Origin of the sequence: Pseudomonas sp. 58 R 3, from assembly GCF_900006605.1 — a bacterium.
GTDB lineage: Bacteria > Pseudomonadota > Gammaproteobacteria > Pseudomonadales > Pseudomonadaceae > Aquipseudomonas > Aquipseudomonas salomonii.
Genome location: NZ_CVTT01000030.1, coordinates 1 through 54,957, shown reverse-complemented (window position 1 = coordinate 54,957; position 54,957 = coordinate 1). Strand labels below are relative to the sequence as shown.

The following is a 54,957-nucleotide window of genomic DNA, read 5'->3' as shown; positions in this document are numbered from 1 at the left end:
GCTCAACCGGGATGCCGGTCCAGCCGCTGATGACCTGGGCGACTACCCGTGGGCATACTTCATGGCTGGCTTGCTGCTGTTCACGCTGCATCCAGCGCTGCTCGGTTTGCTGGCGCTCAAGCTCGAGAGCGTCCAGCCGCTGGGCCAGTGCCTGCAACGCCGGTTGGTCAACGGGCAAGCCGGCTTCAACATCGCGCTCAAGCGCCACACGCTGGCGAGTGCCCTCAGCCCATTCAGCGCACAGCTGCTGCAACGCCTCAGGCGCCGTCGTCAGGCGGATACGCACTTGCGCACAGGCGGTATCCAGTACGTCGACGGCTTTGTCCGGCAACTGTCGCCCTGCCAGGTAACGAGCGCTCAGTTGTGCTGCTGCCACCACCGCGTCGTCACGTATATAGACGCCATGGCTGGCTTCATACACCGGCACCAACCCGCGCAAAATGGAGACCGCCGCCGACACACTTGGCTCGTCGACTTTTACCGGCTGGAAGCGCCGTGCCAATGCCGGGTCTTTTTCGATGTATTTTTTGTACTCGGACCAGGTCGTGGCGGCGATGGTGCGCAATTGACCGCGCGCCAGGGCGGGCTTGAGCAAATTGGCGGCATCGCCTCCACCCACCTGCCCGCCGGCACCCACCAGGGTATGTGCCTCGTCAATAAACAGGATCACGGCCTGTGGAGAGGCGTTAACCTCGTCGATCACACCTTTGAGCCGCCGTTCGAACTCGCCCTTGATGCTGGCGCCGGCCTGCAACAAGCCCATGTCCAAGGTCAGTATGCGTACGCCCTTGAGTGGCTCGGGCACCTGTGAGGCAACCACTCGCAATGCGAGCCCTTCGACGATGGCGGTCTTACCCACGCCCGCGTCTCCCACCAGAATCGGGTTGTTCTTGCGCCGACGCACAAGGATATCGATCAACTGACGGACCTGCGCGTCACGACACAGGACCGGGTCGATCCGCCCTTCACGCGCCTGACGCGTCAGGTCATGGGTAAAGCGCTCCAGCAGTGACTCGCCTTGTCGCAACGGCGCGGTTTCGCAGCCCCGGCTCAACAAAAAATCACGCACGCGTTGCGCGTCCAAGCGGCTCAATAACGGCTGATAAGCACTGCCCGCGTGTTGCAGCGGATGACGCAGAAGTGCCAGCAATAAAGCACCGGCGCCGACCTCAACCTGCCCCAACTCCAGGTGGGCAACCATTAACGCTTGTTGCAACCATTGCACGAGTGCCGGGGCAAACACCGGGCTGCGCGATGCACTTTGTTCGCCTTTGAGCAGTAACAGGGCCTGAAGCTCACCTGGAGCAATTTCGGCATCCGCCAGCGCCTTTACCAAAGGCCCCTCGGCATGTTCCAGCAGCGTCAGCAGCAGGTCCTCAACCAACACTTCCTTTCCGCCACGCGTTACACAACGCTCGGCGGACCGCGCCAGGTCAAGGCGCGTCTGAGGCGTCAAGGTCCGGATCAGTTGTTGCAGGTCTACATTCATCATAATCATCAGTCCCTAATCAGAGTTGCTGGCCAGAGTGACCACACCGTCGGCACTCTCGTACCCCAACCAACTGGTCCAACCGAGACGACACACGTTGCGCTCGCCAATATGCAGCGGCCGAACTTCACCCTCGGCCAGTACCAGGCGCACGTCATATTCCAGTGGCGTGCGCAGCATCAGGCGAACCAGCGAGCACAACGGCTTGCACGCGCTGCCAGCGGGTAGAAACGCGTGAAAGCGCGGCCAGCTCAAGCCCTCGACCTGCACCCTGAACTTGCCGCTGCGATCGGCAACCTGGTGGCCGAGCAGCAGGTCTTCGCCAAGCACGTTGTTGGCCGCCCCGAGTTGATTGCGTTGCTGTTGGCCGATAACCACCGTGCGTTCAACCCATTGCTCTATGAACAAACGGCTGTGCTTGAAGTAATGACGCAGCACCGTTTCGATCAAGGTGGCCGAGTGCACTCGCAGGCTCAGCAGCCCCAGGTACGGCAACAATCGCTTGCAGTCCAATTGCGCCGCGTCGCGAATCTGGTGGCTGCCCAGCCCGACCAGCGCGAACATCTGCGCGGAAAAAGCATCACTGGCGTCGGTGCGAAAACTCGCTCGATAGCGATATTTGCGCCAGATCGGCAGCATCAACCTCTGCAGGCGATGGTGAAATACGTCAAGAAAGCCGCGGCTCACGCTGCCACTCGCCTGTTCTTGATAGAACCCGGGCAATGGCGAACCGGCGCCAAACAGGCCCAGCACGTTAAGCCGCAGGCGAGCGCGTAACTGTCCGTGTTCGACAAAAAAAGCCACCCCGTCAATGTCGTGCCCAGGGAACCCCAAGCTTGGGTTGGCCTGGAACTCGAGCAAGTCATATAACGTGTCGTCATCCAGCGATGGATGGCTGTCGCGCAGGCGTTCGATCACCTGCAGCACCGCCTGGAACAACGAATACTCGCGAATTGTGCGTGTTAGAGCGCTCAAAGCAGGGCCTGCCGACCCATCCGGGGTGGCCATAGATACACGTCTCCTTGTGTGCTGGTGACCCGCAGTTCGTGATACGAATTGAGGCCGGCGTAGAGGGCAAAAAACTCATTGAGTGCCGAGGCGAAGACAAACAAGTCGCCCTGGCCGGCAAAGCCGTTGGCGTCAATACTCAGGTCGACTTGCAGGCCGCGTATCGGCAGCCCACGGTGCATTCGGTCGACGGCTTGATGACGGATGGCCTTCAATGCATCCAGTCTTCGCTGACTGACGTTGTGTGCCTGTCGATCGTGATAGCGCGGCAAGTCGTAGGTCTGGAGGATGACTTTCAGGGCGCTGGTATCGGTCAACGAGAGGTAGTTGAGCGACATGTTGCTGATCAACTTCCAGAGGAAGTCCTGGTCCAGAGGCGGAGCAAAGCTCGCCGTCGGCGCACAGATATTGCGAAACGTCAGGAATTCCGGTGTTTGTTCGCAGGGCTGGTTGATCTCTCCCACTTGCAGCAGCTGTGGCAAGTTGTGGTTGGTGCAGGTCAATTCAATCGAGAGGGTTTCCTGCTCATGGCCTGGGCCAATACCAAAACTCAACCAGGTATCCAGTTCGGCACTTTGCACCGACGAACGCTGACGAATGCTGTAGCTGGGCGTGCGCGCTGAAGTGGCATTGCCACTGCCATGCTCGAAGGATTCGAACGGCACATACGCCTGGTAGCCCAGCCCACCCGGGCGCCATCCGGTCACCTGGTCCACGGAAAAGACCGCGGCATTGCCCCGCGCTATGCCACCCGGCAGCAGCAGGTACTCATCCTGCTTGCCATCCAGGCGAATCGGCACTGCATCATGTTTGAACAGGTTGGCAATGGGCGTGCAATACAGCTTTACGTTGTCCAGAGTGGGACGGTACGTCGCCTGCGCGTGGTGGTTTAACTTGAAACGCAGCTCTACACACCTGGCCCGCTTGAGCAGTTCATGTGGCAACGCCTGTAACGCATCCAGCCCGAGTACATCGACAAACAGATACTTGTCCGCAAACGCAAAATACTCCTGCAGGTGGCGATAGCCGCAAAAAGTGTTCGCCGGATAGGGAATCAGTGCATGTTCCTCATCGAACCCCACCGGTTTTACCTGGTTTGCAGCAAGCCGCAGCGACAACGGCTGGCCCTCGCGATCACTGATCACCAGCCCTTCATGGTCAAAGAGCCGCAGTTCGATGCCTTCCAGATGACGCAGCAGGCTCAGGTACAAACCTTGGCTCACCTGCCGATCACCCGCCAGGTGCAAGCGCAATTGATCGAATGCCAACTGACTCAAATTGCCCTCCACGCTCATCTCCATGCGCAGGTTGAGGAGCGTTTGTGCGCCCTGGGCCACGTACTCCAGGCGGCTCAGTTGCAGCGCCAGCACCTGGGTGGCGTAGCAGGTACGAAAGCGGCAGCGCTCACCATTGACCAGCACGCTTTCAACCGGCGTGTCCCGTTCTACGCTGACCGTGGTGCACGCATGTTTCAACGGGTCAAACTGCAAGATGCTGAAGGCCGGCAGTGGCCGCATATAGTTGGGCCACAACAGATGCATCAATGAATGAGTCAGCTCTGGAAGCTCGTCGGCAAGCTTCTGGCGCAAGCGCCCGGTCAGGAACGCAAAGCCTTCCAATAGACGCTCTACATCCGGATCCTGGCCTGAATCGGCGAGAAAAGGTGCCAAGGCAGGATTACGCTCAGCAAAACGCCGCCCAAGTTGGCGCAAGGCACTGAGTTCACTTTGGTAAAAGTGGTTAAAGGACATCAGGCTGTACCTCAACCTGACCACCACCGGCCAACTGCGCATTAAAAACCACCGGTTGCACAACGCCCTCGATGAGCAGTGTCGCCTCAATCACAAACGCCAGGACCAAAGGGTTGCCGGTATCGGGCAAGCCCCTGACACGCACATTCGACAGACGTGGTTCGTATACCTGGATGAACCGTTCAATCGACAGCCGCGACTGGCTCAATGACTCATGCAGGCTCAAGCGCATGTCATTGAGGTCGGGCAGCCCGTAGTCTGGCAGCGTCAAGACACTGCCTGCACGTGTGCCGAGCATGTTCTCCAAGTGCGCGGCGATCGACGCTACGCTGCCGGCCCTGGCGGGTGCCAGGCCTTCGAGACGCTCAAACAGGCTGCGATAGTCGGGTATCCCCTGCCCCTTTCTCATTCTTTGTCGAGTTTGCCGACGAGGGACAAGGTGAAGTCCGCGCCCATGTACTTGAAGTGCGGCCGTACACTGAGGTTGACGCGGTACCAACCCGGTTCGCCCTCGACATCACTGACCACGATGCGAGCAGCCCGCAATGGGCGTCGCCCACGCACTTCGGCGCTGGGGTTTTCCTGGTCGGCAACGTATTGGCGGATCCATTTGTTGAGTTCCAGTTCCAGGTCGGTACGCTCCTTCCATGAACCCAACTGCTCGCGCTGCAACACCTTGAGATAATGCGCCAGCCGGTTGACCACCATCATGTAGGGCAGTTGCGTTCCCAGGCGGTAGTTCAACTCAGCTTCCTTGCCCTCGGCGCTGTTACCGAAATACTTGGGTTTTTGTACCGAGCTGGCGGAAAAGAACGCTGCGTTATCACTGCCTTTGCGCATGGTCAGGGCAATAAAGCCTTCCTGCGCAAGTTCGTACTCGCGACGGTCAGAGACCAGCACTTCGGTCGGGATCTTGGTTTCAATTTCTCCCATGCTCTGGAAGTGATGCAGGGGCAGGTCTTCCACCGCGCCACCGCTTTGCGGGCCGATAATGTTCGGGCACCAGCGAAAGCGGGCAAAACTGTCCGTCAGCCGGGTGGCAAAGGCAAACGCGGTATTGCCCCACAAATAGTGTTCGTGGCTGTTGACCACGTTTTCCTGGTAGGCAAATGTCTTGACCGGGCACTCAAGGGGATCGTAAGGGGTACGCAACAGGAACCGCGGCACGGTCAGGCCAATGTAACGGGCGTCTTCGCTCTGACGAAAGCTTTGCCATTTGGCAAATTGAGGCCCCTCGAAATGATCCTTGAGGTCCTTCATGTCAGGCAAACCGGTAAAGCTTTCCAAACCGAAAAAGCTCGGCCCTGCGGCGGCAATAAACGGTGCATGGGCCATGCAGGCAACACTGGAAACGTATTGCATCAGCTTCACATCCGGCGCGCTGGGCCCAAGGAAGTAGTTGGCAATGATGGCGCCCACGGGCTGGCCGCCGAACTGGCCATATTCGGCACTGTAAATATGCTTGTACAGCCCGGACTGAGTGGTTTCCGGGGAGTCTTCGAAATCGTCCAGCAGGTCCTGTCGTGAGACGTTCAGCAGTTCGATCTTGATGTTCTCGCGAAAATTGGTGCGATCGACGAGCAGGTGCAACCCCCTCCAGGCAGCTTCCAGCGCCTGGAAATCCGGGTGATGAAGAATTTCATCCATTTGCTCGCTGAGTTTCATGTCGATCTCGGCGATCATTCGATCGACCAGGCGCTTCTTGACCGGCTCGCCGCTGTTGTGCGGTTTGACAAGCTCTTCGATAAACGCCGAGACACCGCGTTTGGCAATGCTGTAGGCCTCGTCATCCGCGCTCAGCAGTGTCTGGGCAATGATGGTATCGAGAATGCTGTGCTCGTCAGCCATTCGGGTGGGCAGCGCATGCTGTGGGATGGTCATGGCATCAGTTTCCTTTACTGAAAATGTCAGGCTGCGGGGTCACTCAACCCCAGTTCGGCCAATACCCGGGCGCGGGAGTCGTCATCCGCCAGCGCCTGTTCGATCGCCTTGCGAAAGCTCGGCGTGTTACCCAACGGCCCCTTGAGGGCCATCAGCGCTTCACGCAGCGCCATGAGCTTTTGCAGCTCTGGAATTTGCTCGACCAGGTTCGCCGGGGTGAAATCCTTCATCGAGTTGACCCGCACATGGATCGACAGCGCTTCGATATCGGGCTGTTCCTGCAGGCGATTCGGCACGCTCAGGGTCAACGCCAGTGCCTGTTTGGCCAGCACGTCATCAAAGGTGTGCTTGTCGATACCGATCGGCTTGCGGTCTTCGAGCTTGCGTGGGTCTTCGCGCTGGGCGAAGTCGCCCAGCACCAGCAACTTCAGCGGTAGCTCGACCTCTTCCTGGGCGCCCCCGACGGCGGGCTTGAAGGTGATATTGATACGTTCCTTGGGTGCTACCGAACCTTCTTTGGCCACGGTAAATCTCCTTTTTTCGAGGGGGTTCAAAAGCCTATTCAAGTACCGCTTCAACATCGAAGTGGCAGAGCCTTCGGTGGGTACTTTCCTTGCGCTCGCGTATGGCCTGGTTTTGCGGCAAAAGCTCGCAACAGCGATACAAAAGCTGTGCAACCTGCAGTGCCAGTTCCGGCTCCCAACGATCCAGACCGGCGCGCTGAAGCTCGTGGTCCAGGCCTTCCAGCTGCACCTTCGCCAGCTCATGCTTGCCTGCCGATATGCACAACCGCGCCAGTGCCAGCCGCCAATGAAAACGCGCGCGCTCGCTGCGTGCGCTGTGCATACCCTGCTTGAGGTCGTGTATTGCCTCCTTGAGCCCGTCCTTGCGCAACCTGGGCATAACCTCTTGCAAGGCCGCCTCCCAGGGTTCGGCGTTGGCATCCACCACCACGCCGGACGGCGCAGGCGGCTGCAAGTGCCGAGCGACCTGAAGCGTGATCCAGTCCCGGGTGGCGGTATCGGCAAATGGCGCACCCCCGTGAAACCTGAATTCGGGCAGGTCCGGCAGCCGTTGCAGTAACAGCGCGAAGCTGACTTCGAGTTCGGTCATGGCCAGATCGGCCTGCAAGGCCTCAAGGCATTCCCAGACCATGCGCAAGCCGTCAAACCAGAACAACGCCCCCGCCAGGCTGGCCTCAAGCTCAAGCAACAGTTCGCCGTAATGCCCTTGGGCAAAACGCTCCCGGTAGCGCTTGAGCTTGTCGGGCGTCGGGCCACGCAGCACCGTGAGCCGGTCGCTGTCAGCGTCGGGGTAGCTGTTGAGCGCCAGCCAGGTCAGTGCCCGGTTAAGGCGCAAGGCGCGCAGGTCGGTCGCATCCTGGCGCAGCCACCAGTTGCATAAGTGCCGTCCATGCTCCTGCAACGTGCGCAGTGACTTGTGGGCCTCCTTTTCGCTGGCTATCGCAGGGTTGCCTGTTTTTTCATGACCTGTTGCCGGCTCGGGGCTCAGCAACCGCGTCGCCGCCTGCTTGACCTGAGCAATCACACCCGCCGAAACGGCTTCTGGCCGTTCTGCTTGTACGGCCTGCTCCAACCGCTGCGTCAACTGCCTGCGCAGCGGCAGCAACAGCGGCGCCTCATCACTCAAGTGCACAGACCAGAGCTGATCAAGGTGCGCCAGGTGCTCAAGCATGCTGCGAAATAGTGGCTGTTGATCCTTGAGCGAAACGTTGTGTGCAAACACCTGCTCCAGGCGCAGCGCCAACCAGCCCAGTGCTGCGCCACGGGTGCGCATTTTTTGCGGATAGACAACCGCCCAATAGTGCTCACACAAATGACGCATCAACCCCAGGCCCGCCAACAGCCCTGGAAAAGATTCGCGTTGGTACAACGCCCAGGTCAACCAGGCCGCCACTCGCAGATCCTTGGTGTGCTGACGCAACAGGCCTTCGCTGATCTGCATGACCACCTGCCAGTCCGGCTGGGTGCTGACATGCATCGATTGCAGCTTGCCAAGCTCGGCTTCCAAAGCCTCATATTCACTTGAAAAGCGCATGTCTGCGCCGGCATAGTTACCTGGCGAACAGGGCACTAAGGCAAGTTCAAGATAATAACCACACAAAGCGCCTGAATAATCCATTTTGGGCCGCACACCATTTAAAACATTAAATTCCACGCACCTGAAGCACACTCAGGTGCAAAAAATACGATTATAAAAACCTCGCCATTCTCTCCACGAAGTTCGCAAACACTAGCCGGACAAATAACATCCAGCAAGTGTCAAAACCGCACTTAAGGATTTTCCTACAAACCCCTAAATCATTGGCGTGCGCACCATTTTGCGCAGCAAAAACAGCACACCACGTTCAATTAAACCTCTCCCCCAACAAGCACACGAAAAAGCTAGACGAGCAAATTAATGCACACTTCTGCGCAACCAATTTCATTTAAATCTGATTAAAACATCCACGCCTTTAATGAAATCAAGTTCAATAACAAGCAAACCCCCTGCTTTTACTGGGCTTGTTAATTTCAGGCACGCTTCTTGTTATAGGAACTTGCCCAGCCGGCACAACTACGGCTGGCTACTACTTCATCCATCAGGCAAGGAAACCCGTCATGCCAACACCCGCATACCTCTCGATCACCGGTGTCAAACAAGGACTGATTACGGCAGGCACGTTCACCCAGGACTCGGTAGGCAACATTTACCAGGAGGGCCATGAAGACCAGATCCTGGTCCAGGCCTTTTCGCACCAGGTGATTATTCCCCGTGACCCGCAATCCGGTCAGCCAACCGGCCAGCGCGTTCACAAACCGCTGATGATCAGCAAGGTCTTCGATAAATCATCGCCCCTGCTGTTCAGCGCGCTGACCAGTGGCGAGGAAGTCAAATGCCAACTGCAATGGTTCCGTACCTCTTCGGCCGGCACCCAGGAACACTATTTCACCATCGAGCTTGAGGGGGCGACCATCGTGGACATCCAGTCACGCATGCCCAACTGCCAGGCACCGGAAAACGCGCACTTCACGCATCTGGAAGACGTGCATTTCACCTATCGCAAGATCATCTGGACGCACGAAGTAGCGGGCACTTCCGGCTCGGACGACTGGCGTAGCCCGGTCGCCGGCTAACCCTGGGTGACGCAGAAACGGCGGCCATGGACGGCACCGTTTCTGCGGGTCTGCTAGACCATTGACAGTGGATGCTTGCGCTTGGGTGCGCCGAACACGCGGTCGATCGCATCCAGATCATGCTCGTCGAGCACCAGTTTCGCGGCGTTTGCGTTAAGCCGCACATGCTCGGGGCTCACCGCCTTGGGGATGGCAATCACACCGTCCTGGCGCAGTACCCAGGCCAGGGCGATCTGTGCCGGGGTGGCCTCATGTCGGTGGGCAATTTGCTTGAGGGTCGGGCTGGACAGCAGTTCGCCGCCCTGGGCGATTGGGCAGTACGCCATCAGTGGCAAATGGTGCTGTTGCCACCAGGGCAACAGGTCGAACTCGATACCCCGCTCTTCAATGTTGTAGAGCACCTGGTTGGTCGCACAGTTGGGAGATGCAAGTTCCTGCAGGTCGGCGACGTCAAAGTTGGAAACACCCCAGCGGCCGATCTTGCCTGCCTCGCGCAGACGTTCAAATGCTTCGACGGTTTCTTCAAGCGGGTACTGGCCGCGCCAGTGCAGCAGGTACAGGTCGATATAGTCAGTGCCGAGGCGCTTGAGGCTGGCCTCACAGGCACGCGGCACGCCCTTGTGGCTGGCATTGTGAGGGTAGATTTTACTCACCAGGAACACCTGCTCGCGCTTGCCGCGAATGGCCTCGCCCACCACCTCTTCGGCGCCGCCTTCGCCGTACATTTCAGCGGTGTCGATCAGGCTCATGCCCTCGTCGATACCCAATTGCAACGCGGTGACTTCGGCTTTGCGCAGGTCCGGGTTTTCACCCATGCGCCAGGTGCCTTGGCCGATGACAGGCACGGGAACACCGGCCAGATCAATGGTGCGCATAACAACCTCCTGATGAGTTGGCGAATTAACAGTGTGGCACTGACCGGACAAAAGGGTTCAATCGAAGTATGGTTAGCCTTTACCCAACCGCCAGGCAGGAACTGTAATGCTGTTTGTGGTCATGCTCGGGGGCAAGCACCCAAGGGCGAAAATCGAAGTTCACGATGTGGTGTTCGCAGTGGCGGATACGCTGCAAGCCACCTACTCGCAGTTGCGCGACGGCTGGTTCGGCAGCCCCAAGGGTATGCATATCGACGCCTGGATGGCGGTCGATGGCGTAGACGGCTGGAAGGTCGAACTCAGCCAAATGGCGCCGCCTGCCGGTGCCCATCACCTGTATTTCATCAACCTGGGTGGTTATGAAGCCAGGGTGTTCGGCGAGGCCCACCATTACTTACTGGTGGTGGCACGCGACAAACAGGAAGCCAAGCGCAAGGGCCGGCAGCAGCTATTGCAGCACTGGTCGCAGGCCCATACCGATGGCGTGATGGATATTGACGACTGCCTGCCTATCGATCTGGTGGACGGGCGCTATATTCACCTGGTGCAAGGCGCACACCAGCCGATCATCCAGCAGAACGATTACATCACCCTGCCCTGAGCCCTTATGTGCAGGGCTCCAAGGCTTTGCCAAATAAACGATTACCGTGGGTTTCTCCCTGGAAGGTATAGGTCGGCGAACCCAGCACCTCGTAACCACGTCGAGGGTAAAAACCCAACGCGCGCTCATTGCCTTCCCATACGGTCGCCCACAATAAAGACGCGGCGCCCAGGGCCGCGCGCTGTTCCGCCGCCTGCAGCAACCGATAGCCAATGCCCTGCCCGGTAAATCGCTCCTGGATGTAAAGGCGCTGCAACTCGGCGGCATCCGGTGCTGTGATCATCGAATGAGTGGCATGGAGTTTGATCTGGGCGAAGCCAACAAGATGGCCATTCGACTCAGCCACCACCAGCGAGAGACCGGGTTGTGCCAGCAGTTGGGCGATGGTCTGCGGCGCAAAGGCTTGCAACGCCTCATTGGCAATCGAGGCGCGGATGCCTTGGGTGGCGTACGTGTCGAGAAACACCTGCATACCGAGCACGCCAATGCATAAGGCATCCTCGGCAGTGGCCTCCCGAACAGTCATGGGTGGTGCGTTGAAAGCAGACATTGAGTCTCCATACCCAGGGGTGCAAGGGTTAACGTTTTACCACGAATACAGGCGACGGTAATTGCCTCTGCCGAAGGGCCTGTGCGCCTGGTGCAGGGTTTCGATGACCTGCATAGGCCGGATGGGTAAGCTACAAACCGCGCTAGCGCTTACCAACTACCGGATGCCCCACCGCCACCACTGGAACCCCCACCGCCGGACGAACTGCTGCTTGAACTGGAGCTTGAACCTGAGCTGCCGGAGCTTGAGCCGGAACCGCCCCCTGAACCCGAGCCGCCATCGGAAATGCTCTGCAAAAACACAATAAACGCCACTACCGAAGCGGCGGGTATGGCGATGATCCAGCCTTGGTAGCCGTGCCCCAGCAGCAACCCCACCGCCACATAAACGGCAGCCACCGCCAGCACCCGCAGGAGGAAGAAGCGCGGGCTGTTCTTCCAGGATTGGTGGATAACGAAAAACAGTCCCACGTATAACCCCAGCACCAACGCACTGCCCAACGGCCACACCAGCCAATGGACGAAGTTGACGGCCACGAAGTGGTCCACCCCCAGCAGCACGGCAACGTAGGCCAACACGCCAATCACGCAATAAAATACAGTGCGCGCCAGCCACAACGCACCGAAAGTCGCGCCGCCAATCAGCAGGGTCAGGGGCAATACCAGCAGGTACATAGGCCAGTCGCGGCCGCCCCCGTACAGCGTCAACAACACCGTAACCGCCGCGGTGGCGATTAACGCCCGGCGCCAGGGCAGCTTGCCGGCGGCGATCAGCACGCCGCCGACGCCGCCCAGCATAAACGCCAACAACACTGCAATAACCTGCGGGTTGACCTCAGGCCCCACGGGTTCGGGCAGGTCGCCGCCGTCTACCAGCACGCCCAGGTCATCGACAGCTTGTTGAATCCCTCCCGCATAGTCGCCCTGGCGAAACGCCGGGGTGATGTGTTCTTCGATGATGCGATGGGCCAGCAGGTCGGTAACCGTGGCTTCGAGGCCGTAACCCACCTCGATACGCACTGTGTGGTCGTTCTTGGCCACCACCAGCAGGATGCCGTCATTGACGTCCTTGCGCCCCAGTTTCCAGGCACGGAACAGTTGGTTGGCGAAGTCCTCGATGGTTGCGCCGCCGGTAGTGGGCACCAGCAGCACCGCAACCTGGGCGCCCTTGCGTTGTTCAAGGGCGGCGAGTTGAGCCTTCAAGCGCTCGGTTGTGTCGTTATCCAGCGAATGGGTGAGGTCGATCACCCGCTGGTTGAGGGCGACCTTGATCGGCGAAGTGTCCGCCTGGGCCATGCTCAACAGACCCATCAGCAGCAGGGACAGCAGGCTCAAGACGGATTGGCGCAAATACAGCCGCATGCTTTGTTACCTGAAGTTTCTTCGAGGAGGCGTTGACTTTACCTTATAGACGTATAACGCGTGACCCCACGCCCGCGACTATCTAAACTGCCACACATATAGCAATGCGCCATAGCAGAGAACCCCATGAACCTAAAGCACCGCAACAACGTCAGTGTGATGGGCAACGGCACGGCGACCCTGGTGTTCTCCCACGGTTTCGGCTGCAACCAGGCCATGTGGAATTATCTGGTGCCGCACTTTACCGAGCGTTTTCGCGTCGTGATGTATGACCTGGTGGGCGCCGGCCTGTCGGACCTCAGCGCATTCGACAAGACCAAATATGCTGCGCTGGAGGGCTACGCCCGTGACTTGAACGAGATTATCGACGCGTTCGCCAGCGGCCCGGTGATCCTGGTCAGCCATTCGGTCAGCGCGATGATCGCCACCCTCGCGGACCGCCTGGCACCAGGCCGTATCGCCGCCCATGTGATGATCGGCCCTTCGCCGCGCTATATCGACGACGTGGGTTACATCGGCGGTTTCAAGCGCAGCGATATCGATGACCTGCTTGACACACTCGACAGCAACTACCTGGGCTGGTCCAGCACCATGGCCCCGGTGATCATGGGTGCCTCCCCCGAGCCAACGGCGTTGAGTGCCGAGCTGAGCGACAGCTTCTGCCGCACCGAACCGGACATCGCCAAGCAATTTGCGCGAGTGACCTTTATGTCGGACAACCGTAAGGACGTGATCGGCCTGACCACGCCCGTGCTGATCCTGCAATCACGCGACGACGTGATTGCGCCAGTCGCAGTGGGCGAATACCTGCACAGCGTGCTGCCCAACAGCACCTATTGCCTGGTCGATAACGTCGGCCATTGCCCGCATATGAGCGCGCCCCTGGCCTGCACGGCGGCGATGGACGACTTTCTGGCGCCGTGGGCCGTGGCCCATGTCGGCTGACCTGTTCGACAGCGCCGCCTGTGCGCTGGCCGTCACCACTGAGGACGGCACGATCCTGCGTGCCAACACGCTGTTCGGCGAATGGCTGGGGCTGCGCAGCGCCGAGCTGTGCGGGCGGCGCTTCCAGGACTTGCTGACCATGGGCGGGCGAATATTCCACCAGACCCACCTGGCACCCATGCTGCGCATGCGCGGCAGCGTGAGCGAAGTCAAACTCGACCTGGTGCACCACGACGGGCACAAAGTGACCGTATTGCTTAACGCCAGCGCCCGCGAACAGGCCGGCGCGTTGCTACACGAGATCGCGCTGTTCGGCACCACCGACCGCGACAAGTACGAGCGCGAGCTGCTCAATGCACGCAAGCTTGCCGAAGCCCTGTTGCAGGAACGCACCAGTACCGAATTGGCGCTGCATCAGGCCCAGGCGGAACTGAGCGAAGCTTATGCCATCGCCCAGCGTCGCGCGTTGTTTGCCGAGCAGATGGTGGCGATCGTCAGCCATGACTTGAAAAACCCACTGACCGCCATCCGCATGGCCACGGACATCCTCGCGCGCAGCGAGCGCACGCCCAAGGAGCGCCAGTTGCTGGGCCATATCGGCCAATCCTCCGAGCGCGCTCAGCGCATGATTGCCGACCTGCTGGATTTCACCCAGGCCCGGGTCGGCCACGGGATCAGCATCAAAACCACGCCCTTGGACTTGCACAGCGTGATCCTGCACGCCGTGGATGAACTGCGCGTGGCCTTCCCCACGGCCACGTTAAAGCATCAGGCCGAAGGTATGGGCGAAGCGTGCCTGGATGCCGACCGGGTTCAGCAGATCATTGGTAACCTGGTGGCCAACAGCGTGGCCTACGGCGACTTGTTGATGCCCATCACCATCACTTCACGCTTGGGCGAAGGTGGCTGCCAAGTGGCCGTGCATAACCACGGTGCCGCGATCCCGCAAACACTGCTGGCCGGGCTGTTCGAGCCCATGACCCGTGGCACCGACCAGGGCAGCGAGGTGCGCAGTGTGGGGCTGGGCCTGTATATCGTGCGTGAACTGGCCAAGGCCCACGGTGGCGACGTGGTGGTGAGTTCCTGCGCCACCAAGGGCACGACCTTTACCGTGACGTTTTAGACCAGGTACGCCGTGCCCTGCATGACCGGCTCGACACGGCCGGTCAACACCACACCGCCCTGCCCATCCCACTGCACAGTGACCGTGCCACCGTCGAACTGCACCTCAACCGTAGCGTCCAGCAACCCGCGCCGAATCCCATTGACCACCGCGCCGCAGCAGCAGGAGCCGGAACCGAGCGGCACGCCCCCGCCGCGCTCCCAGATCCGCAGGCGGATGTGGCTGCGGTCCAGCACCTGCACAAAATGCACATTGGTGTTGGCCGGGAACAGCGGATGGGTTTCCAGCGCCGGGCCCACGGCTTCCAGGTCGATGCCGCTGATGTCGTCGACAAAATACGTGCAATGCGGGTTGCCCATGCTGCAGGCGGCAGGCGTGCCATCGATGGGCAAGGTGCGGGTGTCCAGCGCTTCGGCCAGCGGCACGGCAGACCAGTCCAACGAGGGCGCGCCCATGTCCACCGACACTTGCTGCCCGGCGGCCCGCACACAGGTCAGCAAGCCTCGATCGGTGCGCAGTACGACGGTGTCGCGGCCGGTTTCATGCATCAAGCGGTCGGCCACGCCGCGGGTGGCGCTGCCGCAGGTTTGCAGCGGCGTACCGTTGGGGTTCCAGAACTTGATGCGGGCCAGGGCATCTTCGCAGTCGAGCACCACGGCCAGTTGATTGAAGCCGATACCGGTGTGGCGGTTACCCAGGCGCCGGGCGACCTGCGCAGTGATCGGGTCGTCCTGGCCACGGCGGTCGATGATGATGAAATCGTCGCCATGGGCATGCATCTTCACAAAGGGCAAGGTCATGGGCGGTCCTCGGTCGAGATCAGCCTGCAAGCATACGGGAGTTTCATCCAGGCCGTTTCAGCCGCGTGCTAGCGTTGGCGCATCCTTGTCCAACAGAACCGCTCATGAACAAAACGACTTTTGCCTTTACCTTGCTGCTGGCCGCATCGCCCGCGGTGACGATGGCTGCAAGCCTCTGCCAGCCTGCGGCTGCAAACCCTGCAGCCAACGCCTTGTTGGCCGCCGCCCAACGGCATTTGGCAGACCGGCCAGCGCCGTTGCCGCATGTGCACACTGAAGGCACCCTGCCAAACCATGGCATTCGCGAGCAAAGCATAGTTGCCGAAAAGGACTGGCCGCTGATGCGCCAGGCGGCGCTGGCCTGGCGCATCAGCGGTGACCCGCGTTACCTCAAGCAAGTCGACGAGTACCTTGCCGCCTGGGCCGATGTCTACCAGCCGGACTTCAACCCCATCGACGAAACCAACCTCGATATGCTGATCACGGCCTATGCGCTGACCGCCGACCATTTGCGCCTGGAAACCCGCGCCGCCAGCCGCCGCTTGATCAGCAACCTGGGCAATGGCTACATCGCGCATATCGAGCAATTCCATGGGCAGAAAAAAGGCACCCAGGCCAATAACTGGCAGAGCCACCGCGTCAAGTTGGTGACCCTGGCCGCCGCCGCACTCGACGACCGAGCCATGCTTGAGCAGGCTCATCAGCTGTTTAAACAGCAAGTGGCCGACAATATCCTGGCTGACGGCTCGGTCACCGACTTCCAGGACCGTGACGCCCTGCATTACGTGGTCTACGACCTTGAACCGCTGGTGCAGGCCGCACTGGCGGCCAAGCCCTACGGCGGCGACTGGCTCAATCTCAAGGCCAATGGCGCGTCGCTGCGCGCCGCCCTGGATTGGCTGGTGCCCTATGCCAACGGGCAACGCAGCCACCAGGAGTTCGTGCACACCCACGTTCAGTTCGACAAAGACCGCGCCAGGGTGGGCGAAGCCGGCTACAGCGGCACCTGGGATGCCAAAAGCAGCGCGACGTTGTTCTGGCTGGCGGCGCAACTGGATAAACGCTACCTGCCCGTAGCCACGCAATTGGCCGCCCGCCCCGCCGACTGGATCAGCGCCTGCTATTTGAAGTAAGCAACGCTAGACTGGCCAGGCGCCCTACTCAAGGATTGACCATGCTTATTGTATTCAGCGGCCTGCCCGGCACCGGCAAGACCACGATTGCCAGCGCACTGGCACGTCGGATAAACGCGGTTTACCTGCGCATTGATGTGATTGAGCAGGCGCTTAGGGATGCAAACGTATTGAACGCTGATGTAGGCGCCAGCGGTTATGGCGTGGCGAATGCGCTGGCGTTGAGTAACCTGCGACTGGGGCAGACGGTGATTGCCGACTGTGTAAACCCGGTGAAGGAGAGCCGGGAGGCGTGGCAGGCCGTGGCGGCGACAGCGGGTGTCGAGCTGCTTGATATTGAAGTGGTTTGCTCTGACCTGCGGGAACATCGGCGTCGTGTGGAAAGCCGCACCGGTGATGTTGCCGGGTTGGTGCCGCCTTCCTGGCAATCCGTTTCAGTCCATGAATATGAAGCGTGGGCTGAAACGCCACTGACTGTCGACACTGCACGTGCGACAGCTGCCGAGGCCGTCGACGTGATCCTGGCGCACATCAACCTTGTGGCGAGCAGGCATGATGTGGAGAACAAGCCCGCTCGCCACAGCTAGCCTACTGGCCACGAAAAGCCGGCCACATGAGCTTCAGAGCACCGCCCCCATCGCCTTCACCAACACCGGGTCACGCCCATAAATATCCGGCGAGTACACCAACCCGCCTTGGCGATCGACTTCCACTGTCCAGTAGCCCAACAGCACCGGCACCGGCGTGGTCAGCCTGAACTCATGGGTTGTGCCGGTGGCAAGCAACTCTTCGGTGCGCGTGCGTTCGGCCGGGGTTACCAGCAGGTCGCGCAGCATCATCGGTTGCTCAACCCGCACACAGCCCGAACTGAAAGCCCGTGGGCCTTTGGTAAACAGCGGCTGGCTCGGCGTATCGTGCAGGTAAACGGAATAGGGGTTGGGAAAGCGCATCACGATGCGGCCCAAGGGGTTGCGCGGGCCGGCTTCCTGGCGCAGCAGAATGTTGCCGGGGTGCGACCAATCCACCTGGTCGGCCGTCAATGGGCGGCCCTGGGCGTCGAGCACTTGCAGGTTTTGCTGGCGCAGGTATTCGGGGTTGAGGCGGATGGCCGGGAGTTTGTCCTCACGCATGATGGTCGGCGGAATGGTCCACGTGGGGTTGAGGGTCAGCCGGGTAATGCGCGACTTGAGCAGTGGCGTCTGGCGCTCGGCACGCCCGACTTGCAGGCGGGTTTGCCACACCGGGATGCCGCTCTGGTAGACGCTCAGTTGCGCGCCCGCGACATTCACCACCACGCCTTCGGGCTCCAGGTCCTGGGCCAGCCAGCGGAAGCGTTCAAGGTTGATGCGCAGCTGGTCGCGGCGCATCGCCGGGCTGATATTGAGCTCGGCCACGGTGCCCGTGCCTATCACTCCGTCGGCCTGCAGCGAGTGGCTGAGCTGGAAAGCCTTCACCGCCTTGACCAACTCATCGCGGTACTGCCGGCTGTTGCCCGCCGGCGCCTTGGCCAGGTAGCCGCCGTTGTACAAGCGCCGCGCCAGTTCGGGCACGCGCGGGTCGTCCATGCCCGGCTTGAGCAGCGGCCCGGTAGCGACCGGGTCCCAGTGGGGCAACGGCTGCAGGCGCACGGTGGCATAGGTATTGCGCAAACTGCGGTACAGATCGGCGCTGGGGCGCGCCTGGTCAAAGGCTTGGGCCATGTCTTGCAGGCCGGTGGCGGCGAAGGCCAGCACTTGAATATTGGGGTCGAGGGTGGGTGGCTGGGAATGCCACAGCGGTTCTAAACGCGATTGTTGCAGACGCCCGTAATGCAAATCCTGCAGGGCTTGCAGGTATTGCCGGCTGCTGCCGATATCGCTGCACAGCATGTTACCCGTGGCCTCCACGATAGGCAGGCTATAGTGGGAAGGCTCCAGGCCATCGTCGGCCAGCATCAGCAACTGAGATTGCAGTGCGTGGCGGCGCTCATCGGACCACAGCGTCACATTGCCCTGTTGCTGGTAGAACGCCTGCAAGCGCGCTTGGGCCGTGGCGTCTATCTGCGCGGCAAGGTCGGGGCAAACGCTGGGCAGTTGAGAAAGGGCCAATTGCACCGGGCTGGTCGAAACCAGCGGTACGGCATCCATCGGCAGCTCATCAGCTGTCGCGACCAGTGGTGCAACGAGCAGGCAAATGCTCAAGTAACATGCGTGTTTTTTGAACAATTGACTCAACTCCAATCCACAGCGGGGGGGATGTACTGTACATGCTGACTTTAATATGCCGCGCCGGCTTGATCGCCGTGACCCTGGCTTCGCTGAGCAATGTTACGCTCGCCGCCACTGCCAACCCTCCTACTTTGTATAGCAGCCTGGCGCGCTCGGCTCCAGAACTCAATCCCACTGTACTGAAAAGCGCCCTGAGCGCGGTGCAATGCGCGGTCAATAACGGCGAAGAGCGCTCGGATCGCCTGGCCGTCATTGACTACTCCCAGCCCTCGACCGCCCGTCGGCTGTGGATCTTCGACCTGCGCAAGAAGACCCTGGTACTGCGCGACCTGGTGGCCCATGGTGCCAAATCCGGGGAAAACTTCGCCACGCAATTTTCCAATCGAGAAGGCAGCCACCAATCCAGCCTGGGTTTGTTCCGCACCCAGGAGAGTTACCTGGGCACCCACGGTTACTCGTTGCGCATGGACGGCCTGGAGCCGGGCTTCAATGACCAGGCCCGCGACCGCGCGCTGGTGATTCATGCGGCCGACTACGTGAACCCGGCCTGGAGCAGGCGCGAAGGCCGTATCGGCCGCAGCCAGGGCTGCCCGGCCGTACGCCCGCAAGTGGCGCGCCAGGTGGTAGACAAACTCAAGGATGGGCAGTTCATGTTCTCCTGGTACCCGGACCAGCGCTGGCTGAAGTCTTCGACGTACTTGAACTGCAAGCCCCAACAAGTGGCGAGTAGTCGTACAATCCGTGGTGGTTAGCCTGTCCCCACAGATAAAAGAGAGCGTCGCATGCTTCTACACACATCCACCTGGATCGAGATCGGGCAGTTTCTGGAGCGCAGCCGCACGGTGGTGATCCCCATCGGCTCCAACGAACAACACGGCCCCACCGGCCTGCTGGGCACTGACTGGATGTGCCCGGAAATCATCGCCCATGAGGCGCAGAAGAACGCCGACATTCTGATCGGCCCGACCTTCAATATCGGCATGGCCCAGCACCATTTGGGCTTTCCCGGCACCATTTCGTTGCGCCCTTCCACCTTTATCGCTGCAATTGGCGACTGGGTGCGTTCATTGGCCGGGCATGGTTTCGAGAAAATCCTGTTCTTGAATGGCCATGGCGGCAACATCGCCACCATCGAAGCGGCCTTTTCAGAGCTGTACGCGGAAGCCAGCTACGCCCGACGCCCGGCCGGGTTTGCGCTCAAGCTGGTGAACTGGTGGGACCTGGAAGGCGTCAATGAGCTGGCTCACCGCCAATTCCCGGTGGGCCACGGCAGCCACGCCACGCCTTCGGAGATTGCGGTGACGCAGTGGGCGTACCCGGAGTCGATCAAGTCGGCTGAGTATTCGCCGCAAATCGCCAACACCGGGCCGATCCGCGAAGCGCTGGATTTTCGCGCGCGTTTCCCGGATGGGCGCATGGGTTCGGACCCGGCGCTGGCGACGGTGGAAAAAGGCGGTGAGTTGGTAGCGTTGGCGGCCAAAGGGTTGGTCAACAGCGTGAACGCCTTCAGCAACGAAGCCAAACCTTAAGCCGAACACACAGCACAATGTGGGAGCGGGCTTGCTCGCGAAAGCGGAGTATCAGTCGACCTATTTACTCACTGATCTACCGCTTTCGCGAGCAAGTCGAATCGTCGCACCGCCGCTCCCACATTTAAATCTGTACGCCTACCAGGATTATTTGCAATCCTGCGCCGCCAACTCCAGCCGCGAAGGCTTGATTGCCGACGCCAGTGGCTTGCGCTCATACAGGAACACTTTGGTGCCGTCCTGGGACTTGTAGGCTTCCAGCACATCATCGGCGGCAATCTTGCTGGTCAACACCACTTTGGCGTGACGCGAGTTCTGGGTCACAGTCGAGGTGATGCCGTGCTTTTCGAGCTTGGGCAATACGCACTGCACATAGCCCTCAGGGGTCTTGTTGGTTTGCAGAGTCAAGCTCGGAGCATTGGGAGCGGTGATACAACCGGTCAGCAACAAAGGTGCAGCAGCCAGGGCCGGAATGAAAAAAGCGCGCATATAAAATCCTGAGTATAAAAAGAAAAGTTCACATCAACTGGCGCGTACCAACGCCTTGAGCGACACATCGAACTGCTTCAACGCATCAAGCTGTACATCACGCTGCTGTTCAATCTGTGCGGCAATTTCCGGCGCCGCCTTGTCATGCACCCACACCGACGGCACTTGCTTGTGCACCGAGCCTTCGGCCTTGGCGATGTATTGCAGGTTCGCGTCATAGAAGCGTGCAACGAAGCGCGCCTCAACCTGATCGTTACGCTGGGTCAACAGTTGGTTGTGGGTATCGAGCACCACCACCACATCCGGGTGCGCCTGCACCAGTTCATCCAGGCTGCTATAGACCGTTACGGCAAGAAAAGTGCCCTGCAACGAACTCATTAACCAATCGATCGCCAGTTCCGGGTCGGAGCTGTTGACGAATGCCTCACGGATGCGCCCGTCGAGGGCATCCTTGGCGCCGTTCATGGCCATGGCGTGGTAGCGTTCAAGGTAGCTGAGGTTGTCGCGGGTGTTTTCGCTGTACAGCACCCCCACCGATTGCGCGTGCCGCAGCGAGTCTACGCTACCGACGATGGGCAGCAAATGGCCGGTACGCAGATCATCGGCAATCGCCGGGTTGGCCAGCACCGTGGTGCCGAGCATCAGTATCATCAAGCCCAGCTGAATAATCGTCCTCATCGCGCATTTCCTTGAGCAGCGTGTCGATGGGGCGATTGTCCGCTTTTGGCGCAAAAACAGAACGTGTGATCCTTGATGGTGACTATCATTTGAACCGATAGTGTCAGGCAGCCTCTTCTCATAAAACCTATAAGGACCACGCCATGAAGCCCCACCAGAAAACCTTCGACCGCATCCGCGAAGCCGTATTGCCGGAGTTTCGCGAGCGGGTCGCCGATTACCTGGTCGATTATGAAAACGTGCTGCAGGACCCAACCGCAGATGCCGACCTGCGTTGCGCCAGCGCCCAGCAACTGCGCGGCTACCTGCGCGGCTTGAACACCATGCGCGTGCTGGGCATGGCCGATTGGGAAGACCTGGACCGGCGCGTGGCCCAGGAATGGCTGTAACCCCTAGAGCGCCGGGCGTTGCAGGTTGACCCAGGCCTGCACCGAGGGCCGCTGCCATTGGCGCTGTGCATAGGCCACCAGCTCGGACGGCACCTTGTCACCGTTGAGGATCAGGCGGTTGAGCATCACGGCCAGGTCAACATCGGCAATCGACCACGCGCCGAACAGGTATTCCGAGTGGCCTGCCAATAACGCCTGTGCCGCGCTGATCAACTTGCGTGCGGCCGCCTCACCTGCAGGCGACAGCGGCGGCCTCTTCTGTGCGTAAAACACCACCAGCGTCGAGCGTTCCTGACGAATCGCCTGCAAGTCGCTGCGCAGCCACGCCTGGACCTGGCGCGCCCTCGCCCGCTGTTTTGGGTCCGTCGGGTACACCGTGGTCTCGGGGTAAGCCTCATCCAGGTATTCGCTGATCGCCGAGGACTCCGACACTGCAAAGTCGCCTTGCACCAACGTGGGCACGCGCTGGGTCAGCGACAGTTGGGCAAATTCCGCCGCGCGGTTTTGCGCCGTGTCCAGGTCAAGGGTGACGGTTTCGAAGGCCAGCCCCTTTTCCAACAGGGTGACGAACACCGACAGGGCGTAGGGGCTGGTGAATTGAGCATCGACATAAAGGCGCAACGACGGTGCAGGCATAAAGGCTCTCCTTGGGTGAGAACCCACGCTACGAGATCGGCAGCCGGAAAGACAATGCGCGTTTTTTATGAGGGCATTCCTGGCAGGAATAGCCGCATTAGTGGCAAGATCATAGCTCTTTGCCACGCCACGAAGCCGTTCCGGCCTTCGCACCACTCACCCATAGCTTTCAAGGAAGATAAGCTTATGAAACAAGCAGTTGTCGTTATCCATGGCATCGGCGAACAGCGCCCGATGGACACCTTGCGCGGCTTCGTCGAAGCGATGATTCCCGCGGACACGCCCGATGGCACGCCGTTTTACTGGAGCAAGCCGGACCGGCTTTCGCGCAACTTTGACCTGCGTGTATTGAAGTCGTCGGGCCGCACCAGCACGGATTTCTACGAGTATTACTGGGCCCACAAGATGCAGGGCACCAAGGTTGGCCACCTGCTGGGCTGGTTGTGGGATATTTTCAAGCGCCCGCGCCGTGACATTCCCGAGGCCATCGTGCCGATCTGGCGCACCACGCGCTGGACGGTGACGGTGCTTGTGCTGCTGATTGCCAGCGGCACCCTCGCCACGGCCTGGGGCCGGTTCGACCACAGCGACAACCCCTTCGCGCTGGTGCCGCTGCTGCTCGGCGCCATCGGCCTGGGGCTGCGTTATTCCGCGCTGTCCTACCTGGGCGATGCGGCCCGCTACCTGAGCCCCAACCCGCAGAACGTGGTGGTGCGCGAACAGATCCGCGCCGATGGCGTCGCGTTACTGCGCGCCCTGCACAACAAGGGCGACTACGACCGCATCATCGTCGTCGGCCACAGTTTGGGCAGTGTGATTGCCTACGATATCGTCGGCTACCTGTGGCATGAACATCACGATCAACTGACCAAGGTGATCCCCAGCAACCGCGAGCTGGCCGACCGTTATGCCGAGCGCCAACCGCTGCAACCGGTGATCAACGAAACGCTGCCCAACGCCGGCGCCGCCCTCGACGGTAGCCTGGGCAGTGTCCTGAAATTTCGTGAACAACAGGCCCAAGCGTTTATCGAACAGCGTGGCCTGGGCAACCCCTGGCGCATCACGGATTTGGTCACGGTGGGTAGCCCCATGGCCCACGCCAGCCTGTTACTGGGCCGCAGCGTGAGTGACTTTAAAAAACGCATCGAGCGCCGCGAAGCGCCGGCCTGCCCGCCAACCGAAGACACCAAGGGCTACGGCTACAACGCCCGCCAGCCGGTGATGCTCGGGCAAAAACCGTTCACCCCGCAGTACCTGCACCACGCCGCGGCGTTTGCCGTGACGCGCTGGACCAACCTGTATTTCCCCGCGCCCTACGGCTTGTTTGGCGATATCGTCGGCGGCCCGGTCATGCCGGTGATGGGTGCAGGCGTGCTGGATTTACCCGTCACCGTGGGCACCTGGAAAGGCTGGCTCGCCCGCTCCTGGCTCAGCCACACCCGCTACTGGAGCGAACGCGGCGGTGCCCAGGGCTACCTCGGCACGCTCACCCAGGATGAACACGCGACCACCCATGGCCCGCGCCCCTCGGCCACCGAAGCACTGCGCTGGGCGGTCGACCTCAAGGGGCTGCGGCGCTTTCGTCCAGTGGGCGCCAAGGCAACCTTGGCGCCCGCCAGCGCCCAAGAAGCATGATCGTCCCCACGCTCTGCGTGGGAATGCCGCCCCGGACGCTCCGCGTCCCAAGTTGGCGCATGCCTTAAGCCTTGCGCAAGGCGACGCAGAGCGTCGCTGGATGCATGCCCACGCAGAGCGTGGGAATGATCACGCGACCGCCGCCTAGCCGGCGAAGCCGCCGGCCTTGAGAAACTCGTGCTCGAGTTCGGTGGTTGCCCTGGCCAGCACCGCGTTGCGATGGGGAAACCGCCCAAACCGTTCAATGATATCGGCGTGCTCCTTGGCCCAATGGTAGGTGCCGGCGTCCAAATGCTGGTTCAAGGCCAGCGAACGCTGCTGGTCCGCCGGGTCTTCGGAATGTTCAAACGGCAGGTAACAGAAGGCGCGCAGTTGGGGCTCGATCTGTTGATCCAACCCGGCCTCTACCGCCCGCCGCGCATACAGACGTGCCAGCGGGTCGGTGGCGAACATATGCGCGGTGCCGCGAAACGCATTGCGCGGGTATTGATCCAGCAAGATCAGCAACGCCAGCGCGCCCTGCGCCGACTCCAGCCAGCTTTCCAGCTCGCCTCGAGCGGCTTGCATATGCGTGGCGTGAAAGGTCTCGCGAAAGGCTGCGTCAAATGCGTCGTCCTTGGCGAACCAGCGTTTAGGCCCTGCCTGCTTCCAGAACGCGATCACCTCCTCGGCGGTTTGTTCGTTCATGCTCGTCATTGTTCTCTCCCACTCTTTAACGCAAAAAAAGCCCGGTAGATTTCATCATCGACGTCGGCGATATCCATTCAGTTTCCCACAAGCGCCGCGCAAGCTGGTGCGCGTTCGCACCTGTGGGTATTGAACGCCCTTGACGTCGGAGCCTGAGACTGCGCGCCACCGAGGCTGACCCACGGCTTAAGGTGTAAAGACGTGCAGGTAGAATGCGTGAAACATGAAATACGCACAGCCGGCCAGCGCCAGCCCCATGCAGCGGTTGAACCAGGTAAACGCCGCCGCCCCGTTGATCCGCCGCCCCAGCAGCGCGCCCAGCAAGGCGTACGCCCATGGCGCGCCGACCGCCCCCAGCCCCAGCAAGGCCGATACGCCAAAGATCGAGGCGCCGGTAATATGCGCCGCCGGCAACATCACGCTGGTAATCGGCAACACCGCGACGATGCCCTTGGGGTTGAGCAACTGAATCACCAGCCCATTCCAGAAGGTCAGGGTCCTGGCAGGCGAGCTTGAAGCGTCATCCACCTCGGTACGCGCGGTGAACACCTGGTACGCGAGGTACAGCGTGTACACGCCGCCAATCAACGAGATATACGGCAACGCCGCCTGGGAGATGATCGCTTCGCCGGTGTAGCCGAACAGCACGAACATCAACAGCATCGCGCACCCCACACCGATGTAGAAGCCGCTGGAGCGACGGAACTTGCCCGTGAGGCCGGCGTTCAGGCCCATCAGGTTGACGGGGCCGGGGCTGTACATGACGCTGAACGCGTAGAGAAAAATGTCCATGGGGAACCTGCAGTAGAAGAAGTCTGGCGAGTCTACTGAGGGGGGTGGTGCGCATTCTTGAACGTTTGTGGTTGTTCATCACCTCTGCACAACGACTATCATGTTTAAAATACCCACTCAAATGAGTACCCATGATCAACGCCAGCCTGCGCACTCACCTGACCTTATGGTTTGCCGGTTTGTCACTGCTCACACTGCTGAGCGTCGGGATCTACGTGGGCCATATCGCCACCGAACAGATGAAGCAGGCCAGCGGCAATGCCCTGCTGAGCACGGCGCGTTCCACCGCGGCCTTGCTCGCCGTGCAGCTGCGTGAACGCCAGCTGGAAGTGTCTTTGTTGAGCAAGGCGCCCCTGATGCGCAAGGGCAACCTGGATGCGCCGGACCTCCTCGCTCTGATGGAACTGCGCACCCAGTCACGGGCCGAATATGCCTGGATGGGTATCGCCGACGCCGAGGGGCATGTTCGTCAGGCGGTCAATGGGTTACTGGTCAACCAGTCGGTCAGCCAGCGGCCCTGGTTCCAGGCCGGCATGCACGGCGAATACACCGGTGACCCTCACGAAGCGGTATTGCTGGCCAAACTGTTGCCCAGTTCGGCCAACGGCGAGCCATTGCGTTTTATCGACTTTGCCGCACCTATCCGCAATGCCCAGGGAGAGACCATCGGCGTGCTGGGTGCGCATGCGCACTGGCGTTGGGTCACGCAGATCGTCGACTCGGCAGTGATGCAAAAAGACGCTATCCCTGATATCGAGGCCCTGATCGTCGACTTCGACGGCAAGGTGCTCTACCCCGAAAGCCTCGCCGGCGAGCAAATGCCGCCAGGCAAACTGATCACCCATTCCGGCTGGTGGGCCGGCAACGGCTACGTCACCGCCTCGGTCGCCGTGCCGAGCCCATCCAATGCGAACATGACCTGGTACATCATGGTCCGCCAGCCGCTGGACGTGGCCCTGCAACCGGCGCGTACGCTGCTGTATAAATTGCTGATACTCGGCGTGCTGGCAGCGGTCGCGTTCGTATTGGCGGCCTACTACCTCGCCGCCTCCCTCAGCCGGCCGATCGAACGCCTGGCCAAATCCGCCAGGCTCGTTCAGGAGCAGCAACCTGGCGCCGCGTTTGCACAGGAACACTCAGTGCTGGAGATCGCGCAACTGGGCCGTTCCCTCACTGGCATGACCCAATCGCTGCTGGCCAAGGAGCGCCAATTGCAAGAGGCAAACGCCACCCTGGAGGCCACCGTCGCCCAACGCACGGCCGACCTCACCCAGGCCAACGCCGACCTGCTCAACCTGGCGACCCACGACGCGCTGACCGGCGTCTACAACCGCCGCCGTTTCGACGAAAAACTTGCCGAGAACAGCCTGCTGTTCCAACGCACCGGTCGCACCTTCGCCCTGCTGCTGATCGACGCCGACTACTTCAAACGCGTCAACGATAGCTACGGCCACGCGGTCGGTGACGAGGTGCTGTGCCAACTGGCAGCCCTGATCGAAAGCAACACCCGCGCCACCGACTTTGTCGCACGCTATGGCGGTGAAGAATTCGCGGTGTTGCTGCCGGAAGTCGAAGAGCCGGACAGCCCTGAGGTGGTCGCCGAGAAAATCCGCGCGGCAGTGGCGGCGGCGACATTTGCAGCGGTGGGGCAGGTGACGGTGAGTATTGGCGTGAGCATCGCAGAGTCAGCCGACCGGGATTCCTCGGCGTTGCTCAAGCGTGCGGATATGCAGCTGTATCAGGCCAAGGGCGCGGGTCGCAATCGGGTGGCGTGATGGTTCCCTGCCAAGACTTTTCGATAAAACGCCTGGAAGATCTGCCCGAGCAGTTCCACACGCTGCACGCGCAGGCCGTCGCCGAAGGGTTCAGGTTCCTCACGCGGCTTGTCACCGAATGGGAAAACCGCACCACTCGGTTTGATCAACCCGGCGAGTGCCTTTTGGGTGTGTTTCGCCACGACCAGTTGGTCGCAATCGGCGGCGTTTCACGCGATCCGTATGCCACTCCCGACAACGGCCGAATCCGCCGCGTCTACGTCGCGCCATCGATGCGTGGGCAACATATCGGAAAAGCGCTGGTGCAACAGTTGCTGGCATTCGCCGCCATGCACTTTCAAACGGTGCGCCTGACGACAGATACAGCGCAGGGTGCAGCGTTTTATCTACAGTGCGGGTTTCACTCGGTAACTGATGACACCGCCACTCACGCCAAGTCAGTGCAGTGATTTGGCTCACCTGCAGCCACCGAAGACCGGCGTTGTAGCCATAAACAGTCATACTCAGACGCTACCCTTGGAAACCTGGCGCGCAAAATCCGCCCGCTAACCTTTCGATCTGATCCAAGTGCGGGCACAATGCGTGTCCTTTTTTGGCAGGCACCGCCGCAGGCTCTCAAAAATGATCAAAACGCCGTACTACCTCATCGATAAACAGAAGCTTCTGGTCAACATGCAGAAGATTGCTTACGTGCGCGAGCAGTCCGGCGCCAAGGCGCTGTTGGCGCTCAAGTGCTTCGCCACCTGGTCGGTGTTTGACCTGATGCAGGAATACATGGACGGCACCACCTCGTCGTCGCTGTATGAATTGAAGCTCGGTCGCCAGAAGTTCGAAGGTGAAGCGCACGCCTACAGCGTGGCGTGGGCTGACGACGAAATCGAAGAGATGCTGGAGAACTGCGACAAGATCATCTTCAACTCCATCAGCCAACTGCAACGTTTTGCCGAACGCAGCGAAGGCAAGACCCGCGGCCTGCGCGTCAACCCGCAGGTCAGCAGCTCCGACTATTTGCTCGCCGACCCGGCGCGCCCATTCAGCCGCCTGGGCGAATGGGACCCGGTAAAGATCGAAGGCGTGATCGAGCAGATCTCGGGCTTCATGTTCCACAACAACTGTGAGAACGGTGACTTCAACCTGTTCGACCAGATGCTCAACACCATCGAAGAACGCTTCGGTGCGCTGCTGCACAAGGTCAACTGGGTGAGCCTCGGCGGCGGCATCCACTTTACCGGTGAAGGCTATGCCATCGACGCCTTCTGCCAGCGCCTCAAGGCGTTCTCGCAGAAGTACGACGTGCAGGTGTACCTGGAACCCGGCGAAGCGGCGATCACCAACAGCGCATCGCTGGAAGTGACTGTGCTCGACACCCTCTACAACGGCAAGAACCTCGCCGTGGTAGACAGCTCCATCGAAGCCCACCTGCTGGACCTGCTGATCTACCGCCTCAACGCCAAGCTGGCGCCGAGCGAGGGTGAACACACCTACATGGTGTGCGGCAAATCCTGCCTGGCCGGGGACATCTTCGGCGAGTATCAATTTGATCGTCCGCTGGCCATCGGCGATCGGCTGTCGTTCATCGACACCGCAGGCTACACCATGGTCAAGAAAAACTGGTTCAACGGCCTGAAAATGCCGTCCATCGTAGTGAAACAACTCGACGGTACAGTCGAGGTGGTTCGTGAATTTGGTTACGACGACTACCTGTCCAGCCTTTCGTAAGCTGGCGGATAAAGGAGAGATAAAGCAATTGAAAAAGAACGTTCTTATCATTGGTGCAGGAGGTGTCGCCAAGGTGGTGGCCCACAAGTGCGCGCAGCACAACGACGAACTCGGTCGTATTGCTATCGCGTCGCGCAACATCTCCAAATGCCAGGCCATCATCGACAGCGTCAAGGCCAAGGGTAGCCTCAAGGTGCCTGCGGATATTAAAGCCTTTGCGCTGAACGCCATGGACGTGGAAGCGACCAAGGCCCTGATCCGCGAGACAGAGTCGCAGATCGTCATCAACGTAGGTTCCTCGTTCCTCAACATGTCGGTACTGCGTGCCTGCATCGACACGGGCGTTGCGTACCTGGACACCGCCATTCACGAAGAGCCGGGCAAGGTCTGCGAGACCCCGCCGTGGTACGGCAACTATGAATGGAACCACCTGGAAGAGTGCAAACAGAAGAACATCACTGCCATTCTTGGCGTGGGCTTCGACCCGGGTGTCGTCAACGCGTATGCCGCGCTGGCGCAGCAACAGCATTTCGACCGCATTGATTCGATCGACATTCTCGATGTCAATGCCGGCAGCCATGGCAAATACTTTGCCACCAACTTCGACCCGGAAATCAACTTCCGCGAGTTCACCGGGCAGGTGTGGAGCTGGCAGAACAGCCAGTGGACCAGCAACACCATGTTCGAAGTCAAACGCACCGACGACCTGCCGGTCGTCGGTTCGCAGAACCTCTACCTTACCGGCCACGATGAAGTGCACTCGCTGTCGAAAAACCTCGACGTGCCCAACGTGCGTTTCTGGATGAGCTTCGGCGAACACTACATCAATGTGTTCACCGTATTGAAAAACCTCGGCCTGCTCTCCGAAAAGCCGGTCACCACCGCCGAAGGCCTGGAAGTCGTGCCGCTTAAACTGGTCAAGGCCGTGCTGCCCGACCCGTCTTCGCTCGCCCCGGGCTACACCGGCAAAACCTGCATTGGTGACCTGGTCAAAGGCACCAAAGGCGGCCAGCCACGTGAGATGTTCATCTACAACGTGGCCTGCCATGAAGAAGCCTTTGCCGAGACCGACAGCCAAGGCATCTCCTACACCGCAGGCGTACCACCGGTGGCCGCTGCGCTGCTGGTCGCGCGTGGCGAGTGGGACGTGAAACACATGGCCAACGTTGAGGAACTGCCGGCTGAGCCGTTCCTGAAGGCGCTGGACGTGATGGGCTTGCCGACTCGGATTAAAGACGAGCACGGTGATCGGGCTTGGGATGCGATGGCCTGATCAGGTGATTGCTGACCGAACAAAAAAATGCGCCCTCAGGGGCGCATTTTTTGTTGGGGCTCACATAACGCTCAACGAAGAATGAAGATCAAAATGTGGGAGCGGGCTTGCTCGCGAATGCGGTGGATCAGCCAATACATGTATGACTGACACACCGCTTTCGCGAGCAAGCCCGCTCCCACATTGGATTGGCTGTGTTCTTGAGAATGGAGCTATTCAAGATTCCGCGCCGAATTACTCAATGCCCTTGAACACTGCAAAAGCGCCGGCGCTAGCTGCTTCTCCGCATCCGCCCGGCTCCACCGACTGGTCGGCGCCACCACATGCACCGCCGCCACCGGCCGGCCGTTGGCACCGAGCACCGGTGCGCCGATGGTCATGTCGCCCAGGAACAGCTCCTGGCCATTCACCGCGTAGCCCTGCTCGCGCACCTGCTGCAACGACTCCAGAATCCTGTCGACCTCAGTCAACGTTTGGCTGGTGTGCGCAATGCGCTGGCTGTTCTCGATCAACACCAGCGCTTCATCCACCGGCAAGGCACTCAAATACGCGCGCCCCGACGCCGTGCAGTACATCGGCACCCGTGAACCGATCGGCATGTGCACCGGCACAAAACCCGCACTGACAAAGCGTGCGATGTAGGTCATGTCCAGGCCCGCCGGCTCGGTCAGGCATGAAGTTTCGCCGGTCAAGCGCGTCAACTCCGAGAGAAACGGGTTGGCCACTTCGATCAGCGAATGCGCATCCAGATAACTGAACCCCAATTCCAGCACGCGGGGTGTGAGTTGGTAATGCCGTGTGCGCGAGTGTTTCCGAAGGTAACCCAGGCTTTCGAGGGTAAACACCATGCGCTGGGCCGAGCTTTTGGTCATGCCGGCGGCCTCGGCCACCTCTGCAAGGCTCATGCTGCGGCGCTGGGCGCTGAATGCCTTAAGCACCGACAGGCCCTTTTCCAAGGATTGGTTGTGCAAACTGTTGCGTTCTTCGGACATGGTGAGCTCAGGGGTCTGGTCGGTCGGGCGTGGCGATATTTCTACCTCATATCACAAAAATAGACCATTAAAAATCGCATATCGATACGAATGGTTCATTTTGTCGAATTTAGATAGCGATATACGATTTTTATGAATCGAAATGGCACAGAGCTTGCGGTTTCATCCGTAACCGCTTGCGGTACTGACGATCCGTTTTCCTTCTGGAGTAACCCGATGAACAGTCTTTCGCCCCTGTTTCGCCGCCTCGCCTTCGGTATATGCACCACGCTCGCCGTTACCGCCGTGCACGCAGAAAGTGCGTCCTCGTACAAAGTCGGTGCAACGGCCAGTGGCTCTCCGTTTACCTTCCTCGATATCAAGAGCAACAGCATCCAGGGCGTGATGGTCGATGTGGCTGAGGCAGTGGGCAAAGCCGGCGGGTTTACCAGCCGGATCGAACAGACCAACTTCGCTGCGCTGATCCCCTCCCTCACCTCCGGCAAGCTGGACTTCATCGCCGCCGGCATGCTCAAGACCGCAGAGCGCACCAAGGTGGTCGACTTCAGCGCCCCGGTGTACGCCTACGGTGAAGGCCTGATCATCAGCGCTGATGACAACGCCGCCTACCCCGACCTCACGCCCTTGAAAGATCAGGTGGTCGGCGTACAAGCCGGCACTGTCTTCTACGACCAGTTGAACAAACTGGGCATTTTCAAGGAAATCCGCACCTACGATTCTATCGGTGAGATGGTCCGAGACCTGTCCCTGGGCCGGATCAAAGCTGCCGTCGGTGACCAGCCAGTGGTGGCCTACCAGATCCGTCAGAAGCTGTTTAAAGGCGTAAAACTGGCCAGCGACTACACGCCCACCAATGTCGGCGAAGTGTGCCTGGTAGTGCGCAAGGGCGACGCCGCAACCCTCGAGCGCCTGAACAGCGCCATCGCCAGCATCAAGGCCGACGGCACCCTGGACAACATCCTCAAGAAGTGGGGACTTGATACCAAGGTGCGCCCATGAATCCGGCTGAATTCCTGCAAAACGCCCAGGACTTCCTGCCGATTCTGCTGCAAGGCGCCTGGGTGACCATTCAGATCACCGTACTGTCGTTCCTGCTCAGCAGCGCCATCGGCCTGGTGCTGGCGCTGCTCAAGTTGTCGCCGATCCGCGCGTTGTCGTGGGCGGCAAGCACCGTCATCAATGTGATTCGCGGCCTGCCTATCATCGTGCAACTGTTCTACATCTACTTTGTGCTGCCGGACATGGGCGTGCACCTCACCGCGTTCTACGCGGGTGTGATCGGCATGGGCATCGCCTACTCGGCATACCAGGCGGAGAACTTTCGCACCGGCATCATTGCCGTCGAACAGGGCCAGCGTGAAGCCGCCGAAGCGCTGGGCATGCGTTCGGTGTTGATGATGCGCCGGGTAATCCTGCCGCAAGCGTTTCGCATCGCGCTGCCGCCCTATGGCAACACCTTGGTGATGATGCTCAAGGACTCGTCCCTGGTGTCGACCATCACCGTCGCCGAGATGACCCGCCAGGGCCAATTGATTGCCTCGTCCACGTTCCAGAACATGACCGTCTACACCCTGGTTGCCCTGCTCTACCTGCTGATGAGCCTGCCGCTCGTGTATGGCCTGCGCCGCATGGAACAGCACCTGAGCCGGAGGAAAAAAGCATGATCGAGATTCGCCAACTGCAAAAACATTACGGCAGCCACCGCGTGCTGCACGGCGTCGACCTCGACGTGGCCAAGGGCGAAGTGGTGTGCCTGATCGGTCCGTCGGGTTCGGGCAAATCCACCTTGCTGCGCTGCATCAATGCGCTGGAAGCCTACGACGGCGGGGTCATCACGGTGTTCGGTCAGACCGTGCAGCGCGCCAGCAAAAGCGTGCACGCACTGCGCAGCCGTATGGGCATGGTGTTCCAGCGCTTCAACCTGTTCCCGCGCCGCACCGTGTTGGAAAACGTTATGGAAGGCCCGGTGTACGTCAAAGGCGAACCCTTGAAACAAGCCCGCGAAGAAGCCCTGGTGCTGCTGGAAAAAGTCGGCCTGAGTGCCAAGACCGACGCCTACCCGGAACAACTTTCCGGCGGCCAACAACAACGCGTGGCCATCGCCCGCGCTCTGGCGATGAAGCCTGACGCCATGCTGTTCGACGAACCCACCTCAGCACTGGACCCGGAACTGGTCGGCGACGTGCTGGCGGTAATGCGCACCCTGGCAGACGAAGGCATGACCATGATCGTGGTCACCCACGAAATGGGCTTTGCCCGCGAAGTGGCCGACCGCGTGTGCTTTTTGCATGGCGGTTACATCGTCGAAAGCGGCGCGGCCGAGCAGGTACTGGGTAACCCGCAGCACCCACGCACCCAGGACTTCCTGCGCCGCGTGCTGCACCCCATCGGTAATACGCGGAGCCTGTCATGAGGTCGTTGTGGTCAGCGACCGCGCCGTGCGTGGTGCCGACACCCGCGCTGGGGGCGTCGGTGAAAGTCGATGTGGCGATTGTTGGCGCAGGTTACACCGGGCTGTCGACCGCGCTGCATTTGGCCGAGCGCGGCGTGAGTGTGTGCGTGCTGGAGGCCAATGAGCCGGGCTGGGGCGCGTCGGGGCGCAATGGTGGGCAGGTCAACCCCACACTCAAATACGACCCTGAACATCTGATGCAGATGTACGGGCCTGAGCGCGCTGAGCCGTTGATTTCGACCGTCTCGAGTTCTGCGGATTTGGTATTCAAGCTGATCGAACGCCATAACATCGACTGCGCGCCGGTGCGCAAAGGCTGGATGCAGGTGTCGTACACACAAAAAGGCGTGGCCGGGCTGCATGCGCGAGCCGAGCAATGGGCGCGGCGTGGCGTGCCAGTGCAGCGTCTGGATGCGGCGCAGGTGGCTTCACGCATGGGCAGTGAGTCGTTTGCCGGTGGCTGGCTGGATGGCCGCGCCGGGGCAATTCAGCCACTGGCGTATGCGCGCGGGTTGGTGGGGGCGGCGTTGGCAGCGGGTGCACGCATTCATGGTCACAGCGCTGTGATCGGCCTGCAACGCCAGGGGTCCGGTTGGCAATTACAGACCGCCAACGGTGCGCAGGTGTCAGCCGATCAAGTAGTGCTGGCTACCAATGGCTACAGCGGTAACCTGTGGCCGGGCATGGCGCAGAGCATCCTGGCGGCCAACAGCTTTATCGTCGCCACCAAGCCGTTAAGCGGCAGCGCGGCCGAGAACATTTTGCCGGGCCAGGAAACCGTGTCGACCGCGCAAAGGTTGCTGTTGTATTTTCGCAAGGACAGCCATGGCCGTTTATTGATGGGCGGGCGCGGGCTGTTTAACGACCCCACATCGCCTGCCGACTTTGCGCACCTTGAACGCTCCCTGGCATTGCTGTTTCCGCAACTGGGGCCGCTGGAATTCGAGTACCGTTGGGCCGGGCGCATCGCGATCACACGGGATTTTATGCCGCATGTTCACCAGCCTGCGCCGGGGCTGACGCTGGCCTTGGGTTGTAATGGGCGCGGGATTGCGTTGTGTACCAGCCTGGGCCAGCAATTGGCGGCACGCTTGTGTGACAGCCAGGCGGAATTTGCCTACCCGGTGACGCCATTGCAGCGCTTGCCGATGCATGGGCTGCAACGGTTCTATATTGGTGCGGGTGTGGCGTGGTACAGCTTGTTGGACCGCCTCAACATCAGCTGAATGTAACGCCGCAGGTAGGCAAATATGAGAGCTGGCTTGCCTGCGATGGCAGTGATTCAGTCAATACATCCGGCACTGGAAGACCGCTTTCGCAGGCAAGCCAGCTCCCACAGATGCTCGCGTGCGTTCAGATATTTCCCACAAGGGTTTCAGGTTGTCGGTCGGACGTGCGCTGACTAATCTCTGCTTCGTCGCTGCCAATTCAGCGGCCGGATTTGACCGTCCGACTTTAAAGAGCAACTGCACCAACACCGATATTGGGCGTTTTTTTACGTCTGATGTATCGTGTCGCGGCAGCTGTACGCGGGATACCTTCGGGTATGCCGGATTTGCTTCTTTAGCCGGTCGGTCAACCCGCGTATAGCTGCCACCCTAATTCGTTTGACCGCGAAGCGTGGCAGCTCCATTTATAAAGGAGCTTTACCATGATCAAAGACAGCCCAAATCCCCCTGGCCAGCCAGACTACGACACCAGCACCCTGCACGAAGTGGCCTACCGTGCGATCACCCACTACCTCAACCCCGGCAAGCCCATCCCCGAACCCAGTGAAGGCATCTTCACCGTGCGCGCCGACCTGGGCACCGAAACCCTGCTGGTCAACGCCTCCCAGGACCTGGCGTCCATCAGCGATATCGCCAACCACTTGGCGTTTGAAATAGAAGGCTCCCAACGCAATGTCGCGCTGGGCATCTGCCGCATGCTCGAAGGCGTGCAGTTGCTGGTGGACAAAGCCCTGAACGTGGCCCACCCGGCAGCCTGAAGATCGTTCCCACGCTCTGCGTGGGAATGCCGCCCCGGACGCTCTGCGTCCCCAGCAACGTGACGCGGAGCGTCACAAGATGCATTCCCACGCAGAGCGTGGGAACGATCAATGTCGCGCTCGGCATATGCCGCATGCTCGAAGGTGTGCAACTGCTGGTGGACAAAGCCCTGAACGTAGCCCACCCAGCCGCCTGAAGATGGACGAGATAGAACGCCTGAGCTATCTTCGGGGGCTCTATCGACAGACCGGAACAGGAAGTTACCGCTTGAGTACATCGCCCCTTCTGCGAAGCCGCACCTTCGCCCTCCTCGCCGGCCTTGCTTTTGTTGCCGTGGACCAGTTGGTCAAGCTGCTGGCGCTGGTTTCGCTGCAAGCCAGCAGCTTCAAAATCGGCTCCACCCCTCTCAACCTTGCGCTGGAACTGAGCCTCAACCCAGGTGCCTTCCTGAGCCTGGGCGCCGCGTTGCCGCCGCAGGTCAAACAGCTGATCTTTATTGTTGGAGTCGCCGTCGTGGTGGCATGGGCCATGTGGTGGTCGCTTTCCAACTGGAGCCAGCCGCTGCGTAAAGTCTTGCCGCTGTATGCGATTGCCTTGGGCGGTATCGCCAACTTGATCGACCGTGTGTTTCGCGACGGGCATGTCGTGGATTACATGGTGCTGAATGTGGGGCCTACGCATACCGGCGTGTTCAATATTGCTGATATCGCGATCACTGCCGGGGCGTTGTTTTTGATGCTTGATCTGATCGTGAAACCTCACAAGTCCTGATCAGCAAGGGGATTTATGCATCAGCGTGAATCCCCAGGCACTCAAAACACCGACCACCCAATCCGCTCGCTCAGCAACTCCAACGCCTTCATCCCCGCCAGCGAGTTACCCGCCGCATTCAGCTCCGGCGACCACACGCACACCGTAAATTGCCCCGGCACCACCGCGACAATCCCGCCGCCCACCCCGCTTTTACCCGGCAAACCCACACGGTAGGCAAAGTTGCCCGCCTCGTCATACAGCCCGCTGGTGGCCATGATCGAGTTGACCTGCTTGGTCTGGCGCGCGGTCAAGATCTGCTCGCCGCTGTGGGCACTCACACCCTCGTTGGCCAGGAAGCTGAAGGCCCGGGCCAGATCCAGGCAGCTCATTTGCAGCGCGCAGTAGTTGAAGTAACTGTGCAGCACCGCGTCGACGTCGTTGTGGAAGTTGCCGAAAGACTTCATCAAGTAGGCCATGGCTGCGTTGCGCGCGCCGTGCTGGGCCTCGGAGTCGGCGACGACGCTGTTGACCAGGATTTGTGGATTGCCCGACAGGCGCCGCACGAAGTCACGCATCGACAGAATCGGCACGGCAAAGCGTGACTGGTTGATGTCGCAGATCACCAGGGCGCCGGCGTTGATGAAGGGGTTGCGCGGGCGCCCGCGTTCGAACTCCAGCTGCACCATGGAGTTGAACGGTTGCCCCGAAGGCTCGTGGCCCAGGCGCTCCCAGATGGTTTCGCCGCCATGGTCGATGGCCTGCACCAGGCTAAACACCTTGGAGATACTCTGTACCGAGAACAGCGTGTCGGCGTCGCCTGCGCAATAGGCCGAGCCGTCGTTGCCGTACACGGCGATGCCGAGCTGGTTGGCGGGTACATCGGCGAGTGCGGGGATGTAGTCGGCGACTTTGCCCTGGCCGATCAGGGGGCGAACTTCGCCCAGGATCGATTCCAGCAGTGCCTGCATGTCTTTTCCGGTCATTCTTATTGAATCAGTGATAGGCGGGGCGCGGAGGATACTTTAATGCGCCCGCGAGGACACCCCCTTGATCGTTCCTACGCTCTGCGTGGGAATGCCGCCTCGGACGCTTCGCGTCCCGCACCTGAAGTCGTGACGCGGAGCGTCACAGGATGCATGCCCAAGCGGAGCATGGGAACGATAGCGCAACGATCGGGCACGTCAAAAATGCGCCACATCCGACACCTGCTCATCGAGCACATCCCGCGCCAGCGCCCAGGCGCGGTCCCTGGATTCCACCACCAGCAGCGGATAGCCCCAGGCTTTGCCGAACATCACCGCAAAGGGCTTGAGGGCCAGGCGTTGCGCGGCGCTGGGTTCCACCTGGATCATGCCTTTGACGTAGGCACGCAGCGCCTGTTTGTTTTTTTTCATCCAGATCGATGCGTGTTTGCGCTCATCGTGAGCGTGCTTGTGGTTGTTTTCGTCGACGGCTTTTTCGTGCAGCAGCACAAATGCTTGCTCGCGAGCCAGCAGGCTTTCGAACACCACAAAAGCATCCTCGGGGCCGCCTTCGTTCGGCGCGTCAAACACGATTTTCACCACGGGGAAGGTTGTACTGTCGAGTCGCATGGCAGAGCTCCTGAATGAGAGTGGCTCTCACTATAGTGATCTCGCGACTGCACGGCATTGCACAGAATAGCCAGAATATTTCGCAATTCGGCCAAAGAGCGAGCCCGCGATGCAACGTCACCGCCTCGAAGAACGCGACCTGCCCCGGTCCAGGGATGCCGACCTGATTCCGCGCGCAGTGGTGGCCGTGGGCGCCACCAGCACGTCCGAGCGCTGGGCCTGGGTTACGAGAATGCCAGCGGTTTTATCACCATGTTCCGTAAGGCGGTGGGCCAACCGCCGGCGCGTTACCTGGCCGATCGCAGCGGCGCGTCGAGTGCAACGGCGCCTGCCGCCATCGCGTTGCACCCGGACAGTTGATCAGCGTTGAACCGGAATGCGGATATCGCCGCCCTTGCACTGGGTTTTAACACTGCGCGGGCAGCCGGCAAAACGCAGCTCTTTGCTCAGGCACACGCGGACTTCAGACAGCACCTTGCCTTTGCAGATGACCGCCATGCCATGGTTGCCCATGGCCGGATTGCTCTGGCGGAACAGGCTTTCGATCGCTTGTGCATTCATGTAACCGGGCACATTGAACGGCTGCAACTGCTGCGGAATCTGCACGTTGGCCAAGGCTGTATCGGTGGCTTCAAGGTAACGCGAAGGGTCCAGCCCGCTGCAGGTGCCGTGCTTGGCCCACTCGTGCTTGAGCAAGGCCTGCGTGGGGAAGATCAATGCGCCTTTGGCCAGGTCGGCCGCCGACAACCGCGACTGCTTATCGCACGACGCGGGCCAGCCGCCTTTGGCGTACTGCGGCCAAAGCCCGTGCAGCACAAACCCGTAGCCCTTGCCCGTGCATTGCTCGTTGCCGGGGTTGGTCAGGCAGAACGTCGGCGACCATGACAGCGACAACACATAAAAATCAAACTCCCCAGGCGTCCCTTGGCTACGCGGAGCCGCCAACACATTCGTGGCCAGTAACAGCCACAACAGCATCCAATATTTCATTTGCCCATTCCTTAGAGAAAACACCGGTATATCGCGATTAACCGGGCAAATTGGGGTTTCGTTGTAATACCTTATCCAGGATCCGGTCGGTCTTCAGCGCCTCGATCGCCAGTGACGGATGTTCGGCTTCGCCACGAATATGCGCATTCATGGCCAGTACGTGATGCCACTGGATATGTTCATGGCAGGCTATTTCCAGCACCTCATCCACCTCACTTTCCAGGCGTAACGGCTGGTCTTCAAACACGGCAAAGGTGATGCGGCCACGGCTGCCGATCAACTCCACGCGGTCTTCGCGCCGGTCGGCGACAAAGTTCCAGCAGCCCATGCCCAGCGCGCCGTTTGCGAAGGTCCAGCAGGCCGTTACCGCATCTTCCGCGGCGTAATTGCCGGCCTGGCGTGCGGTAAACCCGGTGACCTCGACGATATCGCCGGCCAGGTACTGGAACAAATCAAACCCATGGCTGGCCAGGTCGGCAAAGTAGCCGCCACCGGCAATGGTCGGGTCGGTGCGCCAGTTGGCAGCGCTGGCATCGGCGGCGGCCGGCGGCTTGCACAAGCTCCAGGTCACCTGGCGCAAGTCGCCGATGCGCCCGGCCTGCAGCCAGTCGCGTATTTGCTGGAAGCGCGGCAACGAACGGCGGTAATAGGAAACAAACAGATGCAGCCCCGCCCGCTCGAAGGTGCGCTGCATCAAGGCGCTCTGCTCGGCATTCAGCGACATGGGCTTTTCGACGCAGCAATGCTTGCCGGCTGCCGCCACCATCAAGCTGTATTCGAGGTGGCTGTCGGGCGGTGTGGCGATGTACACCGCGTCCACTTCGGGGTCGTCGATCAAGGCCTGGGCGTCGGTATAGAAGCGGGCAATGCCGTGGCGTGCCGCATAATCACGCACCGCTTCTTCACGGCGCCCCATCACGGCCACCAGCGCCGAACCTGGCGCTTTGTAGAAAGCGGGTCCACTCTTGAGTTCAGTGACGCTGCCACAGCCAATCATGCCCCAACGTACGGTATTCATCAGTTGTCCTCGTCCGTTTTCATCAAGGGGGCAGTATCCACATCACCGCTGGTGCATGCCAGCCTCAATCAGCATGACAATTGAATTACACTTTCATGACAGTCGCTGAGCCAGGCAGGTGTAGACATTGAAAATCCGTGCAACCGTTATTTGTGAACACGAGGGGCATATCCTCTTCGTGCGCAAGGCCCGCTCCAAATGGGCGCTGCCGGGCGGCAAGGTCGAGCGTGACGAGCGCCCGGTCGGCGCCGCCGCACGCGAGCTGGAAGAAGAAACCGGGTTGAATGTGGATGGTTTGTTGTACTTGCAGGAGTTGAAGGCCCGCGACACCGTGCATCACGTGTTCGAGGCCTCGGTGGTCAACATCAGCGAGGCGCGCCCTTGCAACGAGATCATTGACTGCCGGTGGCACGCCTATGGCGCCATAGACGAGCTAGACACCACGGATGCCACCCGGCACATCGTCAAGTCCTTCGTGCGCCGCCTCTGATTCCCTGCTCTGCCGTTCGACAAAGGATTTGACGAACACCGCAGCGGCTGCAAATCCCGCCCCACCCAACGCGTACTGGATCACTCTCTACCCTGCTGCCGCTTAAAGCCAGATAGACCGAGGCGCCTGCATCGCAGGCAAGCCAGCTCCCACAATTGGATCGCATGGCATCAGCTGGATGTGAGCAACCGTTCAAGAACGCGGCCTGGCCCCGGCCACCTGCGGCAGCTTCTCACGGTTTTTGGCCTGCCCGCGCTGGTACAGCGCTTCGACCAGTTTCTGCCGCTCATCCTGGGGCAAATTGCTCGCGAACTGCGCCAGCGTCGAGTCCACCAATGCTCTGAGCGCCGCATCCGCCTCGCGGGCCTTGGCCAGTTCAGTCACCAGTGCCTCACGATCCAGCGTCGGTGCTTCGAGCTGCTTGATCACCCCCAGGCGTGCTTCGCGACCGGCCATGATCAGCGGTTGGCTGTCGGCGCGGTTGTGGCGCAGCAACTGACGCAATTCCTTGCGCCGCTCCATCGGCAACTTGATCATCGCCTGGCGCAGACCGTGCTGGTTGACCACCGCTTCGGCGGGCTTGGCAGTGGCCATCCAGTGATAGAGGCCGCCGCCCACACCGCCGATCAAAAACACGTTGAGCAGTACCGAAAAGACCAACCAGGGTTTAAGGGATGTTGGGGTCATTGCTCGGTTTCCTCGGCGTTGACGGTGAAGACGACATCGGCGTCGCCCTGATCGAAGACGCTGGGCAGCACGTCGGATGACAGCATCGGCAACGGCACACTCAGTGACGCCACCAGCACCCCGGCGGCAATGCCGGCAATGCCCACGCCCACCAACCCGGCGGGCGACAGCCAGTTGGCATAGCGCGACCAGAACGACGGCCGTCGCGGGGCAGACTCGCGAATCTGTCGCGCAAGGGCCGGTTCGTTGAACACAAGCGGGTGGCTGTCCAACCGGGCATCGAGCCAACCGACCTCGCGCAATGCCTCGCGGGCTTGAGGGTTGCCGCTGTCGAGCAATGCCTGGGCAGCGGCTCGTTCGGCGCTGGGCCAGCGATGCAGGCTGGCACCGTAGGCGTCAGCCAAGTGCGCAAAGCGTTCAGGTGTCATGGTTTTCCCCTTCCTGGGCGGGCGAGCCCGGGTGTGTCGGCAAGTTGGCTGCGCAACTGGCGTCGGGCCCGCGACAGCAGGCTCTCCAGTGCCTCGACGCTGATGTTCATCAGGGCCGCGGCGTCGATGTTCGACAGCTCCTGGTAGTACTGCAGCACAATGGCTTCACGCTGGCGCTCGGGCAAGCTCGCCAGGGCGGCGGCCATCCTGGCGCTGCGGTCCGCCGTTTCCAACTGTTCATCCGGCGAAGGTGCGCTGTCCGCCAGTTCCAGCGCCTCGTTCTCATTCAACGGGCGTTCCTTGCGCCGGCGCAAGCGGTCATGGCACAGGTTGAGCGCCACGCGGTGCAGCCAGGTGTCAAAACGCGCTTCGCCGGGGCGCCAGTTGGCCGCCTGGCGCCAGATGCGCAGGAAGCTTTCCTGGGCCACGTCTCTGGCTTCGTCGGCATCCCCCAACAGCCGACCGGCAAGCGCAAGCAGGCGCGGCAGCTTGCGCGTCACCATTTCGTTGACGGCCGCAGGTTCGTTGTTGCCGATACGTGCCAGTAGCTCAACGTCCGGATCAGTGTCTTTCAATCAGGTAATACTCGGTCCGGGGGCTAAGAGGTTTCAGCGGATCCAGTGCCCTTCGCGCCAGTACCAGTTGGGGCCACGGGATTCCCAGTGCCCAGGCTCCCAGCGTGCGTTACGCACCACTTCCTGCCAGTGGCCCGGCACCCAGGCATAGGCGCCATGTTCCCATTGCCAGTGGCCACGGTCCCAGACGAAACCCGGGCGTTCAGCCGGGATCACTTCGACGCGCTCCGCCGGTGGGGCCTGGCGAATGATCACTTCGGTCTGGGCGAAGGTCGGGGTGCTGACAAGCGCGGCGAAGGCCAGCGGGACCAGCAAGGCGTAGCGCAATTTGGCCAGTGGGTTCATGGCAACTCCTTCATACGGCGGACGAAAATGTTCGCATCTGATGGGTTGAACGCTGGGCACAGGGAAATCCGTCGCGAGAAACCCAAGTTTTTTCTCGACGCTGGAAGTATTGCTCAGAGGATGAATGCGCTGGATGAAATGTTTGAAAGTATCGCGACGGATTTGTGCAGGTGGTTGCGTTCAAGACGTAACGCAGAACACACAATGAGGAAATATCATGACCCGTCGACTCTCTATGCTGGTTGCCGCCCTGCTGATTGTCAGCCTGAGCGGCTGCGTGATCCTGCCTGAACACCGGCATTGCTGCTGGCGCTACTACGGCGCAGTCGACACCTTAACCAGCACCGTGAACAGCTAACCTACCGCCGCAAAACCACGGCGCCCGGCCTTGATCTCCGTGCGCAGTTCGCCAATAAGGTTTGAGATGGAACGGATGCTGTCCAGGCCTTGGGGCGAGACCCGGGTCAGCAGCAGATCGACGCGACCCGACGCCGGCTCGAACACGCTGATGCGCAGTGAACCGTCGCTGTTAAGGCTGCAATCACAAGCCAGCGGCAGGAAGCCTGAGGCCATGATCTTATTGAGTTCATTGATCGCAATCATGCTGAGCCCCCATCCCTGGGTTCGACCCTGTGGGTGTGATGCAACCAGCATAGATAAGGTTTTGCCTGCTACTGAACAATTAATTCAAAAGTGATACCTGTGCCGCATTTCGCCCTGTAAACGCTGGTGCACTGGCGTCAGAAACCCAGCACACGACCTCTCGTCTGCTGCTTTGGCAAGGGCTTGACTCACGATCTGTATCAAAAGACGCTCTTGGCTTTTCGCCATCATCCCGAGCCGACCGCCATGAGCATCGTTCCTCCGAGCCAGCCCGACAGCGACGTGTACAAAACCCTGCTGGAGTCGACCAACGCCATCCCGTGGCGCATCGATTGGCAGAGCATGACGTTCAGCTACATCGGCCCGCAGATCGAAGCACTGCTGGGCTGGAGCCCGCAAAGCTGGGTGAGCGTGGATGACTGGGTCGAACGCATGCACCCGGACGACCGTGAATACGTGGTGAACTTTTGCGTGTCGCAATCGCGCGCCGGCGTGGACCACGAGGCCGACTACCGCGCACTGACGGTCAACGGCGACTATGTGTGGATCCGCGATGTGGTGCACGTGGTGCGCAAGGGCGACGAAGTCCAAGCCTTGATCGGCTTTATGTTCGATATCAGCGAGCGCAAGAAGACCGAAGAGCACTTGATTCGCCTGCAAAAACAACTGGAGGAATACTCCTTCCAGGACGGCCTGACCGGCATCGCCAACCGCCGCATGTTCGACACCGTACTCGAGCGCGAATGGTCCAGTGCGCTGCGCAGCCAGTTGCCGCTGTCGTTGATCATTCTGGATATCGATTTTTTCAAGCAGTACAACGACCACTATGGCCATATCAAGGGCGATGAAGCCTTGCGCCAGGTGGCGCGCACCTTGTCGTTGGCGGCTAACCGGCCGCGGGATTTCATTGCGCGTATCGGCGGCGAGGAATTTGTGTGGTTGCTGCCCGAAACCGATGCAGCCTCGGCCAGGCAAGTGGCGCAACGCTGCCTGCACTTGATTTGCCAGCAGCAGATCGAACACGCCGTTTCGCCGGTTTCCAACTTGCTGAGCCTGAGCCTGGGGGTGGGCACGCGTACCGTGACGCCCAACAGCGACCTGCTGGCGTTCGTCGAGTCGGTCGACAAGTTGCTGTATCAGGCCAAACGCAATGGACGCATGCGCGCAGAGTTCGCCGACAGTGAAGTGTGACGCGAGGTCAAATTGCGGGCAAAAAAAATCCCAAGTAGCTGATGGAAACTTGGGATTTAAAAATGCATAAACCGTGGGAGGTGAACGCCCGGCTATAGTAACGACTGTAAAAACCTGTAACAAGATTATTTTATTCCTTTCGTCGGATTAAAAGCCGCGTAAGTCATTCAATAACCACATGATTTTTAAGGTGGCCAAGCCAACAAGTGCCACTTTTTGGTGCAATAAACCGCTATAACCCTGAGCACTTCGTGGCTATATATCCATTATTCAAATGGGGTTATTACTCATAACGGCGCGACACTCTCGCTATAACGCTTTTTGAGTTGCTTACAGGCTTCAAGCAGTTCCAGACCGGACGTCGAAGTAGCGCGGGCCACACTTTCAAGATGTTGGCACAGCACCAAGCGTTCGGCGGCCTCTTGCCGTTCCAGGTCGACCCGAGCATTGAAACGCATAAACAAGACGCCCAGCAGCACCGCCGCGCACACAACCCCCATCGCCGCATAGCGAAGGCCGTTGGAGGACGGGGATTCTGCCGGGTTCATGAGTTAAGGTGCCCTGCTCTTTTCATACCGCACATCGTCGCCCTCGACCCGGCCCACCTGCGTCCAGCCCAGCCGTTGATAGAACCCGTTGGCGCGGATCTCATCGCGCCCGTCGGTGATCAGGTACAGCGTCGGGTGGTGCTCAAACAGCGCGGCTTCAGCCACCGCCATCAGTTGGCGGCCCAGGCCCCGGCCTTCATGGGCGGGCAGTACGAACATCGCAAATACCTCGCCGCTGTCAAAATTGACCATCGAAAAAGCCGCCGGCTCGCCCGCCACTTCTGCCAGCCACACGCACGGCGCTTCACGGATGCTGTCGGCCAGCACCTGTGGGGTAATGCCCAGATCCGCCATCTGCTCACGGCTCAAGTGGTTCTGCACCACGGCGGTGCGAATGGCGAACACTGTGTCGATATCCGCCAGCGTCGCCAGCCGAATAAAGGTTTGCATAGATGCCTCCTCAGGGGATGCACGCAATTGTATGTAAATAGAAACACATAGATTGTCGTGGATTTGTAAGAGAAGGCGCTCGACTACAGGGGTTTTGCCTGTTGTTGTCGCCGAAACTGCCCTGGCGCCAGGCCATGGGCCTTGCGAAAACAGCGAGAGAAGTACGCCTCGTCGGTAAACCCGCAACGCAGTGCAACGGCACCGATCATCTGCGCCGTGTTCAGTAACAAGGTGCGCGCCAATTGCATGCGGCGGTCGAGCACCCACTGGGAGAAGGGTTTGCCGGTTTCTTTGCGCAGCAAATGGGTGAGGTAGTTGGGTGACAGGAACGCAGCGGCCGCCGCGTCAGTAAGATTGAGGCCCGGCTCGTGCAGATGCTCGCGAATGTAGCCGTGCACCCGTGCCAGGGCGTCTTTGCGTCCGCGCCGGGTGGCGTTATTGGCAGCAAACGCCTGCAAGGGTTCGGCGTACTGCTGGCAAACCAACCCGACCAGTTGGAACAAGTAACCTTTCAAGCGCTCACGGGCGCCGAAGGTGCGCTGGGCGTCCAGTGTGCGCATATGGCCGAGCCAGGTGTGCACTTGCTCAAAGTCCGCGTCGTCAAGGATGAAGTCCAGGTGCTCCTGAAAACGAAACGGTGACAGTTCCGGCGCCTGGCTGATGGGGATGTCTTCCAGGTCCAGCGGGTCGCAGGTCAACTGCGGCAGGAAGAACGCCTGGCTGAAGTTGATCAGCATGAACTCGCCGTCTTGCGGGTGGGGAATCACATGCAGGCGATGGGGCAGGATAAACGCCATGGCTTTGTGCGGGAACGGACGCACCGCGCCGCCGATATGTTGCACGGTGTCGCCGCCAAGGTTGATCTGGATCTGGAAGTACTCATGCCGATGCGGGCTGGTCAGCGCCGCCCGCCCGCGCTTGTCGCGAATATAGAAGTCGGGGCGGTCGCTGCGTTGTTCCATGCCATAGGTGGTGACGCGGGTGCCTGGCATAACGGTCTCTCGAATGGCCTGGGCACCACTTTAGCCTCAACCCTGGCTGAGGGTGAAACTCAACTCGCCGATGCCGTCGATGCCGGCGGTCACTACGTCTCCACGCTGCAACGCGCCGACGCCTGCCGGGGTGCCGGTAAAGATCAGGTCACCGGCCTTGAGCGCCATGGATGTTGAGGCGTAGCTGATGATTTCACTCACCGACCAGATCAGGTCAGCCAGGTCGCCGACCTGGCGCTGCTCACCATTGACCTTGAGCCAGATCTTGCCGCTGGCCGGGTGACCGATGACGCTCGCCGGTTGTAAAGCGGTGCTGGGCGCCGACTCATCAAACGACTTGCCCCACTCCCACGGGCGCGCGAGCTTTTTCGCCTCGGCCTGCAGGTCGCGACGGGTCAAGTCGATGCCGACGCCATACCCCCATACGTGGGACAAAGCGTCGTCAGGACTGATATCCACCCCACCCTTGCCGATGGCCACCACCAGTTCCACCTCATGGTGCAGGTCGGCAGTCAGCGGCGGGTAGGCGATCACGCCTTCGGCCGGCACCACCGCATCCGCCGGTTTCATAAAGAAAAATGGCGGTTCGCGATCCGGGTCGTGCCCCATTTCGCGGGCGTGTTCACTGTAGTTGCGGCCCACGCAGAACACGCGACGCAGCGGGAAACGTGCGTCGCTGCCCTGTACCGCCAGGGCGGGAGTTGGCGCGGGGGTGAATACGTAATCAGTCATGGCCTGTGCCTCTTGGTTTACCTGGCGCCAGTATGGCCAGCAGCGCCAAGGCAAAGTTGGACAGGCTTACGCAGATTTTGCACTGGCCGGTGTTTGTGCCCGCAACGCTCGATCAAGCAAGCGATACAGCGGCAGGCACGCGGCCTGGATCAGTAACATGCGGATAATCTGCATCGCCGTCACCAATGTCACTGCCAGCCCAAGCGCCTCGGCGGTCAAGCTCATTTCCGGCGCGCTACCGGGCATCATGCCCAGCGCCAGCGACAACCACGAGAATCCCAAACCGGCACCCAGGCCCCATGCGGCCAGTGCGGTAGCAATCACCGAGCCCGCCAGCAGCAACAGCACCTTCAACAGAAAACCGGGGGCGCGGCGCAAAAAGTCGCGGTCGAACGTGGCGCCCAGCGCACACCCTATCAACAGTTGCCCGCAGCCACTGAGCCACATGGGCATGCTCATCGACAGATTGTTGCAACCCACACCGACCGCACAGATCAGCAACGGCCCAAACGTCCAGGGATTGGGCAGGTTGCAACGCTTGAACGCCAACGCCGCCAGCAAGCCCATGGCCAGGAGGAAGATCAGCCACGGCCAGACCACCGGCAACGCCGTGCGCGCAACGCTATGTGCCACACCAAACTTCGCAACAGCAGGCACTGCCAGCAGAATGAGCAACAACCGCAGACTGTGGGCGGCGGCGATGAAACGGGGGTCGGCCTGGCGCTGCTGGCCCAGGTGCACCATCTCGGTGGAATTGGCAGGCATCAACGCGAAAAATGCGGTGGGCAGCGGTACGCCCCACCGATGCAAGACCAATACCGAGCACAGTGCCAGCACCAGCGTCAGCAGGACGGCCATGCCGATCAAGCCAAAGTGGGCCGCCACTTCCTGCATGACCGGCAAGGTGAAGTGGCAACCGATGGCCACCGCCACAATCAACTGCCCGGCCTTGCGCCCGTGAGGTACTTGCGGTATCAGGCCGCCGCCGCAACGTGTCAGCAACACTGCCAGCAATGAACCTATCACTCAAGGCAAAGGCCACCCCGCCCAGTGGGCAAGGCTGCCGCCAAAAGCCCCGACGATCAGCGTTACAGGCCAGTAAAAGCGAGGGTCACGGGGCATGATGAAATCCGGCATGGAGAAGAATGACGACAGGTTATAGACTTGCGCTCATCACAAAAAATATCCATTTGTGAAGCCTGTTATCATTCTTTGTTATGTGAGCTCTATGAATCTTAAAGCGCTGGAGTACTGCGTAGAGATTGCTCGCCAAGGCAGTTTCACTAAAGCCGCGCAGGCCTTGCACGTAGCACAGCCGGCCCTGAGCATGGCGGTCAGTCGCTTGGAAGATGAGCTGGGGGTGGCGCTGTTCAACCGGGCCACGCGCCAGATCAGTGTCACGGCCGAAGGCCAACTGTTTCTGGCCCACGCCGAAAAATGTTTGCAGGGGCTTGCCGGCGCCCGCCGTGAACTGCAGGACCTGGACCAATTGCACAGCGGCGAAATCCGCGTCGGCGTGCCGCCCATGTACGGCATCCGGCATATTCCCGAATTGCTGATGCAGTTTCGCGCGCGCTATCCGGGGATTGCCATGCATGTGGTGGAGGGCAGTGCCGATGACATCAGCGAACGCCTGGCCACACGCAACATTGACGTGGCGCTGCTGGAGTCACGGCGGGTCAATCCGCAGTGGCAATCGGAATGGCTCGGCAGTGATGAGATGGTGCTGTGCATGAACCAGGAGCATGCATTGGCCGGGTTCGCCTCGATCCCGGCAGAACGCTTGCAGGATCAGGCCATGCTGGTGTTCGACAACACCTTCCTGCAACGCCACCTGCTGGATACTTTTTGCAGCAACGCCAGCGTGCAGTTCAGCATTGCCCTGGAAAGCAACTTCGTGCCGCTGGTGATCGCCGCCACGCGCAACGGCATGGGCGCGTCCACCCTCTTGCGTTCGGTTCAAATCCAGGAAGCGGGACTGGTGGGCGTTTCCTTCGAGCCCGCGCAGTTCATGCACTTCAACCTGTGCTGGCGCGCTAATGAGTACCTGTCGCAGGCCAATCGGCGTTTTATCGAAATAGCCCGAGCGTTTTTCCAGGAGGACGCCGGTTCGCCGCTGTCACGCTGAACCGGCGCAGCGATCATTTACGCGCCACTTTGTAGCGCAGGCAGTCCTGATAAAAACTCTGGCGGATGACCTCGGGCTTGAGCCGTGAGCGGCTGTCGTAGGTCTGCTCGGTGATGCCCATGGCCATCATGCGCATCCACGACTTGCTGAACTTGATGGTCTGGATCTTCTGGCGCGCGGCATACAGCGACACGCCCGACAGCTTGAGTTCCTGAGCCCTGGCGGCGGTGCCGGCGCCCCAACTGCACATGTACTTGTCGCCCTCGCGCAACTCTCGGGCCTGCACGCTCGCCGCGCCGCCGACCAGGGAACAGGCGATCAGCATCATTCCAACAGTGCGCATTTGCATCCCCACCTAACCACCTGAAAATAAAAGTGATTTTGGCGGGGATTTTGTTACAAAGGGGCCATTAAATTGCCTTATCGGCAATTACTACCACTGGTAGGTGGCGCTCGCCTGCACGGTGCGTTGCGAGCCATACCAGCACCACGAATAGGAGTAGCACGAAGCCACGTATTCCTTGTTCGCCAGGTTGGTGGCGTTCAGCGCCAGGCGCAGGTTGTCCGTGGGGTTGGCGATATTCGGGATGTCGTAGTGCAGCGCCGCATCCATCAAGGTGTAACCCGGCACTTTCAGGGTGTTGGCGGTATCGCCCCAGGACGACCCCACATACCGCGCGCCGGCGCCCACGCCGAAGCCCTTGAGCCGGCCGTCGTGGAAGGTGTAGTCGGCCCACGCCGAGGCGGTATGGCGCGGTACGCCGTAGGTGGTGGTGCCCTCAACGGGAACCGCCGGCCCGGTGCCGACATCGCTGATCGGCGCGTAGCGAACGGTGCTTTTGGATTTGCTCGCGCGGTTGTCCAGGTAGGCATAAGCCGCGGTAATGTCCAGGTTGTCATTCAGGCTGGCCTTGCCTTCCAGTTCAAAGCCACGGGACTGTTGTTCGCCGTCCTGGATCTGGCAGCGGCCACTGCCGCACAGGTGGGTTGGGTCCGGGTCCATGGTCGGTACGTTGGATTGGCGCAGGTCGAAAATCGCTGCGGTGATAAAGCTGTTGCTGCCCGGCGGCTGGTACTTGATGCCGATTTCATACTGTTTGCCTTCGGTGGGCTTGAACACCGAACCGCCGTAACCGGTGCCCGATTGCGGGTTGAACGACTCCGCATAGCTGGCATACGGCGCCAGGCCGTTATCGAACAGGTAGACCAGGCCGACCCGTCCGGTAAACGCCTTGCTGTCCAGCGACGACTTGCTCTTGGCGCCGGAGCTGATGGTTTTGGTGGTGCTGTCGGTGCTGGCCCAGTCATAGCGACCACCGAGCAACAGCACCCATTGGTCCCACTTTATTTGCTCTTGCAGGTAAACACCGGTCTGCTCGCTGCGCGCCGTGGCGTCGGTGATGAACGCGGGCGTGGTGACCGGCGCGCCGTAGACCGGGTCGAAGATATCCAGGTCCGGGCCACTGCCATAGCCGGTCTTGGTGTCGGTGCGAGTGTTCTGGTAATCGAGCCCCATCAACAGCGTGTGCTGCAACGGCCCGGTGTCGAATTTGGCCTGCACCTGGTTATCGAGGGTGTAGGCATCCATGTCCACATCGGCAGCGATGGTCGAGCGCTTGGAGGTGCGGTAATCGCCCATCAGGTAGCTGTTGTAGATGCTGCGGTAGACGCCTTCGGCGCGCAGGTAACGAGCATTTTGACGCACCGTCCACACGTCGTTGAAGTGATGTTCGAAGGCATAGCCGAGGGAGTAATGCTCGCGGTCGCTTTTCTCGAAGTTCTTTTCACCGTCATAGAAGTCCACATCGATCTTGCGTCCCGTAGGGCTGCGCAGCACCGAGCCCCAGGCCGGCACCGAGCCGTAGGACGCGCCTTTCGGGTCTTTCTGGAAATGCCCGAGCAAGGTCAGCGAGGTGGCATCGTCCGGGCGCCAGGTGAAGGCACTGGACAGCGACTGGCGGCGGGTTTCGGTGTGTTCGACCTGGCCATCGGCGTCATCGAACAACCCCGCCACGCGGTAGGCATACACACCTTGATCATCAAGCGGGCCGCTCAGATCGAAGGTGGTGCGCTTCTTGTTGAAGGTGCCGTACTCCACGCCGATTTCATGAAACGGCGTGTCCAGTGGCCGTTTGGTGACCATGTTGATCACCCCGCTTGGCGTGCCCTGCCCGTACAGCACCGAGGCCGGGCCGCGCAGCACTTCGACGCGCTCCAGGTCGAAGGCGTCTTTCTGCGGCAAGGCATCCCGGCTCGATGGCATGCGCAAGCCATCGAGGTAGGTAGCCGGGGCGAAACCACGAATGGTCAACTGATCAAGACGCGACGCCGTGGCACCACGGGTCTCCGGCACCACGGCAGCGCTGTAGCGCAGGATCTGGTTGAGGCTTTCGGCGTTTTGCGCACGCATCTGGTCCTTGGTGACCACCGAAATCGACTGCGGCGTCTCGATCAGCGCGGTATCGGTCTTGGTGCCCGACAGGCTGCGGGTGGCGACATAACCCGCCACCGGCCCGGTCGGGCTTTCGCTCTGGTAGGCGCCGCTGATGGTGGTGGCCTGCAACTGCATGGCGCCGCCTTCGTCCGGGATCGCTTCGAGGCGGTAACGGTCGGCGGAGATCTTGATGGCCTGCAAGCCACTGCCCGCGAGCAATTGCGCGAGTGCCACGTCGGTGTCGTATTGCCCGCTCACACCGTTGCTGTGCTTGCCGCGCGTCAAGCCTGGATCAAACGCCAGTACCAGCCCGGCCTGTTCGGCAAGGCTATTGAGGGATTGGCTCAAGTCACCGGCGGGAATCAAGAACCGGCGCAACGTGCTGCCGGTTTCTTCGGCAAAGGATGGCTGGACGACGAACAACGGCACAGCGGCAAAAGCCATAGCCACTGACAGGGCCAGTGGGTGCAAGGGACGAGCAAGGCGCGACATGGGAAATCCTGCGTAATGGAGGTTCTATTAACCATGACGGCCATGTCGCCAAATCGGGCAAGGATGAGAGTCATTTTTATTTGCATGCCTTTATTGCAATGAGCCGGGTCGCTTTTTCGCGTAGTCCTTCGGGATAGTTTTTCGCGGTTTTTACCCGTCCCGCGTCATCCCATTCTGATTTTTCCAACCATTCGTCCAGCGGCTTTTTCCTGCAGCAGACTCCGACGCCTTGCCCTTTTTGCCGAGACGTCACGGATGACCAACGCCGCCCACATCGCCTTTATCGAACATGAGCTCAATGGCTTTCATCAGAGCCTGGCGGAGTATCGCCAGCAGATGGGCGCCTGGTATGCGCGGGCGTTGGATACGCTCAGCCATGCGGCGGACATGCCGTTGCTGCTGGGCATGGACCGCGTGCTGCGGGTTGGCGATGCGCAGCAGTCCGTGAGTATGACTGACATGGGCTTTTCCACCGTGGCCCAGTGCCCGGCGGGCGGCGAGCTGAAAATCCAGAGCCTGTTCGAATCGGTATATGAGGTGCCGATCGGCGATATCCCCGTTGAGGTTGTCGGGCTGGATGACGGCAGTTCCACGCTTGTCATGCTCGATGAGCACGGCAAGGGCTCGCATTTTTGCGCCGCTGGCGGGCGCTATCAGGTGCGGGTACAGGGCGGCGTTTCTGCGCAGCAAGTGGACGCGCTGTTTGCCTCTTACGCAGGGCTGACGGCCGACCTGGAGCACTGGCTGCGCGAGCAGTGGACAGATTTCAAACCCTATTGGCAGCAATCGACCGCCAGCGTGATTGGCAACGGTGTACTGGCGGGCAGTTGGGCAGCAATCCGCGACGTGTGGGACAGCATCAAGCAGGTGCAGGCGATTCTTGAAGACCCGCTGAAATTCGCTGAGCAACTCGGCGCCGAGGCCGCCAAGTTGGCGCAGTTGGCCACCGATACGCCCAAGGTCATGGAACAGGCCATGTTACTGGCCAGCGATGAGGCCGCGCTGTACCTGATATTGCGCACCGCGATGCTGTGGCTGGACGCGCTGCCACCCGGCGAAATCGCGGAGACAGCGGCAGGGTTTGTAGTGCCGCTGCTGATTGATCTGGTGATCGGCGCAGTACTGACCATCGCGTTGCCGGCGGCGGGCGTGGCTTATCTCGGCTTGCGGCTGGCCAAATACGGCGCGCGGGTGCTGGAGGCCGCGGTGGGTTTTGTCAGGAGCCTGCTCGGGATTCTGACCACATTCATGCAGGCGGTGGACCGTTACAAGGCGGTGGCAGTTCGCGGTGTGGTTGGCGGGTTGAAGCAAGGCACGCTGCAAATGCGCTGGCGGGCGCGGCAGAAGGCGGTGCTGAAGCAGAAAGAGTCTGTGGATGATGTTCCGGCTTCGGGTAAGAACCTCAATGGCGATGCGGCGGCCCCGGCGGACAAAACCGTTACCAATGGTTGCCCGGTGTCGATGGTCACCGGCGAGGAATTGCTGACCCTCACTGATGGCACGTTGGACGGAATTTTGCCGTTTGAGTGGAAGCGGGTGTATCGCACCAGCGCGGTGGAAGTGGATGGCGGGTTGGGGTTTGGCTGGAGTCATTCGCTGGCGCACAGGCTTTGTGTTTCCGGTGAGTCGGTGGTGTGGACCGATCATGAAAATCGCCGCACTGAGTTTGTGCTGCCTACCGCTGCTCGACCGGCGATTACCAATAGCTTGGCTGAAGCGGCGATTTATTTGGGTGAATTGCCTGATGAGTTGGTGCTGGCTCAGGCGTCGCGGTTTTATCACTTCCACGATGGCGTGCTGGTTGCCATCAGCGATGCGTATGACAACCGGCTGCGAGTTTTTCACGATCGTTTGGGGCGGGTTGAGCGGCTGGATAACGGTGTGGGGCGCTCGCTGTTTCTGCGGTACGAGTTGGGCCGCATTGTGGCGGTGGACTATCAGGTTCATCGCGCCAAGGGGCATGAACCGTTTGCATGGGTGACCGAGCAGAAGGTTGTTTCCTACGCCTATGACGACCTTGGGCGACTGGTTTCTGCGACCAATGCTGTAGGTGAAAGCGAGGTTTATCGGTACGACGAGCAGCACGTCATTCTTGAGCGTGGGTTGGCCGGTGGCGCGAGTTTCTTTTGGGAATGGGAACGAGCGGGCAAGGCGGCGCGGTGTGTTCGCCATTGGGCCAGCTTTTCGCAGATGGATACGCGCTATGCCTGGGCCGATGACGGCCGTGTCACGGTGCATAACGCCGATGGCAGCCAGGAAGTCTATGTCCACGATGATCGTGCACGTCTGGTGCAGCGCATTGATNCGGACGGTGCTGAACACTTCAAATCCTATGACGACAAGGGCCGGCTGACGGTCGAGCAGGATCCGCTTGGGGCGGTGACGGCGTACCAGTACGACGACGCCGGACGCTTGGTGGCGTTGTTTCCGGGGGACGATGAGCCGACGTCCTACGAGCATGACAACGGTTTCGTGCGCGTTGTGCGCCGTGGTGAGGCTGTTTGGAAGTATGAGCGTAACGATCAGGGCGACGTCATTCGCAAGACCGATCCTGATGGCAATGTCACGGACTACAGCTACAACAAATATGGGCAGCTGACGGGGGTTTGGTTTC

General features: G+C 60.5%; 59 protein-coding genes and 1 pseudogene (1 of these 60 only partly in view). 26 read left to right on the top strand and 34 right to left on the bottom strand.

The window, feature by feature from the left end:
• The 7 genes in view from BFP92_RS04370 to tssA are tightly spaced (at most 34 nt apart) and all read right to left on the bottom strand, a layout consistent with a single transcriptional unit that may run on beyond the window.
• A protein-coding gene (locus BFP92_RS04370) for an AAA family ATPase (protein WP_065912155.1) crosses the window boundary here: on the bottom strand, positions 1-1,492 show its 5' portion. 947 nt of this gene lie to the left of the window's left edge; only the first 1,492 of its 2,439 coding nucleotides appear in the window; it begins with the start codon at positions 1,490-1,492; the stop codon falls past the left edge of the window.
• 12 nt (positions 1,493-1,504) lie between these two features.
• A complete protein-coding gene (gene tssG, locus BFP92_RS04365; protein ID WP_065912095.1) occupies positions 1,505-2,497 on the bottom strand; it encodes a type VI secretion system baseplate subunit TssG in 993 nt (330 codons plus the stop codon).
• A complete protein-coding gene (tssF, locus tag BFP92_RS04360) occupies positions 2,461-4,248 on the bottom strand; it encodes a type VI secretion system baseplate subunit TssF (RefSeq protein WP_065912091.1) in 1,788 nt (595 codons plus the stop codon). Before tssF ends, tssG begins: the two co-directional genes overlap by 37 nt.
• Positions 4,238-4,639 carry a type VI secretion system baseplate subunit TssE gene (tssE, locus tag BFP92_RS04355; protein WP_065912153.1) on the bottom strand — a complete coding sequence of 134 codons (402 nt, stop codon included), beginning with the start codon at positions 4,637-4,639 and terminating at the stop codon, positions 4,238-4,240. The genes tssF and tssE overlap by 11 nt, the downstream gene beginning before the upstream one ends.
• 14 nt (positions 4,640-4,653) lie before the next feature.
• Positions 4,654-6,129, bottom strand: a complete 1,476-nt coding sequence (gene tssC / locus BFP92_RS04350; RefSeq protein ID WP_065912088.1) for a type VI secretion system contractile sheath large subunit — start codon at positions 6,127-6,129, stop codon at positions 4,654-4,656.
• A gap of 26 nt (positions 6,130-6,155) precedes the next feature.
• Positions 6,156-6,653, bottom strand: coding sequence for a type VI secretion system contractile sheath small subunit (tssB, locus tag BFP92_RS04345; RefSeq protein ID WP_065912087.1), 498 nt, complete (start codon positions 6,651-6,653; stop codon positions 6,156-6,158).
• Between the two features lie 34 nt (positions 6,654-6,687).
• On the bottom strand, positions 6,688-8,271 hold the full coding sequence (gene tssA / locus BFP92_RS04340; RefSeq protein WP_083221698.1) for a type VI secretion system protein TssA: 1,584 nt from the start codon (positions 8,269-8,271) through the stop codon (positions 6,688-6,690).
• A gap of 479 nt (positions 8,272-8,750) precedes the next feature.
• Here tssA and BFP92_RS04335 point away from each other — a divergent pair, with 479 nt between their 5' ends.
• Entirely contained in the window at positions 8,751-9,266 is a 516-nt protein-coding gene (locus tag BFP92_RS04335) for an Hcp family type VI secretion system effector (protein ID WP_017136833.1), read from the top strand.
• Positions 9,267-9,319: 53 nt separating this feature from the next.
• On the opposite strand, the gene BFP92_RS04330 is transcribed toward BFP92_RS04335, so the two are convergent.
• Positions 9,320-10,141, bottom strand: coding sequence for an aldo/keto reductase (locus BFP92_RS04330; protein ID WP_065912082.1), 822 nt, complete (start codon positions 10,139-10,141; stop codon positions 9,320-9,322).
• A gap of 106 nt (positions 10,142-10,247) precedes the next feature.
• Here BFP92_RS04330 and BFP92_RS04325 point away from each other — a divergent pair, with 106 nt between their 5' ends.
• Positions 10,248-10,742 (top strand): DUF1543 domain-containing protein, encoded by a 495-nt coding sequence (locus BFP92_RS04325; protein ID WP_065912080.1) that lies wholly within the window; start codon positions 10,248-10,250, stop codon positions 10,740-10,742.
• A 4-nt stretch (positions 10,743-10,746) separates the two neighbouring features.
• Here the strand turns inward: BFP92_RS04325 and BFP92_RS04320 are convergent, their stop codons facing one another.
• Together BFP92_RS04320 and BFP92_RS04315 are read right to left on the bottom strand one after the other, a co-directional pair.
• Positions 10,747-11,292, bottom strand: coding sequence for a GNAT family N-acetyltransferase (locus BFP92_RS04320; RefSeq protein ID WP_083221697.1), 546 nt, complete (start codon positions 11,290-11,292; stop codon positions 10,747-10,749).
• Between the two features lie 149 nt (positions 11,293-11,441).
• Positions 11,442-12,653 carry a TPM domain-containing protein gene (locus BFP92_RS04315; RefSeq protein ID WP_065912075.1) on the bottom strand — a complete coding sequence of 404 codons (1,212 nt, stop codon included), beginning with the start codon at positions 12,651-12,653 and terminating at the stop codon, positions 11,442-11,444.
• 126 nt (positions 12,654-12,779) lie between these two features.
• On the opposite strand from BFP92_RS04315, the gene BFP92_RS04310 reads away from it, so the two are divergent.
• Positions 12,780-13,598, top strand: coding sequence for an alpha/beta fold hydrolase (locus BFP92_RS04310; protein ID WP_065912072.1), 819 nt, complete (start codon positions 12,780-12,782; stop codon positions 13,596-13,598).
• Positions 13,588-14,721 (top strand): PAS domain-containing sensor histidine kinase, encoded by a 1,134-nt coding sequence (locus tag BFP92_RS04305; protein ID WP_065912070.1) that lies wholly within the window; start codon positions 13,588-13,590, stop codon positions 14,719-14,721. Before BFP92_RS04310 ends, BFP92_RS04305 begins: the two co-directional genes overlap by 11 nt.
• Here BFP92_RS04305 and dapF read toward each other — a convergent pair.
• Complete coding sequence (gene dapF / locus BFP92_RS04300; protein ID WP_065912068.1) at positions 14,718-15,521, bottom strand: diaminopimelate epimerase; 804 nt, start codon at positions 15,519-15,521, stop codon at positions 14,718-14,720. The genes BFP92_RS04305 and dapF overlap by 4 nt on opposite strands.
• Before the next feature lie 104 nt (positions 15,522-15,625).
• Between dapF and BFP92_RS04295 the strand changes: the two genes are divergently transcribed.
• Together BFP92_RS04295 and BFP92_RS04290 are read left to right on the top strand one after the other, a co-directional pair.
• On the top strand, positions 15,626-16,654 hold the full coding sequence (locus BFP92_RS04295; protein WP_065912065.1) for an alginate lyase family protein: 1,029 nt from the start codon (positions 15,626-15,628) through the stop codon (positions 16,652-16,654).
• 41 nt (positions 16,655-16,695) lie between these two features.
• Positions 16,696-17,241 (top strand): P-loop nucleotide/nucleoside kinase family protein, encoded by a 546-nt coding sequence (locus BFP92_RS04290; RefSeq protein WP_065912064.1) that lies wholly within the window; start codon positions 16,696-16,698, stop codon positions 17,239-17,241.
• Positions 17,242-17,274: 33 nt separating this feature from the next.
• Here BFP92_RS04290 and BFP92_RS04285 read toward each other — a convergent pair whose 3' ends face one another.
• Complete coding sequence (locus BFP92_RS04285) at positions 17,275-18,858, bottom strand: L,D-transpeptidase family protein (protein WP_065912062.1); 1,584 nt, start codon at positions 18,856-18,858, stop codon at positions 17,275-17,277.
• 41 nt (positions 18,859-18,899) lie between these two features.
• On the opposite strand from BFP92_RS04285, the gene BFP92_RS04280 reads away from it, so the two are divergent.
• Positions 18,900-19,613, top strand: a complete 714-nt coding sequence (locus BFP92_RS04280; protein WP_065912060.1) for a murein L,D-transpeptidase catalytic domain family protein — start codon at positions 18,900-18,902, stop codon at positions 19,611-19,613.
• A gap of 30 nt (positions 19,614-19,643) precedes the next feature.
• A complete protein-coding gene (locus tag BFP92_RS04275) occupies positions 19,644-20,390 on the top strand; it encodes a creatininase family protein (RefSeq protein WP_065912055.1) in 747 nt (248 codons plus the stop codon).
• Between the two features lie 147 nt (positions 20,391-20,537).
• Here BFP92_RS04275 and BFP92_RS04270 read toward each other — a convergent pair whose 3' ends face one another.
• Both BFP92_RS04270 and BFP92_RS04265 read right to left on the bottom strand, forming a co-directional pair.
• Positions 20,538-20,879: a hypothetical protein gene (locus BFP92_RS04270; RefSeq protein WP_065912053.1), complete on the bottom strand. Its 342-nt coding sequence runs from the start codon at positions 20,877-20,879 to the stop codon at positions 20,538-20,540.
• A gap of 33 nt (positions 20,880-20,912) precedes the next feature.
• Positions 20,913-21,557 carry an ATPase gene (locus BFP92_RS04265; RefSeq protein ID WP_065912051.1) on the bottom strand — a complete coding sequence of 215 codons (645 nt, stop codon included), beginning with the start codon at positions 21,555-21,557 and terminating at the stop codon, positions 20,913-20,915.
• A 143-nt stretch (positions 21,558-21,700) separates the two neighbouring features.
• Here BFP92_RS04265 and BFP92_RS04260 point away from each other — a divergent pair, with 143 nt between their 5' ends.
• Complete coding sequence (locus BFP92_RS04260; protein WP_056859831.1) at positions 21,701-21,946, top strand: hypothetical protein; 246 nt, start codon at positions 21,701-21,703, stop codon at positions 21,944-21,946.
• Positions 21,947-21,949: 3 nt separating this feature from the next.
• Here BFP92_RS04260 and yfcF read toward each other — a convergent pair whose 3' ends face one another.
• Positions 21,950-22,582, bottom strand: coding sequence for a glutathione transferase (gene yfcF, locus BFP92_RS04255; RefSeq protein WP_065912049.1), 633 nt, complete (start codon positions 22,580-22,582; stop codon positions 21,950-21,952).
• A gap of 186 nt (positions 22,583-22,768) precedes the next feature.
• Between yfcF and BFP92_RS04250 the strand changes: the two genes are divergently transcribed.
• Positions 22,769-24,217 (top strand): alpha/beta hydrolase family protein, encoded by a 1,449-nt coding sequence (locus BFP92_RS04250; protein WP_065912045.1) that lies wholly within the window; start codon positions 22,769-22,771, stop codon positions 24,215-24,217.
• Between the two features lie 144 nt (positions 24,218-24,361).
• Here the strand turns inward: BFP92_RS04250 and BFP92_RS04245 are convergent, their stop codons facing one another.
• Complete coding sequence (locus BFP92_RS04245; protein ID WP_065912044.1) at positions 24,362-24,904, bottom strand: DUF924 family protein; 543 nt, start codon at positions 24,902-24,904, stop codon at positions 24,362-24,364.
• Positions 24,905-25,090: 186 nt separating this feature from the next.
• Positions 25,091-25,696 carry a LysE family translocator gene (locus BFP92_RS04240; protein WP_065912040.1) on the bottom strand — a complete coding sequence of 202 codons (606 nt, stop codon included), beginning with the start codon at positions 25,694-25,696 and terminating at the stop codon, positions 25,091-25,093.
• 131 nt (positions 25,697-25,827) lie between these two features.
• Between BFP92_RS04240 and BFP92_RS04235 the strand changes: the two genes are divergently transcribed.
• The 4 genes from BFP92_RS04235 (at position 25,828) to BFP92_RS04220 (ending at position 30,463) form a co-directional block, all read left to right on the top strand.
• Positions 25,828-27,471: a sensor domain-containing diguanylate cyclase gene (locus BFP92_RS04235; protein ID WP_065912039.1), complete on the top strand. Its 1,644-nt coding sequence runs from the start codon at positions 25,828-25,830 to the stop codon at positions 27,469-27,471.
• A complete protein-coding gene (locus BFP92_RS04230; RefSeq protein ID WP_065912038.1) occupies positions 27,471-27,920 on the top strand; it encodes a GNAT family N-acetyltransferase in 450 nt (149 codons plus the stop codon). The genes BFP92_RS04235 and BFP92_RS04230 overlap by 1 nt, the downstream gene beginning before the upstream one ends.
• Before the next feature lie 172 nt (positions 27,921-28,092).
• Entirely contained in the window at positions 28,093-29,190 is a 1,098-nt protein-coding gene (locus BFP92_RS04225; RefSeq protein ID WP_065912037.1) for a carboxynorspermidine decarboxylase, read from the top strand.
• A 28-nt stretch (positions 29,191-29,218) separates the two neighbouring features.
• Positions 29,219-30,463 (top strand): saccharopine dehydrogenase family protein, encoded by a 1,245-nt coding sequence (locus BFP92_RS04220; protein WP_065912035.1) that lies wholly within the window; start codon positions 29,219-29,221, stop codon positions 30,461-30,463.
• Between the two features lie 212 nt (positions 30,464-30,675).
• On the opposite strand, the gene BFP92_RS04215 is transcribed toward BFP92_RS04220, so the two are convergent.
• A complete protein-coding gene (locus tag BFP92_RS04215) occupies positions 30,676-31,455 on the bottom strand; it encodes an IclR family transcriptional regulator (RefSeq protein WP_065912033.1) in 780 nt (259 codons plus the stop codon).
• 216 nt (positions 31,456-31,671) lie between these two features.
• Here BFP92_RS04215 and BFP92_RS04210 point away from each other — a divergent pair, with 216 nt between their 5' ends.
• The 6 genes from BFP92_RS04210 (at position 31,672) to BFP92_RS04185 (ending at position 36,666) form a co-directional block, all read left to right on the top strand.
• Positions 31,672-32,454, top strand: a complete 783-nt coding sequence (locus BFP92_RS04210) for an ABC transporter substrate-binding protein (protein ID WP_065912032.1) — start codon at positions 31,672-31,674, stop codon at positions 32,452-32,454.
• Positions 32,451-33,119 (top strand): amino acid ABC transporter permease, encoded by a 669-nt coding sequence (locus tag BFP92_RS04205; RefSeq protein WP_065912030.1) that lies wholly within the window; start codon positions 32,451-32,453, stop codon positions 33,117-33,119. The genes BFP92_RS04210 and BFP92_RS04205 overlap by 4 nt, the downstream gene beginning before the upstream one ends.
• A complete protein-coding gene (locus tag BFP92_RS04200) occupies positions 33,116-33,868 on the top strand; it encodes an amino acid ABC transporter ATP-binding protein (RefSeq protein ID WP_065912028.1) in 753 nt (250 codons plus the stop codon). The genes BFP92_RS04205 and BFP92_RS04200 overlap by 4 nt, the downstream gene beginning before the upstream one ends.
• Positions 33,865-35,133 (top strand): NAD(P)/FAD-dependent oxidoreductase, encoded by a 1,269-nt coding sequence (locus tag BFP92_RS04195; RefSeq protein WP_065912026.1) that lies wholly within the window; start codon positions 33,865-33,867, stop codon positions 35,131-35,133. Before BFP92_RS04200 ends, BFP92_RS04195 begins: the two co-directional genes overlap by 4 nt.
• 425 nt (positions 35,134-35,558) lie before the next feature.
• A complete protein-coding gene (locus tag BFP92_RS04190) occupies positions 35,559-35,894 on the top strand; it encodes a DUF6124 family protein (protein ID WP_065912024.1) in 336 nt (111 codons plus the stop codon).
• A gap of 268 nt (positions 35,895-36,162) precedes the next feature.
• Positions 36,163-36,666, top strand: coding sequence for a signal peptidase II (locus BFP92_RS04185; RefSeq protein ID WP_065912022.1), 504 nt, complete (start codon positions 36,163-36,165; stop codon positions 36,664-36,666).
• A 41-nt stretch (positions 36,667-36,707) separates the two neighbouring features.
• Here BFP92_RS04185 and glsB read toward each other — a convergent pair whose 3' ends face one another.
• Both glsB and BFP92_RS04175 read right to left on the bottom strand, forming a co-directional pair.
• Entirely contained in the window at positions 36,708-37,616 is a 909-nt protein-coding gene (gene glsB / locus BFP92_RS04180; RefSeq protein WP_065912019.1) for a glutaminase B, read from the bottom strand.
• Between the two features lie 213 nt (positions 37,617-37,829).
• A complete protein-coding gene (locus tag BFP92_RS04175) occupies positions 37,830-38,240 on the bottom strand; it encodes a hypothetical protein (protein WP_065912018.1) in 411 nt (136 codons plus the stop codon).
• Between the two features lie 210 nt (positions 38,241-38,450).
• Between BFP92_RS04175 and BFP92_RS32330 the strand changes: the two are divergent.
• Positions 38,451-38,600: pseudogene (locus tag BFP92_RS32330) on the top strand (AraC family transcriptional regulator); the annotation flags it as partial.
• Here BFP92_RS32330 and BFP92_RS04170 read toward each other — a convergent pair.
• The gene (locus tag BFP92_RS04170; protein WP_065912017.1) at positions 38,601-39,230 is read right to left on the bottom strand and encodes a ribonuclease T2 family protein; all 630 of its coding nucleotides are present in this window, start codon (positions 39,228-39,230) and stop codon (positions 38,601-38,603) included.
• A gap of 37 nt (positions 39,231-39,267) precedes the next feature.
• A complete protein-coding gene (locus BFP92_RS04165; protein WP_065912016.1) occupies positions 39,268-40,248 on the bottom strand; it encodes a Gfo/Idh/MocA family protein in 981 nt (326 codons plus the stop codon).
• Between the two features lie 127 nt (positions 40,249-40,375).
• On the opposite strand from BFP92_RS04165, the gene BFP92_RS04160 reads away from it, so the two are divergent.
• Positions 40,376-40,738, top strand: coding sequence for an NUDIX hydrolase (locus BFP92_RS04160; RefSeq protein ID WP_065912014.1), 363 nt, complete (start codon positions 40,376-40,378; stop codon positions 40,736-40,738).
• Positions 40,739-40,930: 192 nt separating this feature from the next.
• Here the strand turns inward: BFP92_RS04160 and BFP92_RS04155 are convergent, their stop codons facing one another.
• From BFP92_RS04155 to BFP92_RS04140, 4 genes are read right to left on the bottom strand one after another with little or no spacing between them, the layout of a single operon-like run.
• Complete coding sequence (locus tag BFP92_RS04155) at positions 40,931-41,425, bottom strand: periplasmic heavy metal sensor (protein WP_065912012.1); 495 nt, start codon at positions 41,423-41,425, stop codon at positions 40,931-40,933.
• On the bottom strand, positions 41,422-41,853 hold the full coding sequence (locus BFP92_RS04150; protein ID WP_065912010.1) for a hypothetical protein: 432 nt from the start codon (positions 41,851-41,853) through the stop codon (positions 41,422-41,424). Before BFP92_RS04150 ends, BFP92_RS04155 begins: the two co-directional genes overlap by 4 nt.
• Complete coding sequence (locus BFP92_RS04145; RefSeq protein ID WP_065912008.1) at positions 41,850-42,428, bottom strand: RNA polymerase sigma factor; 579 nt, start codon at positions 42,426-42,428, stop codon at positions 41,850-41,852. The genes BFP92_RS04150 and BFP92_RS04145 overlap by 4 nt, the downstream gene beginning before the upstream one ends.
• A 33-nt stretch (positions 42,429-42,461) precedes the next feature.
• Entirely contained in the window at positions 42,462-42,773 is a 312-nt protein-coding gene (locus tag BFP92_RS04140; protein ID WP_065912006.1) for a YXWGXW repeat-containing protein, read from the bottom strand.
• Between the two features lie 217 nt (positions 42,774-42,990).
• Here BFP92_RS04140 and BFP92_RS31655 point away from each other — a divergent pair, with 217 nt between their 5' ends.
• Positions 42,991-43,131: a hypothetical protein gene (locus BFP92_RS31655; RefSeq protein ID WP_163005486.1), complete on the top strand. Its 141-nt coding sequence runs from the start codon at positions 42,991-42,993 to the stop codon at positions 43,129-43,131.
• On the opposite strand, the gene BFP92_RS04135 is transcribed toward BFP92_RS31655, so the two are convergent.
• A complete protein-coding gene (locus BFP92_RS04135) occupies positions 43,128-43,376 on the bottom strand; it encodes a DUF1652 domain-containing protein (RefSeq protein ID WP_065912004.1) in 249 nt (82 codons plus the stop codon). The genes BFP92_RS31655 and BFP92_RS04135 overlap by 4 nt on opposite strands.
• Before the next feature lie 246 nt (positions 43,377-43,622).
• Here BFP92_RS04135 and BFP92_RS04130 point away from each other — a divergent pair, with 246 nt between their 5' ends.
• Positions 43,623-44,567 (top strand): sensor domain-containing diguanylate cyclase, encoded by a 945-nt coding sequence (locus tag BFP92_RS04130; RefSeq protein WP_065912002.1) that lies wholly within the window; start codon positions 43,623-43,625, stop codon positions 44,565-44,567.
• 287 nt (positions 44,568-44,854) lie between these two features.
• Here the strand turns inward: BFP92_RS04130 and BFP92_RS04125 are convergent, their stop codons facing one another.
• From BFP92_RS04125 to BFP92_RS04105, 5 genes are all read right to left on the bottom strand, one after another.
• Positions 44,855-45,115, bottom strand: a complete 261-nt coding sequence (locus BFP92_RS04125; RefSeq protein WP_065911999.1) for a hypothetical protein — start codon at positions 45,113-45,115, stop codon at positions 44,855-44,857.
• A 3-nt stretch (positions 45,116-45,118) separates the two neighbouring features.
• Positions 45,119-45,565 carry a GNAT family N-acetyltransferase gene (locus BFP92_RS04120; protein ID WP_065911997.1) on the bottom strand — a complete coding sequence of 149 codons (447 nt, stop codon included), beginning with the start codon at positions 45,563-45,565 and terminating at the stop codon, positions 45,119-45,121.
• Between the two features lie 83 nt (positions 45,566-45,648).
• Positions 45,649-46,557: a helix-turn-helix transcriptional regulator gene (locus tag BFP92_RS04115; RefSeq protein ID WP_065911996.1), complete on the bottom strand. Its 909-nt coding sequence runs from the start codon at positions 46,555-46,557 to the stop codon at positions 45,649-45,651.
• A 36-nt stretch (positions 46,558-46,593) separates the two neighbouring features.
• The gene (locus BFP92_RS04110) at positions 46,594-47,289 is read right to left on the bottom strand and encodes a fumarylacetoacetate hydrolase family protein (RefSeq protein ID WP_065911995.1); all 696 of its coding nucleotides are present in this window, start codon (positions 47,287-47,289) and stop codon (positions 46,594-46,596) included.
• A 66-nt stretch (positions 47,290-47,355) separates the two neighbouring features.
• The gene (locus BFP92_RS04105; RefSeq protein ID WP_239694238.1) at positions 47,356-48,315 is read right to left on the bottom strand and encodes an AbrB family transcriptional regulator; all 960 of its coding nucleotides are present in this window, start codon (positions 48,313-48,315) and stop codon (positions 47,356-47,358) included.
• Positions 48,316-48,517: 202 nt separating this feature from the next.
• On the opposite strand from BFP92_RS04105, the gene BFP92_RS04100 reads away from it, so the two are divergent.
• Positions 48,518-49,417 carry a LysR family transcriptional regulator gene (locus BFP92_RS04100; protein ID WP_065911992.1) on the top strand — a complete coding sequence of 300 codons (900 nt, stop codon included), beginning with the start codon at positions 48,518-48,520 and terminating at the stop codon, positions 49,415-49,417.
• A gap of 13 nt (positions 49,418-49,430) precedes the next feature.
• On the opposite strand, the gene BFP92_RS04095 is transcribed toward BFP92_RS04100, so the two are convergent.
• Both BFP92_RS04095 and BFP92_RS04090 read right to left on the bottom strand, forming a co-directional pair.
• On the bottom strand, positions 49,431-49,760 hold the full coding sequence (locus BFP92_RS04095; protein WP_065912151.1) for a hypothetical protein: 330 nt from the start codon (positions 49,758-49,760) through the stop codon (positions 49,431-49,433).
• A 90-nt stretch (positions 49,761-49,850) separates the two neighbouring features.
• A complete protein-coding gene (locus BFP92_RS04090; protein ID WP_065911989.1) occupies positions 49,851-52,343 on the bottom strand; it encodes a TonB-dependent siderophore receptor in 2,493 nt (830 codons plus the stop codon).
• A 255-nt stretch (positions 52,344-52,598) separates the two neighbouring features.
• Here BFP92_RS04090 and BFP92_RS04085 point away from each other — a divergent pair.
• Positions 52,599-54,957, top strand: a 2,359-nt coding sequence (locus BFP92_RS04085; protein ID WP_139114031.1) for an RHS repeat domain-containing protein, incomplete at its 3' end; no start/stop codon positions are given.

What these genes read in the sequence shown, in the direction of transcription:
- tssG (WP_065912095.1), bottom strand. Translation starts at nt 2,497, where the DNA reads ATGGCCACCCCGGATGGGTCGGCAGGCCCTGCTTTGAGCGCTCTAACA.
- tssF (WP_065912091.1), bottom strand. Translation starts at nt 4,248, where the DNA reads ATGTCCTTTAACCACTTTTACCAAAGTGAACTCAGTGCCTTGCGCCAA.
- tssC (WP_065912088.1), bottom strand. Translation starts at nt 6,129, where the DNA reads ATGACCATCCCACAGCATGCGCTGCCCACCCGAATGGCTGACGAGCAC.
- tssA (WP_083221698.1), bottom strand. Translation starts at nt 8,271, where the DNA reads ATGGATTATTCAGGCGCTTTGTGTGGTTATTATCTTGAACTTGCCTTA.
- BFP92_RS04335 (WP_017136833.1), top strand. Translation starts at nt 8,751, where the DNA reads ATGCCAACACCCGCATACCTCTCGATCACCGGTGTCAAACAAGGACTG.
- BFP92_RS04330 (WP_065912082.1), bottom strand. Translation starts at nt 10,141, where the DNA reads ATGCGCACCATTGATCTGGCCGGTGTTCCCGTGCCTGTCATCGGCCAA.
- BFP92_RS04325 (WP_065912080.1), top strand. Translation starts at nt 10,248, where the DNA reads ATGCTGTTTGTGGTCATGCTCGGGGGCAAGCACCCAAGGGCGAAAATC.
- BFP92_RS04320 (WP_083221697.1), bottom strand. Translation starts at nt 11,292, where the DNA reads ATGTCTGCTTTCAACGCACCACCCATGACTGTTCGGGAGGCCACTGCC.
- BFP92_RS04315 (WP_065912075.1), bottom strand. Translation starts at nt 12,653, where the DNA reads ATGCGGCTGTATTTGCGCCAATCCGTCTTGAGCCTGCTGTCCCTGCTG.
- BFP92_RS04310 (WP_065912072.1), top strand. Translation starts at nt 12,780, where the DNA reads ATGAACCTAAAGCACCGCAACAACGTCAGTGTGATGGGCAACGGCACG.
- BFP92_RS04305 (WP_065912070.1), top strand. Translation starts at nt 13,588, where the DNA reads ATGTCGGCTGACCTGTTCGACAGCGCCGCCTGTGCGCTGGCCGTCACC.
- dapF (WP_065912068.1), bottom strand. Translation starts at nt 15,521, where the DNA reads ATGACCTTGCCCTTTGTGAAGATGCATGCCCATGGCGACGATTTCATC.
- BFP92_RS04295 (WP_065912065.1), top strand. Translation starts at nt 15,626, where the DNA reads ATGAACAAAACGACTTTTGCCTTTACCTTGCTGCTGGCCGCATCGCCC.
- BFP92_RS04290 (WP_065912064.1), top strand. Translation starts at nt 16,696, where the DNA reads ATGCTTATTGTATTCAGCGGCCTGCCCGGCACCGGCAAGACCACGATT.
- BFP92_RS04280 (WP_065912060.1), top strand. Translation starts at nt 18,900, where the DNA reads ATGCTGACTTTAATATGCCGCGCCGGCTTGATCGCCGTGACCCTGGCT.
- BFP92_RS04275 (WP_065912055.1), top strand. Translation starts at nt 19,644, where the DNA reads ATGCTTCTACACACATCCACCTGGATCGAGATCGGGCAGTTTCTGGAG.
- BFP92_RS04270 (WP_065912053.1), bottom strand. Translation starts at nt 20,879, where the DNA reads ATGCGCGCTTTTTTCATTCCGGCCCTGGCTGCTGCACCTTTGTTGCTG.
- BFP92_RS04265 (WP_065912051.1), bottom strand. Translation starts at nt 21,557, where the DNA reads ATGAGGACGATTATTCAGCTGGGCTTGATGATACTGATGCTCGGCACC.
- BFP92_RS04260 (WP_056859831.1), top strand. Translation starts at nt 21,701, where the DNA reads ATGAAGCCCCACCAGAAAACCTTCGACCGCATCCGCGAAGCCGTATTG.
- yfcF (WP_065912049.1), bottom strand. Translation starts at nt 22,582, where the DNA reads ATGCCTGCACCGTCGTTGCGCCTTTATGTCGATGCTCAATTCACCAGC.
- BFP92_RS04250 (WP_065912045.1), top strand. Translation starts at nt 22,769, where the DNA reads ATGAAACAAGCAGTTGTCGTTATCCATGGCATCGGCGAACAGCGCCCG.
- BFP92_RS04245 (WP_065912044.1), bottom strand. Translation starts at nt 24,904, where the DNA reads ATGAACGAACAAACCGCCGAGGAGGTGATCGCGTTCTGGAAGCAGGCA.
- BFP92_RS04240 (WP_065912040.1), bottom strand. Translation starts at nt 25,696, where the DNA reads ATGGACATTTTTCTCTACGCGTTCAGCGTCATGTACAGCCCCGGCCCC.
- BFP92_RS04235 (WP_065912039.1), top strand. Translation starts at nt 25,828, where the DNA reads ATGATCAACGCCAGCCTGCGCACTCACCTGACCTTATGGTTTGCCGGT.
- BFP92_RS04230 (WP_065912038.1), top strand. Translation starts at nt 27,471, where the DNA reads ATGGTTCCCTGCCAAGACTTTTCGATAAAACGCCTGGAAGATCTGCCC.
- BFP92_RS04225 (WP_065912037.1), top strand. Translation starts at nt 28,093, where the DNA reads ATGATCAAAACGCCGTACTACCTCATCGATAAACAGAAGCTTCTGGTC.
- BFP92_RS04215 (WP_065912033.1), bottom strand. Translation starts at nt 31,455, where the DNA reads ATGTCCGAAGAACGCAACAGTTTGCACAACCAATCCTTGGAAAAGGGC.
- BFP92_RS04210 (WP_065912032.1), top strand. Translation starts at nt 31,672, where the DNA reads ATGAACAGTCTTTCGCCCCTGTTTCGCCGCCTCGCCTTCGGTATATGC.
- BFP92_RS04205 (WP_065912030.1), top strand. Translation starts at nt 32,451, where the DNA reads ATGAATCCGGCTGAATTCCTGCAAAACGCCCAGGACTTCCTGCCGATT.
- BFP92_RS04200 (WP_065912028.1), top strand. Translation starts at nt 33,116, where the DNA reads ATGATCGAGATTCGCCAACTGCAAAAACATTACGGCAGCCACCGCGTG.
- BFP92_RS04195 (WP_065912026.1), top strand. Translation starts at nt 33,865, where the DNA reads ATGAGGTCGTTGTGGTCAGCGACCGCGCCGTGCGTGGTGCCGACACCC.
- BFP92_RS04190 (WP_065912024.1), top strand. Translation starts at nt 35,559, where the DNA reads ATGATCAAAGACAGCCCAAATCCCCCTGGCCAGCCAGACTACGACACC.
- glsB (WP_065912019.1), bottom strand. Translation starts at nt 37,616, where the DNA reads ATGCAGGCACTGCTGGAATCGATCCTGGGCGAAGTTCGCCCCCTGATC.
- BFP92_RS04175 (WP_065912018.1), bottom strand. Translation starts at nt 38,240, where the DNA reads ATGCGACTCGACAGTACAACCTTCCCCGTGGTGAAAATCGTGTTTGAC.
- BFP92_RS04170 (WP_065912017.1), bottom strand. Translation starts at nt 39,230, where the DNA reads ATGAAATATTGGATGCTGTTGTGGCTGTTACTGGCCACGAATGTGTTG.
- BFP92_RS04165 (WP_065912016.1), bottom strand. Translation starts at nt 40,248, where the DNA reads ATGAATACCGTACGTTGGGGCATGATTGGCTGTGGCAGCGTCACTGAA.
- BFP92_RS04155 (WP_065912012.1), bottom strand. Translation starts at nt 41,425, where the DNA reads ATGACCCCAACATCCCTTAAACCCTGGTTGGTCTTTTCGGTACTGCTC.
- BFP92_RS04150 (WP_065912010.1), bottom strand. Translation starts at nt 41,853, where the DNA reads ATGACACCTGAACGCTTTGCGCACTTGGCTGACGCCTACGGTGCCAGC.
- BFP92_RS04140 (WP_065912006.1), bottom strand. Translation starts at nt 42,773, where the DNA reads ATGAACCCACTGGCCAAATTGCGCTACGCCTTGCTGGTCCCGCTGGCC.
- BFP92_RS31655 (WP_163005486.1), top strand. Translation starts at nt 42,991, where the DNA reads ATGACCCGTCGACTCTCTATGCTGGTTGCCGCCCTGCTGATTGTCAGC.
- BFP92_RS04135 (WP_065912004.1), bottom strand. Translation starts at nt 43,376, where the DNA reads ATGATTGCGATCAATGAACTCAATAAGATCATGGCCTCAGGCTTCCTG.
- BFP92_RS04130 (WP_065912002.1), top strand. Translation starts at nt 43,623, where the DNA reads ATGAGCATCGTTCCTCCGAGCCAGCCCGACAGCGACGTGTACAAAACC.
- BFP92_RS04125 (WP_065911999.1), bottom strand. Translation starts at nt 45,115, where the DNA reads ATGAACCCGGCAGAATCCCCGTCCTCCAACGGCCTTCGCTATGCGGCG.
- BFP92_RS04120 (WP_065911997.1), bottom strand. Translation starts at nt 45,565, where the DNA reads ATGCAAACCTTTATTCGGCTGGCGACGCTGGCGGATATCGACACAGTG.
- BFP92_RS04115 (WP_065911996.1), bottom strand. Translation starts at nt 46,557, where the DNA reads ATGCCAGGCACCCGCGTCACCACCTATGGCATGGAACAACGCAGCGAC.
- BFP92_RS04110 (WP_065911995.1), bottom strand. Translation starts at nt 47,289, where the DNA reads ATGACTGATTACGTATTCACCCCCGCGCCAACTCCCGCCCTGGCGGTA.
- BFP92_RS04100 (WP_065911992.1), top strand. Translation starts at nt 48,518, where the DNA reads ATGAATCTTAAAGCGCTGGAGTACTGCGTAGAGATTGCTCGCCAAGGC.
- BFP92_RS04095 (WP_065912151.1), bottom strand. Translation starts at nt 49,760, where the DNA reads ATGCGCACTGTTGGAATGATGCTGATCGCCTGTTCCCTGGTCGGCGGC.
- BFP92_RS04090 (WP_065911989.1), bottom strand. Translation starts at nt 52,343, where the DNA reads ATGTCGCGCCTTGCTCGTCCCTTGCACCCACTGGCCCTGTCAGTGGCT.